Source organism: Flavobacterium sp. AC105, assembly GCF_979258495.1.
On sequence record NZ_OZ409860.1, the window covers coordinates 3,228,973 to 3,286,643 of the forward strand.

The window sequence follows — 57,671 nt, forward strand, 5'->3', positions numbered from 1 at the left end:
TAATTAAATCATCTTCTGCCACAATTTGTGGTCGGTCTACAATAACATAAATTGAAGCTTCACTACAATTTGCCGGATTTAATTTTTCGCAGATTTCATATCGAATGGTATATGTTCCTGAAGTTGTTAAAGGCGGCACATCTACATTTCCGGTAATCAGATTTATAAATGGTACATTTCCATTAATGGAAGCCGGAGGAGTTATTGTACCTAATGATCGAATATTAACCTGAGTGAAAGAAACCGGAACTCCGTTAAGTTCATCATTTGCTAAAGCATTGACAACATTATTTGCTCCGCGATATCCGTTAATCGTATTGGCAAAATCATCATTGGCTAAAATACTTGTTGCTAAAACCGTTACAGTAATATCAGCTTCACTGCAATTTGTTGGATTTAGTTTTTCGCAAATTCCGTAATGAATGACATAAGTTCCTGCCGAAGTTCCTGCCGGAATATCTACATTTCCTGTCAAAGCGCTTAACACCGGAACTGGATTTCCTGAAACATAATCAACCGGAGTTGCTGTTGCTATCGAAGTTATATTGATCTTAGTTAACTGAATATCTACTCCGTTTAATCTGTCATTTGTAATGGCATTTATAACATTATTTGCACCGGTAAATCCGTTAATATTATTTACCGAATCGTTATTGGCAATAATAGTTGGAGCTATAACTTCAATAGAAATATCAGCTTCACTGCAATTTGAAGGATTTAGGTTTTCGCAGATTCTGTAATGAATTACATAAGTTCCTGCCGAAGTTCCTGCCGGAACATCTACATTTCCTGTTGTTGTGTTTAAAACCGGAATTGGATTTCCTGAAACATAATCTACAGGATTTGTTGTGGTTAATGAACTAATTGTAATTTGAGATAACTGTGGTGTTACGCCGTTTAATAGGTCATTAGAAATTGCGTTGACCACATTTATTCCTCCAACAAAACCATTTATTGCACTTGCCGAATCATTGACTGCCAATATTGGCGCCTGAACCACAATGGTAATTGTCGCAGTATCATTATTGGTAATATTTGATATTTCGCTTAAGCGATATTGAATAGTATATGTTCCTGTTGAAGTTCCTGCCGGAATACTAACAATTCCTGTTGTTGGATCTAATATTGGAATTAAACCTCCGTTGATGGAAGTTGCCGGAACTATAACGGCGATCTGAACTTGGGACGGAATTACTGCAACTCCGTTTAACGTATCATTATCCAGTACATTTACTGCATTTGCTGTATTTACAGCTCCATCAAATGTTGTCGAAGGTATATCATCAACCGCATCGATAGGATTTGCAATTACGGTTAGGGTAATAACGGCATCATCGCAATTTGTCGGGTTCAGTTTATCGCAAATTTTATATACTATTTTATATTCGCCTTCATGTGTTCCTGCTGGAACATCTACGTTTCCTGTCAATAAATTCAACACTGGAACCGGTGCTCCGTTTATGGAACTTGCAGGCGTAATTAGTGTTCTGTTAATAGCGGCCAAAACTACTGCTGCTCCGTTTAGCGTATCATTAGCGTAAGCGTTTATAACATTGTTTGCGCCTGTGTAACCAACGATATTTCCTGCCGAATCATCATTTGCCACAATAACCGGAGCAATCACGATTATATTAATTACGGCTTCGTCGCAATTCGCCGGATTTAATTTGTCGCAGATTTTATATCTAATTTGATAGGCTCCTGCCGATGTACCCGCCGGAACGCTCACCAATCCTGTTGAAAGATTTAAAATTGGAACCAATCCTCCGTTTATTGGCGTTGCAGGACTTACAATTGTTGGTGTTACGAAACTAACATCTGTTAAAAGAACACCATTATAAGTATCATTATTTGTAAAAGCATTTAATACATTACTTGCTCCTGTATAACCATTTACGTTTGTAATGGTATCATCTTCGGCTACAATTACTGGTTGATTCACTACAATTACAATAGTTGCGGGGCTGCAATTGGATGGGTTTAATTTCTCGCAGATTTCATATTGAATGACATAGGTTCCTGCCGAAGTTCCTGCCGGAACATCTACATTTCCGGTTAACAAACCTAATACAGGAACGATTCCGTTTGTTGAAGTTACTGGCGGAGTTGTACTTATTGAATGAATATTAACCTGAAGTGCAGAAACTGCTGTTCCGTTAAGTTCATCATTAGTCAAAGCATTAACAACATTGTTTGCACCCAAATAGCCATTTATAGTATTGGCAAAATCATTGTCGGCATCTATAGTTGTGGCTGAGACATTTAGGGTAATATCAGCTTCACTGCAATTCGCCGGGTTCAATTTTTCGCAGATTCTGTAATGAATGACATAAGTTCCCGCCGAAGTTCCTGTCGGAATATCTACATTTCCGGTTAAAGTACTTAATGTCGGAATTGGATTTCCTGAAACATAATCAACCGGAGTTGCGGTGCTTACTGAAATTATATTGATTTTAGTTAACTGAATGTCTGCGCCGTTTAATCTGTCGTTTGTAATAGCGTTGATGACATTATTTGCACCAATATATCCGTTAATCGTATTTACTGAATCATTATTAGCAATAATACCTGGAGCTATAATATTGATTGTTATAGGTGCCGTGTCAAAATTGGCCAGATTTAAGTTTTCGCTTAAGCGATATTCAATTGTGTACGTTCCTGCAGAAGTTCCTGCCGGTACATTTACATTTCCTGTTAAAGGATCTAAAACCGGAATTGCACCGCCATTAATAGCGGTTGCCGGAACAATATTGCTAATCGTTACCTGTGAAGCAATTACTGCAACTCCGTTTAACGTATCATTTGTTAAAGCATTTACAACGTTATTTGCTCCTGTAAAGCCATTTATAGAACTTGCTAAATCATTGACAGCATCAATCTGTGCTCCAATTACATTAACGAAGATTATAGCATCGTTGCAATTTATTGGGTTTATTTTTTCGCAAATGCGATATTTAATTTCATAATCTCCTGCCGGAGTTCCTGCCGGAATACTGACAAATCCTGTTAAAGGTTCTAAAACCGGAACTTGCGCGCCGTTTATTGGAGTTGCAGCGGCATCAACCGTAATATTAACCATAGATATGTTAGTCGCAGCTCCGTTAAGCGTATCATTCAATAAAACATCAATCGCATTATTTGTCGTTACATATCCGTTGATATTTGCAATTGTATCGTCATTGGCTTCAATAATTGGAGCAGCAACCTCAACGGTTATAATCGCTGTATCATTATTGGATAAGTTTAATTTTTCGTTGAGCTGATAGGTAATAAAATAATTTCCGGCTGAAGTTCCCGCCGGTACGCTTACATTTCCTGTAAAGGCATTCAATACCGGAACCAAACCTCCGTTAATGGATGTCGCAGGAATAATATTGGTTATCGTAACTTCTGAAGGAAGCACCGCAGAACCGTTTAAAGTATCATTGTCTAAAGCATTTAAAGCATTTGCATCGCCAATAAATCCATTAATTGGAACAAATGCAGCATCATTAGCCGCATCAATAGGAGCCGAAATAACAGTAATGGTAATAATTGCATTATCACAATTTGTTGGATTAAGATTTTCGCAAATTCTGTACACAAATTTATATTCTCCCGCTGGTGTTCCTGCAGGAACGCTAACTAAACCAGTTGCGCTGTCAAATGTTGGTACCGGACCTCCGTTTATACCCGCCGGAGTTGAGATTACTGTTGTAGTAATTGTTGGAAGATTAAGAGTTCCTCCGTTTAATGAATCGTTATCATAAGCATTGATTACATCATTTGCCCCGGCATAACCATTTACATTTAAAGCAGTATCGTCATTAGCAGTAATTACCGGCGCAATTACATTAATGGTAATAATTGCATCATCACAATTACCCGGATTTAAATTCTCGCACAATTGATATTTTATCTGATATTGTCCGGCTGGCGTACCTGACGGAATCGTAACTCGTCCTGAAGCGATCAATAATTCCGGAACAGGAGCTCCGGGACTTTTAGGAGTCGCCGGCGCTATGATTGCAGAGGTTAAAATTCCTGCCAGATTTATATTAATAACCTGTCCGTTAAAAGTATCGGCTCCAGCCGGATTTGTATAGGCATTTATAACATTTATGGCTCCGTCGTAACCGTTTACATTATTTACTACATCGTCATTTGCTATTATTGGCGCAGGATCTACAACGATGGCAATACTGGCATCTGAGCAATTTGTTGGGTTTAATTTTTCGCAAATCGTATAGGTAATATAATACGTATCTGCAGGAGTTTCTTCAAGAACACTTACATTTCCGGTTGCGGTACTAAATACAGGTACATTTGCTCCTGTATACAACGGAGATGCCGCAGTATTTTGCTTAATTATAATATCTCCAAAATTTGCCGTTGTAATGGGTACGCCGTTTAAACTGTCATTTGTAGTTGCGTTTATAACATTCATCTGACCTAAATAGCCGTTAATATTTTCAGCTACATCATCATCTGCATCGATTACGGCAGTTCCTACCGGAATTACAATTCTGGCTATATCGCAATTCGTCAGATTTCCTATTTCGCAAATTCTATATTCGATTTCATAAAGTCCGCTTACGGTTCCGGCTGGCACATCAACATCTCCTGTAGCCGTATTTAAAACAGGAACTAATAAAACGGCTGGATCAATTGGCAATGCAGGATTTATGATAGAAATTTGAACATTTGAAGTTGTTGCCGGTAAACTCGCCAGTTTGTCATTTGTTAATGCGTTTATAACTGCCAAATGCTCAACAGAACCGTTTAATATAGCAGGAACAATATCAATTACAGCTTCAATTCCTGCTGTGGTTACCTGTATAGTTTCAGTTGTTGTAGAACAATTTGCAGGATTTGCATTTTCGCAAATGGTATACGTCAAAGTATAATTATCGGCAGGTGTTCCCGGTGCTACAGAAATCGTATTTGCAGCAGGATCAAAAGTCAAAAAGGTTGAAATAGAATTTATGGTTAATGTTACGTCTGCAGGATTCAGAATTACACCGTTTAACAAATCAGAATCTAAAATGGTTTGTGTTCCGGTATTTCCCCCCACATCACCTGATATGGAAGCAAAAGTTTCAGGAACAGCACAAATTCTATTAAAAATAGTAAAAGGTGTACTTGCGGAAATACAAGTAGTTAAACCCATTTTTCTAACAGCAATTTGTTTAACTCCCGGAGTAAGATTCGAAAAGATATTGCTCGCCTGAAAATTAACCCCGTCAATACTATATTCATATCCTGTTCCTAAATCAGGATTTGAAATCGCTATTATTCCAAAAGCATTATCACACGACGGCTGTTGCGTTACATCTCCCACAGGAGCTAACGGCGCATCAAAAACATTTAAAGTTACCTGATTCGAAATAGTCTGACAACCAGCCTGCGATTGCGAAATTAAAACCCTAAAATATCGGTTTCCCGAAGTTGCATAAGATGGTGTTGTATAAGAAGCTGTTGTGCCTCCGGTTCCGGCAGTTACATTGGTATAAGGCCCAGCCAGAACTGAAGCCGTCTGCCATTGATACAATATGGTACTAGAAGGAACATTTCCTGAAGCAACAACTGTAAAAGTATGAGTTGTGTTGATACAAATCTCAGCATCTGTTGGCTGTGTACTAATTAAAGGAGATTCGAAAACATCAACTTTAGCAGGATCAGAATTTACAACTCCACAACCAATACCCGAATCTGTTACCTCAAGTCTGTAAAAAGTATCTGCGGTTACAGAACCTGTCGTATAAGTTGTTGTATTAGCTCCTGAACCATCGGTTACGTTTGCCCAGCCTATTATTCCGTTTAATGATTTTTGCCATTGATACGTAAAATTTCCTGAACCGCTTGCTGCTCCGGATGTCAGCGTAAATGTTCCGCCTTCGCAAATATTTCCGCCTGTTGGCTGTATTGTTATAATTGGGTCCGGAATTACGGTTGCTTTTACAACATTTGTAATAAGCGTGCAAGTTGGATTTGATGATGTAATTACACAATGGAAATAAATAGTTGCTGTTAAATCTCCTGAAGTATAATTTGAGCTGGTTCCTCCTGTTCCGTCAGTTACATTTGTCCATGCTGTAACTCCATCAGAAGAACTTTGCCATTGATAACTAAATGATCCCGAACCATTATTTGCTGAAGCTAATGTTGAAACCGAAATCGTTCCTCCGATACAAACTGTTGGCGGAGTTACCGGCTGTGTAATTATACTCGGAATAATAACTGCTGCAATACTTGATGTAACGGGAATACAACCTGTTGTAGGATCTGAAACTACAACCTGATAAAAAGTGGTTTCGGTTAAATTTGGCGTTGTATAATTGGATGTATTTGCTCCGGCAATATCAGTATAAGGGCCTGCCAGAACAGTAGAACTTTTCCATTGATAAGTATAATTCCCTGAACCTCCGGCTGCAACAACATTTAAAGCTGCATTTGAACCGCTGCAAATATTTGTTTTTAATACCGGCTGCGTTACTATTGATACTGCTGATAAAACAGTTACTGTTGCTACCGCTGAACTGATTGTGGTACAGCCGTTTCCGCTTGCCGAAACATCTACTCTGTAATAGGTTGTCTGTGTTAAAGCCGGCGTTACATAAGTAGCTGAAGTTGCTCCGCCAATTGCAGTAAATGCTGTATTATTTAAACTGCTATACCATTGATACGTTAAACCTGGTGTACCATTTGTTGCTGTTACTGATAAAGTATGATTTCCGCCTGAACAAATCGTAGTTCCGTTTGGTTCTGCTGTAATTGCGGGATCAGGAACAACTGTTGCCGTGACTGTATTTGATGTTAAAGTACAATTTGTTGTTGATGACGTTATTAAACATCTAAACTGTGTTGTTATACTTAAAGCATCTGATGTAAAATTAGCTGTCGTTGCTGTTGGGTTTGTTTCATTCACAAAACCTGAACCTGAATCACTTTGCCATTGATAACTAAGCGCGCCTGCTCCTCCGTTTAACGAAGCGGTTACACTCACGCTTATCGTTCCGCCAACACAAATAGCTGCTGGTGTTATTGGCTGAGCAGTAATGGTTACCACATATACCGGAACTGCATTTGAATACGTTTCGCAGCCACTAGCCGATTGTCTGATTCTAACTCTGTAGAAAAAATTAGAGGTCAGTGCTCCGGTTGTATATGATGCTGTCGTTGCGCCGCTTCCGCCGGTTGTATTTGCCCAACCCGTTGTTCCGTTAGTTGATCTTTGCCATTGGTAGGTCAAAATTCCGCCTGACGGACCTCCTGAAGCTACAACTGACATGGTATGTGTATTTCCTGCACAAATCGTATTTCCTTCTGGTTGCGTTGTTATAACCGGATCCGGAATTACATCAACCAAAACACTATTTGAAGTAACCAAACCACAGCCGTTTCCTGTCGCCGAAACATCTGCTCTATAATACGTATCGGCGGTTAAAGCCGGAGTTGTATAGGTATTTAATGTTGCACCGGAAATCAAGGCAAAACTCACATTATCAGAACTGCTGTACCATTGATAATTTAAACCCGGAGTTCCGCCTGTTGCTGTAACCGATAAATTGAATGTTCCGCCAGTACAAACAATTCCACCATTTGGCTGAGCCGATATTGCAGGATCCGGAACAACATTCGCTGTTACAGCATTTGAAGTCAAAACACAATTGGTAGTCGATGAAGTTACCAAACATCTAAATTGTGTTGTCGTATTTAAAGGATCAGAAATAAAATTAGCCGTTGTCGCTGTCGGGTTGGTTTCATTCACAAAACCTGAACCTGAATCACTTTGCCATTGGTAACTCAATGTTCCGTTTCCTCCGTTTAACGAAGCGGTTATACTGATATTTACAATTCCGCCAATACAAACTGCAGCCGGAGTTGCTGGCTGTACTGTAATTGTAGTTACGTTTACTAAAGCAGGATCTGAAAAAGTTTCGCATCCGCTTCCGGATTGTGAAACTCTAGCTCTAAAATATAAACTTGACGTTAAAGCTGCCGTTGTATAAGTAGCTGTATTTGCGCCTGTTCCTCCGCTTACATTTGTCCAGCCGGAAGTTCCGTCTATAGAACTTTGCCATTGATACGTTACTGTTCCTGCGGCTGTATTTGTAGTTGTTCCCGCAACCGCCATCGTATGGGTATTTCCGGAACAAATCGTGTTTCCAACAGGTTGCGTAGTTACAACAGGATCTTGAATAATCGTTAATTTGGCAACATTACTGGTAACTTGAGTACAGGAGTTTGAAACATGAACTCTATAATAATATTCTCCGGGTGTTAAGGAACTATCGGATATAAATGATGAATTAGTTTGCCCCGAAATATCAGTCCAGCCTGTAATTCCGTTAGCTGAATTTTGCCATTGATAACTATACGGAGTCAAACTTCCTGACGGATTTGTATTTAAAGTTAAAGTTCCGCCTTCGCAAATGGTACTATCACTTGTTAAAGCAGAAGTTGTTAAATCGGATGGTTTTTCAAGATTTACCTCATCAGAATAATCAGAACAAGAACCATTGCTAATCGTCCATTTTAATCTTGTTGTTCCCGTTGAAATATTGGTAACCGTTGTATTAAAAGCGTTCGGACTTATTATAATCGCTGTATTTCCTGCATTCGAAACGAATGTCCATGTTCCAATTCCGGTCGCCGGATTATTTCCGCTTAAAGTAGCTGTTGTCGTATTACAAATAGTCTGATCAATTCCTGCATCTGCCAGCGGTGGTAATTCATTTATGGTTACCGTAACATTGCTGGAACTCGGCGGACAGGATTCACTTGTAATTGTCCAGGAGAAAATGTAAACTCCAGCTTCAGTTCCAAAAACATTTGTTGTTGGCGAATCCGGTGTTTCAAAAACCACAGTTGTTGGCCCTGAAATCTGTGTCCAGAGTCCTGTTCCAATTGCTGGTGTATTTCCGGCTAAAGCCAAAGGTTGAAATTCGCATAATACAATTGGAGTTCCCGCATTTGAAGTTGAAGGCAAAGGATCTACAACTACTGTCATATCATCAAAAAGTTCACACGTAAGATTTGTCGATGTCCAGCGTAAAACATAAGTTCCCGCACCATTTGGTGTAAATCCCGAAACGGGATTTGCAGCATCCGAAAATGTTCCTCCTGCAGGACCACTAAATTCTGACCATTCGCCAGTTCCAACCGTAATTGTATTTGCTGCCAAAGCAGCTGTTGCCGATTCGCAAATAGTTTGGTCCGGTCCTGCATTTGGCGTAGTCAAATCTGCCGTTACAATAACCTGAACATTATCTGTTGAAGGCGTACAGATTAAACCATTGCTAACAGTCCAGCTAAAAACATAAGTTCCTCCCGTTTGGGTTAAATTAGAAACTTGCGTGGTTGGCAAAATTTCCGAACTAAAAACAGCTGTCGTAGGTCCTGAAACCTGATCCCAATGTCCTGTTCCTACTGTTGGCAGCGTTGCAGCAAGTTCGGCAACAGATCCGCAAATAGTACTATTTGCTCCGGCATCTGCTGTTGAAGGCGAATCTGCATAAATCACACGAACCTGATCTGAACTTTTACAGCTTCCTGAACTAACCGTCCAATTAAAAACATAAATTCCAAAACCGGGATTACTATAAACAGCATTTGGATCATTGATATCCGAAAATGTTCCTACAGGCGGCCCGGCAAGAATTGTCCATTCTCCAACAGTTCCTGCATCCGGAGTTGTTGCCGCAAGCTGAATTTGCTGAATCGCTAAATCGGCACTGCATAAATTTTGATCCGGTCCCGCATTTGGCGGTGTTGACACGCTTCCGTTAATCGTAACCGTAATATCATCTGAAGATTGCGGACAAGATCCCTGTGCCGCAATAGTATATCTAAAAACATAAACGCCGGGAGTTAATCCTGTAACTGCAGCGCTATTGGTTCCTGTTGAAGTTATAGTGGGCGGAGTAACTCCTCCTGAAACATAAGTCCACGTTCCTGTACTTCCGTCATTTCCTGTCAAATACAAAGGTCCTTCCAAACAAGTCGCAAAATCTGAACCTGCTGCTGCAACTTCAGTTACTTTTACACTTATCTGATCTTTATTTGATGGGCAGTTTATTCCTGTATAGGTTGTCCATTCTAAAATATATTCTCCTGTTATTAATCCTGACAAAGTCGAAGTTGCAGATTTTGCATCGGAGAAAACAGGTGAATTTGGTCCGCTGATTAACGACCAGATCCCGCTTCCTGTTGCGGGCGGAGTTGCTCCAAGAATTACACTGCTTTGATTACAAACTACCTGATCCGGCCCGGCAATTGCAGGCGACGGAGTTTCATCAATATTTAATTGAACCGAATCTGATGAAGCCGCACAAACTCCTCTTGAAATGGTCCATTTATAAACCCATGAACCGGAAGTTAAACCTGTAATGGTAGTTGTTGGACTTGTTGGATTTGTAATAATTGGGCCATCTCCTCCGCTCACCAATTCCCATAAACCAGTTTCTCCGGCTGCAGGTGCATTTCCCGTTACAGTCGCTGTATTCGTACACAAACTCTGATCATTTCCTGCCTGAGCTGTAGTTATAGCTGGTGCAATTGTTATAGCAACAGTATCCTCTCCATTAGAACAGCCAACATTACTTACAGTCCATTTAAAAGCATAATCGTCATCGCTTAATCCCGTTACAGTAGTATTATATAAGGCTGGATCTGTAATTACAGCCGGTAATCCCGCAGTTTGCATCCATAATCCATTTCCGGGAGAAGGATCATTTGCTGCCAGTGTCACAACAGTTGTTCCGCTTGCAAGACATTGATTTGGTCCTGCTTCAGCATCTGCTCCTTGTGTATTATTGGTAACCACATCAACCGAATCTGCAGAAGAACCACAGCCGTTGGTTATTGTCCATGTAAAAGTATAAGTTGTGTTTTGCGCCAAACCATCTGCCGTACTATTGGGATCATTTATATTACTAAAAGTTATGCCGGCACTTGGAGATACTGTCCAGGTTCCGGTTTCTGTACTTAAAAAGGAGTTGCCTTGTAATTGAACTTTACTTCCAAAACAAACAGACTGATCATTTCCTGCCTGAGAAATTGTAGGAGTTGCACTGGAAACCAAAACTTCTGATGTACTTTGGGTTACATCACAGGCTTCTCCGCCGGAAATCGTCCATCTAAACACATATTTCCCGTTAACTAACGAAGATACTGCTGTAGTTGGCAAATTAATATTCGAAAAAATTGCGTTAGAAGGCCCTGAAACCTGCGACCATTTTCCTTTACCTTTAACAGCTATATTTCCGGCTAAAGTTGCAGATGTTGCATTACAAGGCAAAATTTGCATTGTTCCCGCACTTGAATTCGTTGGCTGTGCCGAAACAACTATCGAAACATCATCATAAATAGTTTCACATTGACTTCCCGGACTTGGCGCTTTAATTAATCTGATAATGTAAGTTCCTGAAAATTCTAATTGATTAACAACAATACTGCTTCCGGAAAAATTGACCAAAGCCGTAGGAAAAGATGGATATGGAGGATTCAGAAGCGGATTTACAATTGGTCCGTCAACTATTTGCCATTTCATTTGGCCGCTTCCGCTGGAAGTTACCGGAATCGTCGCAGAACTTTCGTTACAGCCTAATTTTTGATCAGGACCTCCGGAAACAGACATCATTTCTTCTAAAGAAACCGTATGTGTTGCGGTACTAATGCAATTTGTAGTACTGTTTGTCAAAGTATATAAAAAGCTGTAAACTCCCAAAGCTATCATTCCTGACACTACTGTTGTTGGTGAAGCAGGATTTTGAATTACCGCAGCAGGTCCGCCGGTTTGAGTCCATTGCACGGATTCATTTACATATAACGGAACCGTTCCTTGCAAAATTGTCGATGTACGTCCATCACAATAATACAATCTTTGACCTGTAACATCCGTAACATCTGCTGTTGGTGGCGGAACTGTAACTGTAACTTCGTCGGTTCCATTGGCGCAAGTTCCTGCAACAGTCCATTTAAAAACATAAGTTCCCTGAACTAATCCGTTTACATTGGTATTATTATCATTTGCATTAGTAAAAGTTGGTACGTTTGGTCCTGAAACAACCGTCCAGGTTCCTTGTTGCTGTCCTGGTGTACTTCCGCTATAACTGCCACTTAAATTTACATTTTGTGTAGCCGAATAACAATTAGAAAGCGTTATATCGCCACCGGCAGTAACAGGTTCTCTTCCTCCTAAAGTAGAAATAGTGACTTCATCAAAAGAGGTACAGCTTCCTGAAGCATTTGTAATTGACCATCTAAAAGTTGTTGAACCGGAATTATTTCCTGATACTGCAATAGGTGTGTTTGGTGCATTTGCATTGGTAAAACTAATTCCGCCGTTATTATTTCCTATCACGCTCCAGGTTCCGGTTTCTCCTGCTGCAACTGCATTTCCGTTTAAGGAATAAGTTCCCTGACAATACGTTTGATCAGCGCCCGCATTTGCAATTGTTAAAGGTGAGATCGTTATAACAACATCATCAAAAACTGTCGAACCATCTGCACATTGCGCTGTTAATCTAAAACCATATGAGTTCCCCGGAATAGCTCCTTTTACTAATGTCTGAGTTAAATTTGGATTTACGATTTGCACCGCCGGCCCTGAAATTTGTGTCCATATCGGATCTTGCAAAAAATCAGAACCTACATCTGAATTTGCAGTTCCTAACAGATAAAACTGATCTGGCGGTAAACTACCTGTCGCTCCACCCGGACAAATCGTATTATCAGCATTTGCATTTATCGTGCAATTTTGCGAAAATGTGTAAATTGGCAAAAGGAATATAATTGATAATAAAACTTTTTTTAAGGCTTTAAAATCATAGATAGCGTAAATTAACTTCATAAATTTTATATTTAAAATTTAAAAAATGAATTCTTTATTTATTTAAAACCAGATGTTTAAATAAACTAATATGTAAACAGGCAAATAAAAATTTAAAAAAAGCTTTTAATCAATTAAGTAGTTATTTATAGTATCATTGGGGAAATGACAATAAAATCAGGCAACAATAAAAAATTTATATAAAGTAAATAATGCATTTAGATACAATAAAACAGTTTACCTTGTAGAGACAAAATGCTGATTTAATGATGATTGGACTCCAAAATTATAAAAAAGCAGCGCCAAACATTCAAAAAACAGGTTTCATTTTATAGAATGAAACCTGTTTTTGTATGAACAAATAAAATTGCGAAGTAAAACACGGGCGATATAAAATATCAAATCGAAAACCAATGGTATTTGGCTGGCAAATTATTTTTTTGTTGCCTATTTAAAATCATTTCCTGGCTTTTTTGGACATGAGCGATTTATCGGCTATTCGTGCCGAAGGCTAAAGTGAGGGAGATAAAAAGAAATGCAATGCAGAAAAGATTGAAAGTATAATTGATAACATATTAACTCTCAAGAAAAAGATGTAAAAAAGCTGTAAATATTACTCTAAAAAGCTCATATTGTTTTTATTAAAGAAAAACATATTAATCATAAGCGAACTGGACAGAATTGCAACTTTGTCTTCATTATTCAAATAATTGCCCATAAAATTGACTTTATAACTATTTGCTGATCTGATGACATTTTTCATTGCACCGTTCCATTTTGTGTCAATTGTCCCTATTTGTTTTTCCGTAGCATCATAAACAATAAAATTTGGGCCTTTCCACGCATCACGTATTTCGGCAATGACTTTGTTAGAGGTATTTAGAACTTTAAATTCAGGTTTAAAAAGCTTTTTGCTAATGATGCCCACTTTTTCTTTTTTGGCATTTTCAACAACAATTTCAGATGTTAAAGACATGCTTTTTCGTGAAATAGAAGCTTCTAATTTGCCATTGGCATCTCTAATTTCAACAGAAAAAGGAAGGAAACTTTTACCAACTAACGATCTCAGTATTTTTTCTTTGAGCGTTAGTTTTTGTTTAATTATACCAATACGATCACACGTATTATTGTATATATGGTAGTATTCATGAAAACTATTTCTTTTATCGATGAAATAGCTGCTGGTTTCAAAGAAATCTGTATTCATAATTCGGTTTGTATTAATTAAAAAAGTATGCGGGTTATATTCTTAAATAATTTTAGAAGATTCCTTTTCTAATTACTTATACGATTTCTATTAAGGAATAGCAAGGCTTATACGATTTGATTTTTCAATTAGAAAAGAACAAATTTAATCTAAAATATTTATAATGGTGCTATTATAGGTTTGATTAAACCGTTGTAAATTTGCAACTCCTCACTTTGAATAGCTTATATAATTTTTTTTAAAATTTATATAATTTCTATCACCAACATGGGAATTATATAAACATTAAAACTTCAAATTTCAAGAAAACATGTTAACAACCAATGCACTGGATAAAACAGCGATTCTGTCTTCGTGCTCCGGATAATTTGCCGTAATATTTAAATTATAACGTGCCAATCCGTTTGTCTTTTTTATATCAATCGATCCTATTTGTTTTTGCGCCGAATCATAAACAATAAGATTAGCATCTTTTAATGCATCACGTATTTCTGCAATAATTTCGTTAGAAGAGTTTACTATTTTAAATTCGGATTTAAAAAGCTTTTTGGTAATTGCCCCTATTTTTTTCTTATACCCGTTTTTGACAATTATTTCAGAGACTAAGAAACTTGGTTTAGAGATTGATGCTTCCAGACCGCCATTTGCGCTTCTGATTTCAAGATAAAAGGGCAGTAGAGTTTTGCCTACTACAAATCTTAAAATTTTATGCGGTACGCTTGTTTTTTGTTTGATTAAACCAATACGCTCTCTTTTGTCATTATAGATATGATATTGATTACGAAAACTACTTCTTTTATCAACGAAGTAATTGCTTGTTTCGAAGAAATCTGATGCCATAATTTTACTTTAAATTAATTAAAAAATAGGTGGACGATCCACTCTTTTAAGTTAATTTGAAGATATCTTTTCTTTATTATGGCAGTTAAAAGATAAAATGATTTTTGCGTTGAAAGTAGCGTTTACAGAAAAGAGCATTTTCAATTTAAACTTGATTCAGTATTAGGGTTTTATAAATCGATGCACAAATTTGCACATATAAGTGATTAAATTTTTACACAATTTTAGATAAAGTTACATATTTTCAATATTATTATCAAATCTATTATATTTCATATAAGAAAAACCTTAAAAATAATTTATTTTTAAAACTTTAACAAACATTGCCAAAAATCTTTAATACAGAAAAGGCATCAAATTATCATCTAATTTAATGCCTTTACTAATAATATTAAATATATTTTACCAGCCTTTTACAGCACCGCCTTTAAACTCACGAATGGCTGCCTGCTCCACTTCCGGAGATTGAAAAGCTTTTACAAACTGTTGTATTTTTTCTTCGTTTTTATTGTCTTCACGGCTTACAATAAGATTTACATAAGGCGAATCTTTATCCTCAACAAACAAGGCATCACGTGAAGGAACCAATCCGGCTTGCGAAGCAAAAGTGTTATTGATAATTGCAATCGATACATTTTGATCGTCTAAAGCTCTTGGCAATTGGGGCGCCTCTAATTCTAAAATTTTAAGATTCTTCGGGTTCTCCATAATATCAGTCACTTTTGGCAGCAAACCAACACCGGCACGAAGTTTTAATAAACCATTTTTTTCTAAAAGCAACAAAGAACGGCCTCCGTTTGTTGGGTCGTTCGGAATAATAATCGTGCTTTCGTTTTTCAATTCCGAAATGTTTTTGATCTTTTTAGAATAAGCAGCAATTGGGTAAATAAAAGTTTTCCCGATGATGGCCAATTTATACCCGCGTTGTTTAGATTGTTCGTCTAAATAAGGTTTATGCTGAAACGCATTTACATCAATATCGCCCTGGCTTAAAGCCTCATTTGGAATCACATAATCATTAAAAGAAACCAATTCTACTTCAAGACCATATTTGTCTTTAGCCACTTTTTGAGCTGCTTGTGCAACCGCATATTCCGGTCCTGACGCAACGCCAACTTTTATATGATGTGGATCGTTGTTTTTACTTTTTCCGCAATTTGCCACAACAAGTGACAATGCAATAATTCCGGCTGTTTTTATGAAATTTATTTTCGTAATCATTATTCTATTTTTATAATTAATATTTATCTGTTGTATGTGTTTTTTAAGCTTTTCACGCAGATTTAAAAAGATTTAAGCTGATGAAAGCAGATTATTAAATTCAAATCTGCTTTAATCTGCCAAATCTGCGTTAAACAAAAAAATTATTTGCTTAAATACAACTTAGCGTCTTTGAGTCTTTGTGGCAAACTTATTCTATCTATGGTCAAATCGTTTCGATAAAGCGTCTCCTGCAAACTGAATCAGGAATACCAAAATAACCAGCAATGCCAATACAGCATTCATCGTTACGGCATCATAACCAATATAACCGTATTGATAGCCAACTTGCCCTAAACCACCGGCACCAACTGCCCCGCCCATTGCTGAATATCCAACAAGTGTAATTAATGTTATAGAGGCTGCATTTATTAAGGATGGCAAAGCTTCCGGAAGCAGTACTTTATAAACAATCTGAAACGGAGTTGCGCCCAAAGCTCTCGCTGCTTCGATTAATCCTGAAGGCAAACCCAAAAGGCTGTTCTCAACAAGACGGGCGATAAATGGCGCAGCGCCAATACTTAACGGAACTAACGCAGCACTAACACCAATAGAAGTTCCTACCAATGCGCGAGTAAACGGAATCATCCAAACAATTAATATAATAAACGGTATGGAACGGAAAATATTAACCAAAACCGATAAAGTTCTGTTTAAAACCGGTTGCGCTAATATTTGATTTTTTCGGGTAAGAAAAAGCAAAATACCAGTTGGAAGTCCCAATGCAAAACCAAAAAAGCCCGACACAAACGTCATAACAATGGTTTCCCAGGTTCCTTTTAATAATAAGTCAATAATGGATTCAGACATAACCTATAATTTCTGTTTTAATATGTTTTGAAATAAAATACTGGATTGCAGCTTCGTAATTTTCACGTTTTCCTGATAATTCAATAAGCATTACACCAAAATTGACATCGCCGGCCTGATCCATTTGTGCGCTTATAATCTTAAAATTAGTATCAAATAATCTCGAAACTTCTGAAATTACAGGTTCATTTACTGATTTTCCTGTCATTTCAAGTCTCAACAACGGATTTAATCCTTCGCCATCTTCTTTTTGCAATCTTTCCTGATACACTCGCGGAATATCAAGATGCAAGGATGATGCGATAAATTCTTTTGTTAATTCATGTTTCGGATCTGCAAAAATTTCGCCTACACTTCCCTGCTCTATCAATTTTCCGTGACTAATTACGGCCACTTCATCACAAATCGATTTTACAACTTCCATTTGGTGCGTGATTAACAAAATTGTGATATTCAAACGACGGTTAATATCTTTCAGTAAATTTAAAATCGATCGTGTCGTTGCCGGATCAAGCGCACTTGTCGCTTCGTCACACAAAAGTACTTTTGGATTATTTGCCAATGTTCTTGCAATTGCAACTCTTTGTTTTTGTCCTCCGGAAAGGCTTGCAGGATAATCGTTTGCTTTTTCGGCAAGTCCAACCAATTGCAGCAATTCTAAAACACGTGTATTAATATCAGATTTTGAAGCTCCGGTAAGTTCCAGTGGAAAAGCGATATTCTCAAAAACCGTACGCGACGAAAGCAAATTAAAATGCTGAAAAATCATTCCGATTTGTCTTCTTTCAATCGCCAATTGTGCATTTGATAATTGGATAAGGGATTTTCCGTCAACGATAATTTCTCCCGAAGTTGGTCTTTCCAAAAGATTTACACATCGAATCAATGTGCTTTTTCCGGCTCCTGAAGTTCCAATTACACCAAAGATTTTACCCGGTGGAACTTTAAGCGAAACATCAGATAAAGCAGAAATAATCCGGTTCTTCTGATGAAAATTCTTGGTTACATTTTTTAATTCAATCATTTTAATTCAAATTTAATTTGCCCTGAAAAGTCTCAAAAGAATAAAATTCAAATAAAAAAGCCTTTCAAATGATTATGAAAGGCTTTAGAAATAAATCATATTATTTTATATACCAGCCAGTTCACCCAATTTCATAGATACACGACAACACATTATGTTGCAGCTATAATAATTGGTATTCTGGTTCTTGTTTTTCATTGCTGCGGCAAATTTAAAGAGTTATTTTCAATTTTAACGCAAAAAACGGCAAAACTTTTATTATCCTATCAACGTAATAGGTTATTGTGGCCGAAATATTGACGAATATTCAGTAAAGGAATGATTTACCATTTCTTAAATGGCATTATTTTTTTATTCAGGAGCTATTTCCAGCCATAAGCTTGTATCTTTTCCTTGCTAAAGGAGCAAGAAAAAGGATACCGCTGCTGTCTGGGCTAGGGCAATCATTTTCAAAAGAAATTATAATGCAGAATTACTCGTACATTTCAGGAGTAATCACATATTCGGTTACAAACTCGCCCTTGAAATCAGTATAATTGTATTTTATAGTCACTTTATTATCCCTGAATGGTTTCATTTGAGGACTCATTTTTACGTTTTCTAAAATACCCGGAAAAACATATTTTTTTACTGTATCAATTTTAACTTCAGCTTTAGAAATTCCAACTAAAACATAATTATACTGAAAAGTTTTATTGGGTAAAGCAACAGCGTTTTTTAAAGTTGTGTTTTCATCAACAATCATCGGACAACTTTTATTCAATTCATTTGCAGCGTCAACTAATCGACTGTCAATAGAAGGTTTAAATAAAGATTGCGTAATAAAAAATACCACAATAAAACTAACCATAAACCCTATAAACGTTTTAAGATTAAACTTTCGTTCCGGTTTATTAGCTTTCTTTTCCTGGATTTCAGGAACTATATTTTCATTTTCATTAATAGGCAGTTTAAAACCACAAACCGAACAATATTTTGAATTTGCATCATTTTCTGCATTACAATTTGAACATATAGTTTTCATAATCTTGATTTCTATTTGATATTATTTAAAATTTAAGTTTTTGTTTCTTCGACTCGTATAAGCTTTCAAAATTGTAAAATTCTGAATTACAATTTTACTGTAGATTCTCTTTCGATAATATAAGTTGGCAATTCTACAAATTGATGTACAACGGGAATATGCTCTTTTATCTGGGCAATTTCATCAATTAAAATAGAAGCCGCACGATAACCTATATCATATCCGGGTTGATCGATTGTGGTTAATTTTGGAGAAATTACGGTACTCATAAACCAATTGCTAAATCCGAAAACGGCAACTTGTTCAGGGGTTTTTATTCCGTTATCATTAAAATATTTAATAATCCCGATAGCGACCAAATCTGTAACCGCAAAAACAGCATCAACATCCTGGTGTTCTTCTATTAGTTTTTGTGCGTTTTCATAACCGTCTTCAAAATCGGTATTGTGATCACAAACATATACTAAACTGGAATCGTATGGAATATTGTGATCTTCGAGCGCTTTTTTATAACCCAGAAAACGATCAATAGAATTTTGAGGAACATAAGATCCTCTAAAATGGGCAATTTTCTTAAAACCTTTTTCTATCAAATACGTAACCGCGTCATAAGCCGCTTTCATATCATTTATAACCACTTTTGAGCAATCTACCCTTTTGGCAATTTTATCAAATAAAACAACCGGCGTATTTTTTCGGATTGCTTCGTTTATATGCGAGAAATCATCTGTTTCGTTTGAAAGTGACATCAAAATACCGTCTACCCTTTTTTGCAATAATAAAGCAACTTGTTTTTTTTCGAGCTCATATTTTTCACTCGATTGAAGAATAATAACCAAATAACCTCTTTTTTCTGCTTCTTCTAAAATGCCATTTAATACACTCGAAAAAAAGTGGTGAACCGTAGCAGGAATAATAACGCCAATGGTTTTGGTTTCATTGGTTCTAAGGTTTACAGCCACAGAATTAGGCATATAATTCATTTTATCTGCCATTTCGATCACTTTTGCCCGTGTCGATTTACTAATATCTGTATATCCTTTTAAAGCTTTTGAAACCGTTGTGACCGAAATTCCTAATGCTGAGGCTATGTCTATTAATTTTGTGTCATTCATGAAATAAATATACTAAAAATAACTAGTTTCCCTAAAAAAATAAGTTCCGAAAACGTTTTAGGTGATTTCGAAAACGTTTTCGGTTAAAAATTCTTATATTCCATATAATTAGTTAGTTAAGTTTGACACAGATAACCACAATAAATACTAACTAACCAAACACAAAATGAAACACTTACATTCTTATTTGGGCACTTTACTTTTAATGCTGTGCCTGGTTTCTGTACCTAACCACCTGTTTGCACAGGATAAAAACACCGTTTCCGGAAAAGTAATCGACGATAGCGGACAAACTATTCCGGGCGCAAATGTATCGCTTAAGGATACGGATAAAAACACCGTTACAGATGAAAACGGAGGATTTGTATTCTCGAATGTACCGGCAGGAAATTACACAATTATAGCAACAAATGTGGGCTATAAAAGTTTCGAAAAACAAATTACTGTAAAAGAAGGAGAATCGTTAGAACAAAATTTACTTCTTGAAGGAGAATCGCAAAGTTTAAAAGAAGTTGTTGTTACAGGATCATCAAGCCCAAGATCGAAGCTTGAATCGAGCGTTGCCATCACGACATTGGGCGCAAAAGCAATCGAAGACAGAGCGCCGTCAAGTACGGCAGCTTTATTGCAGACCATTCCCGGATTTGTGGTAGAAGCGTCCGGAGGAGAAATAGGAAATAACCTTTTTGCAAGAGGTATTCCGTCAGCGGGAGCTTATGAATATGTGCAGATTCAGGAAGACGGATTGCCGGTTTTTGAAGATGGCGCTTTACAATTTGCCAACGCTGATACCTTTTATAGACTTGACGAAACCGTTAGTAAAATGGAAGCCGTTCGTGGAGGTTCTGCTTCAATTTTTGCCAATAATGCACCTGGAGGAATTATCAATTTTATCTCTAAAACGGGTCAGAATGATTTTCAGGGAAGAGCAAAATTCACCACTTCAGATTATGGAATGTTCAGAACTGATCTTAATTTATCAGGCGCTTTAATCAAAGATAAATTATTTTTTAATGTTGGAGGTTTTTACAGAGCCGATAATGGCGTAAGAAACACAGGTTTTACAGCCAATAAAGGCGGGCAAATAAAAGGAAACATCACGTATAAATTTGATGACGACGATTATTTGAGAGTAAACTTTAAACATCTTGACGACAGAAACACATTCTATTTGCCTATTCCGCTAAAAAGCAATAACGGAAAAATTGAAGGAATAGACGGTTTTAACCCGAATTATGGAACTTTGACTTCGGTAAATTTCAGTCATTTAAATGTGCCTCAATATGGCGGCGGAACTTTTTCTGCTGATTTAGAAGATGGTTCTCACCCAATTATCAATTCAATTGGAGCTGAATTCAAAAAGAAGATATCGGAGAAAGTGACTTTTAAAAATTCATTTAAAAACACGAATATCGATTTGAATTACAATGCGATTTTTCCAAATGGAGGTCCGTGGACACAAGATGCGTATGCTACAGGCGTTCAAAACACAACGGCTAGTAATTTGACATATAGTTATGTAGATAACGGACAAACGCTTGATCCAAATGCTTTGATTATGAGAGCTGATCTTTGGCATATCGAGAAAAAAATGAACAATTTTGCTAATAATTTCTCTTTTGCTTTTGATTTAGATCCTATAAAATTAACGGCTGGATATTACTATTCGAATTGGAAATCAAATCAATACTGGAACTGGAATTCTTATTTGGTAAATGTTTCAGACAATCCGAGATTATTAAACGTAAAAGACAATACAACCGGAGTTGATCATACTTTTAATGGTGTCGAAAGAATTACGTGGTTAGAAAGAGACGCTCAAACCAAAGGACTTTTGAACGATATTTATGCTGACGCAGAAATTAAAGCAACTGATAATCTGACTTTCAATGCTGGTTTAAGATACAACAAAGACAAATATTCAGGTTACAGAGACAACGCTAGATTTTTTGCCGAAAATTTAGGTATTTTAGACAACAATACGGCTGATGACGCGGTGACAACCGTAAAAGGAAATCCGTACACCTATTGGAGATATGATGTGAGCGAATGGTCTTATACAGCTGCAGGAAACTACAAATTCAATGATAATATGGCATCATACTTACGTTACAGTCATGGTTTTAGATCTCCAATCGAAGAATCATTTTATGACAATGCTGCCGATTTAAGCAAACTTGAAAATACTGAAGTAAATCAGTTAGAATTGGGTTATAAATATTCTAATTCTTTCTTCTCTGTAAATGCGAATGTGTTTCATATGAATTTGAAAAATGTTGCTTTTACTGATATTTTATCGGACGGAAGTTCTGAAAATAAATTCGCCGATGTAAACAATATTGGTCTTGAAGTAGAAACCAATGCAAGATATAGTGTAGTAAACCTAAACTTTACCTTTACGGTTCAAAAACCGGAATATGATAATTTTACAGGTACAAATGCTGATGGTTCTACTTTTGATTTTAACGGAAATACAGCCAGAAGAATTCCTAAATTCTTCTGTAATTTAAGACCCGAAGTAGCTATTACAAAAGATCTTAAAGCTTATGTTCAGTTTTCTTATTTTGATAAAAAATTCACAAATCAGGATAACAAACAAGTTTTACCGGCTTATAAAGAAGTTGGTGCAGGATTAAATTATACTTATAATAATCTTCGTTTTGCAGTTGATGCTTCAAACTTATTCAACGAAATTGGTTTAACCGAAGGAGATCCAAGACAAACAACATCTGCAGCAAGCGATGTGTTTATGGCAAGACCAATTTTAGGACGCGCTTTTAGATTTTCTGTAGCGATTAATTTCTAAATTTATATGGTTAGACGTGTTATTCGTTTAGCACAACATACGGTAATGTAGAGGCGCACAGCAGTGCGTCTCCGCACCGTAACAAAGCTTAGAAATCCCAATTTACATCAACAAAAAATGAAAAACATAGGAATCAAAATCTCTCTTTATCTTAATTATTTTGTCTTTGCCATTTTATTAAATAGCGTAGGGATTGTAATTCTGAAATCGCAAAGAAATTACGGAGTTGATGAAGTACAAGCCAGTATTTTAGAAGCATTTAAAGATATGCCAATTGCTATAGTTTCGTTTTTTATTGCTTCGTTTTTACCCAGGATTGGCTATAAAAAAGCAATGCTCATCGGGTTGGCTTTGGTAACTTTGGCCTGTGTTTCTATGTATTTTGGAAATTCGTTCGATAGCGCTAAAATCCTTTTTGCAACCGTCGGGATTTCTTTTGCTTTGATTAAAGTTTCGGTTTATTCGTTAATCGGTACGGTTACCGAAAATCAGAAGGAACACAACGCCTTAATGAGCAGTATCGAAGGTGTTTTTATGATTGGGATTGCGCTGGCGTATTTCTTGTTTCCTGCTTTTAATAATGAAAATGATCCTAATTCGTGGCTGAATGTCTATTGGCTTTTAGCCACTTTATCACTGCTGTCTTTTATCTTTTTATTCTTTACCAAATTCGAAGAAACTAAGATTTCAGCCGGAGCAAATTTCAAGGATGATTTTCTGCAGATGTTTAAATTAATTGCTAAAATGGTTACGATCATTTTTGTAATTAGTGTGTTTTTATTCGTCATGATCGAACAGGGAATCCTTTCGTGGCTGCCTACTTTTAATACGAAAGTATTGCATTTACCGGAAAACGTCAGCATCATGATGGCCAGTATTTTAGCCATTTCATTAGCCGTAGGCCGATTAATTGCCGGAATTATAACCAAAAAAGTAAACTGGATCTGGGTACTTAGTTTTTGTGTTGTTGCTGCCATGTTAATTGTAATTTTTATACTCCCAAAAGTGGTGGGACTTGAAGTAAAAAGCATCAACTCGCTTACAGATATTCCGTTAATTGGATTTGCATTTCCGTTAATTGGGTTGTTTATTGCGCCTATTTATCCTTTATTAAATTCGATTGTATTAAGTTCATTGCCCAAAAATCTTCAAAGTTCCATGACAGGATTAATCGTTATTTTTTCTGCACTTGGAGGAACATTAGGTTCACGAATAACAGGTTGGCTATTTAAAAATGAAAGCCCTGAAAAAGCATTTTATTTTACTTTAATTCCGATGTTTTTACTCTTGATTTCCTTTTTTATTCTCAAAAAAATTACTGCAAAAAATGAAATTTAAATTACATATAAACCAGACAATCGAGCGTTTATTACTTCAGGAAGATACTGATGGTGATAAAAAAATTACGATAGACGATAAAGGTCCGAAAAGTTTTGTATTGAAAGATGAAAACGGAAATACGACGACTATTGAAGGTACGTATCAGCTTTCTAATTTATTGCAGGAATTAGCTTTATCAAAGAAAGAAAACACAGAATTCGCCGAAATTGATATCGATCATATTATTGAAAATCCCGTTGACAGAATTTCAAGAAAAATAAAGGATCTATACTGGAACGGACTTACCAGAACAATTGATGCAGACGGCGTAAAAAAAATCCTTGAAGACGATAAAATCGAAAATGCAGTTTCGTATTTATATGTGCCTTTTGCCGATACTTTTGCCTTTGATTATTTTAAGAATTTAGAAGCTTCAAATCCTACGTTGCAAGTTGTACAGTTGCCTCAGGATATTTCGCCTGAATATGTTTTATCGCTGAATAAAAAACCAGGTATTTTAGCTTTGGCACTTCAAACCAAAGACAATAAAACCAGCGGTATTCCTTTTGTGGTTCCGGGCGGGAGATTTAACGAAATGTACGGTTGGGACAGTTATTTTATTGCAATGGGACTTTTGATTGATGATCAGATTGATCTCGCATTTGGTATGGCTGAAAATTTTAAATACCAGATTGATCATTACGGAAAAATTTTAAATGCTAACAGAAGTTATTACTTAACACGCACACAACCACCATTATATACTTCTTTGATATTGGATATTGTCCAAAAATCTAATCCGGATATTGCCTGGATAAAAAGACATTTAAAAACGGCTATTAAAGAATATCAAACCGTTTGGATGGAACAGGGAAAAAGACTGACGCTTAATGGATTAAACCGTTATAAAGCAGAAGGAATTGGACTTCCGTTTGAGGTTGAAGAAGGTCATTTTGATGATATTCTGGAACAATATGCGCCAAAATATAATATCTCAACGAGAGCATTTGAAAAAAAATACCTCGAAAGAGAAATTCTCGATGCAGATCTTGATGCTTATTTTACGCACGATCGAAGCATGCGCGAAAGCGGTCACGATACAACAAACAGATTGGTTGGAATTTGTGCCCATTTGAATACGGTTGCCATAAACAGTCTCCTTTATAAATATGAAACTGATATTGCGTATTTGATTGGAACTTTTTTCCAAAATGAATTTCAATACAATGAAAACACTGTTTATTCTAAAAAATACTGGATTGAGAAAGCCAATTTCAGAAAAGAAAAAATCAACGAATTGTGTTGGGATGAAGCGAACGGACTTTATTTAGATTATAATTTTCAGTTAGAAAAACAGCATTATTTTGAAGCTGCAACAACTTTTTACCCGCTTTTTGCGAAAATTTGTTCAACTCAACAAGCTGAAATTTTGGTAAAAAAGACTTTGCAAAAGTTTAAAATGAAAGGCGGAATTACCGGAAGTACGAAAGAATCGATTGCCAAAATAGAAAAAAACGCGCCAACAAGACAATGGGATTATCCGTTTGGCTGGGCACCGCACCAAATATTATTATGGAAAGGTTTGCTGAATTATGATTTTTATGAGGAAGCTCAGGAAATGGTCTATCGCTGGTTGTGGCTGATTACCAGAAATGCGGTCGATTATAACGGAACGATTCCTGAAAAGTTTGATTTATCGATTAGTTCCCATAAAATTTTTGCCGAATACGGGAATGTCGGAACAGAATTTAATTATATCACAGAAGAAGGTTTTGGCTGGATGAATGCTTCTTATCAATTTGGTTTAACCATCTTAAATAAAGATTTAAAATTAAAATTATCAGATTTAGCTGATCCGGATGAATTATTTACCAGAGTCCGAATCTGAATGCCTAACTTTGATTTTTAAATTTTAAAAACATTTTTATGAAGTTAACTTTCGCATGTTGTATGCTATTTATTTGTTCGTTTGCAATGGCGAAAAAAAAGGTCGAATCAACTATAGATCAACGAGTAGAATTGATAAGCATCGTATTTCGTCTTGCCGGAAATCCGGAGTACAACATGAAATTAGCCAAGAAGTATGTAAGTGATATTCATTCGTATTTTGATGTTTATAAAAATGATCCTCTTATTATTTATGCCAAACAGCTTGCCGAAGAAAAAAATATAGGTTTTTCGAGAGCGATGTTTCTTGCCGTAAATTTAGAATTTGTAAACCATAAATTTTCTTTGATAAAAGAATCAGAAAGTTCGTTAACGGGAAAATGGGAAATAAATGACGCGATAAAATTTGTTGAATTACTGAACACTTTTTATTCCAAATCTAAATTTGAAACCTTTTTTAAAGCTCATAAAAAATTATATCTCGAAGCCACAACTCAGTTTAATCAGTCGATTAATGAGTTTGACCAGCAATGGTACCTGGATTATTACGGCGATCAGGAAGTTGATTATAAAGTAATTATAGGTCTTGGTAACGGAGGCGCAAATTACGGTCCGAGCGTTAAACCTATTGGCAAAAAGAAACTGGTTTATGCCATTATGGGTTCGTGGACTTTTAATGAAAACGGTCAGGCTTTATTCCCAAAGGATATTTATTTATCCTATTTAATTCATGAATTCAACCATTCTTTTGTCGATCATTTATTAGATGATAAAAGCATCGAAGAACAGCTTAAACCTGGCGGAGAAACGTTATTAAACAAAGAAAAAGAAAACATGAGACTGGAAGGTTATGAGGACTGGCACAGCGTTATCAATGAATCTATAATCAGGGCTTCGGTTGTGAGATATATGATCGATCATAAAAATACAGATGAATCGGTGCAGGAAGAAATTCAAAAACAAATGAAAAAAGGATTTATTTTGACAAAAGACCTGGTTTCAATTTTAGGAGAATATGAATCTTCGCGGAGTACATATCCAAACTTTAAAAGCTTTTATCCACGTTTTATAGCACTTTTTAATACGCCGCTTCCGTGAAATAATTCGAAAAAAATAAGTTTAATATAAAAAACCTGCAGTGATAAATCGCTGCAGGTTTTCTTTTTTAAAACATTAAAATCAAAAGCAAATTATGCAATTATTTGCCTTTTGTCATTGTCGTATCTGCTTTTACAGCAGTTCCGGTTGTATCAACAGTTGTTGTATCGTCAATTGTTCCAATTGTGTCGGTTACTACTGCTGATGAATCTGTATAAGTTTCAGCCGGAACTGTCTCCGTCTTTTTGCAAGAAGAAGCAAGACCAACAATTAAAATCAGCAATGCAATTTTGGTTCTTAATAGCGTTTTCATAATATATCTTTTTAGTTTGTATTATATATTTCAAATTTAAGCTGGTTTATAAAGAATTACTTATATGATTTCTTCTTTCTTTTATAAAATTACAAACATAATAAACTAAATATCAATTAATTAATTCTTTTTAATCTAATAAAAATATATAAAATAATAGATGATAAATCAAATAAATCCGGCATGATGTATAAATTATATAACGATAAATGAAAATTATATAAGATTTAAATAAGGATCAGAAGTAGTTTTGGAATACAGAAAACCAAAAACATTTTATAAACCTTTTTATAAATACTTTCACAGATGGCTTACGCAAATAATGATATCACGCGCTTTTTAGATGCACAAAATAAACTTTATTTAACTGCTCTTTCAGAAATTAAAAAAGGAAAAAAACAAACACATTGGATGTGGTTTATCTTTCCTCAGATAAAAGGATTAGGAACCAGTGATATTGCAAGATATTATGCTATTAATGATCTTGACGAAGCCAGAGAATTTCTTCGTCATCCTATTTTAGCCAAGCATCTTATAGCGATTTGTGAACTTTTGTTAACTACAAAAAGAAAATCTGCTGAAGCTATTCTTGGAGAATTGGATGCCAGAAAATTACGTTCTTCTATGACTCTTTTTTCTCAGGTAGAAAATGCGAATCCTGTGTTTCAGGAATTATTAGATACCTTTTTCTCAGGTCATTTAGATCCGTTAACGCTGTCACTTACTCAATTAGCAATAAATAAAAGTATTGAAGAACCAGTACTTAATTAATCAAAATTGAAACGTCTTTTTGATTTGAAAATTTTTAAATCTATTAAATAAAATTTGAATTTAATGGGTAACAAAAATATCCAATCAGGGATATAATGATGCATAAAACAACATTATAGATTTTGTATTTAAAAAAAATTGATCAAAATGGAACTAAAAAAAACTAAAACCGGAATTACATTTAGCGCCTTTGACCTTCTTCACGCCGGTCATGTACGAATGCTTGAAGAGGCAAAAATGCATTGTGATTATTTAATAGTAGGCCTGCAAACCGATCCTACGATTGACAGACCCGAAAAAAATAAACCAACGCAATCTGTGGTTGAAAGATATATTCAGCTGAAAGCGTGCAAGTTTGTAGATAAAATTATTCCGTATACAACAGAACAGGATCTTGAAGATATTCTTCAGGCTTTGCCAATTGACGTTCGTGTTTTGGGAGACGAATATAAAGATGTAAATTTTACAGGCAGGGAATACTGCGAAAAAATGGGCATTCAATTGGTTTTTAATAAACGAAACCATCGCTTTTCAAGCAGCGGATTACGTAAAGAAGTCTATCAATGCGAAATTTTAAAAATGGTTTAAAATTGTATCCCTCATACATAATTTACCTAAAATATAAAAGTCCCGATTATCAAAATAATCGGGACTTTCTGCATGTTATACTAATGAAGTTCCTCCGTCAATAATTAGAGTTTGTCCGGTTCCGTATTCCTGTTCCAGTAAATACACAAATGTTTTGGCAATATCTTCGGCCTCACCTACTCGTTTTACGGGCAGCGCATTTCCGATATTGGTATACATCGATTCTCTGTCATTTTCTGACATTCCGTTCCAAAGTTCTGTTTTTACAACTCCGGGCGAAACAATATTTACGCGTATTGGCGCTAATTCCATAGCCATTGCTCTGGCAAAACCTTCCATCGCTGCACAAATACTTGCGCCTAATGACCAGCCTTTATTGGGCCTGTTGCTTGCAATTCCGCTTGTCAGAACAATTGAACCTTTAGCATTAATAAACGGCGCAGCATACTTTACAGCCGCAAAAGCGCCCCAATAACGGATATTAAAATAATTTCTGGCATTTTCTAAAGTAGTATCTTCAAGATTTGAAAGAATAAGATTTTCGCCGGCCGTAAAAATCAAATGATCGAAAGAACCTATTTTTTCAAAAAGATTTTTAACTTGTATTTCATTCGTCACATCAATCGCATAGCCCATACTCTCCGCTCCTATTTCCTCTAAAGCTTTGTTGATACGTTCCTGATTACTTGAAACAATGATAACATTTCCGCCTTTTGAAGCAGTCAATTTTGCAGTTGCCAAACCAATTCCGGAGCTTCCGCCAATGATTACTACTTTTTTGCCTTTTAGATTTTCCATTTTTTACTTTTTAATGTTCTGGACTTATTTTTTAGTCGGACAAAAGTAGAAAGTCAGATAACCAAAGGATTTAACAAATGTTAAAAAGCAAATTAGAACCTATTTTTCTTGATTCGGCTTAAAGATTGTTTTGCAATTCCAAGATAAGAAGCAATATCAGTCTGTGAAACTCTCGACGCAATATTTGCTTGTCGTTCCATAAATTTCTGATATCGTGTTGTTGCATCTTCGCCAATATATGAATTGCGCAATTCTACCTTTTTCAGCAAGTTTTGTTGGAAAATAGCATTCATCATTTTTTGGAAATAAGGTAAATCAGTATATAAGGATTCTAATTCGTTTTTGGGAAAAACAATCATTTCTGCATCGCAAGCTGCCTGAATACGATCATTTGAAACTGTATTTTGGGTAAAACTTTTCAAAATAGTACAAAACTGATTTTCACTTAAAAAGAAATGAATTACCTCATTTCCTTTCTCGCTGACACTTACAATTTTCAGGACGCCTTTGCAAATAAAGAAAAGTTCGTTTGCCGCTTTTCCTTCTTCCAATAAAATATCGCCTTCTTTTACAGATCTGAATTCTATATTTTTTTGGCGAATTAGCGCTTTGTCTTCTGCAGGTATTTTTTGAAAAAGTTCAAGGTAATTAAAAAGCGTTTCAAACATAAATGGAAAGTTTGATTCAAAATTAAACAATTATTTCTGTAAAAATCTTTGACAAGTTTTAAACTTGACAAGGATCTACAACTTATTTATTTACATTTATATCAAAATTTATCACATGAAAAATAGTATAATACCACAATCACAAGCAGGATTAATAGTAAGAGTTGTTTTAGGAATTACAATGCTTTCGGCAGTTGCCGACCGATTTGGACTTTGGGGCGCACCCGGAGATCCCGGGGTTGCATGGGGAAATTGGGAAAACTTCATCAATTATACTCAAACTTTAAATTCTTTTGCCAGCAAATCTGTAGCCGGAATATTGGGTGCTTTGGCAACATTTTTCGAAATTTTATTCGGCCTATTCTTAATCATCGGATTCAAAACCAGAATCGTCGCTTTAGGGACTTCTGGTCTTATGTTGCTTTTTGCAATTTCTATGGCAATCTCCATTTCGATAAAAGCTCCTTTTGATTATTCTGTTTTAACAAGTTGCGCAGCGGCATTGTTGCTTTCTACTATTGACAGGACTTCTTTTGCTGTTGATAATAAGGGGTGATTTTTTTATGGATTAATTGCAATTGATGATATACAAAGATTTTAAAAATCAAAAAGCCATTCCAATTATGGAATGGCTTTTGATTTTGATTGTGTTCACGCGCGGGATGTTCGCACCAGTATAGGTACGACCTCTTTGGTTTTCTCTACATTGCTGTTTTATAAAAACACTTAATCTGAAACACTACCTATTTTTTCTTAATAGTTATTAGTATAATAGAAATTATAATTAATACAAACACATATCCTATATTTAAATAAAGCATATGCATATAATCTCTTTCGATAACTTCCTGAATACCTACTAAACCTTGTCGTCTATTTGTATAAGGTATTTCGTCTACAGCATATTTTTTGTTCATCAATAAATTGGTTGTAAACGAGATTATATAGAAACAAATCAATCCTATTATTACTAAACAAGTTATTTTAAGTTTATTTGCCATATTTATTTGTTACTTTTTGTACGTTAGTTCCGCTTTGCTGTGATGCTTGATTTAATTGTCTATTTAAGTCTTTTGGCACATAAGTATCTTTGGTTCCGTCTTCTGTCACAACAGGAAATCCGCCAGCTGTAACAGTAGTTTGATATTTTATCTCTCCTCCAGGAACAGCACCATTTACTGCTTCTAAAGCTTTGGTTGTACAATTGTTTTCAGAAATATCATACTTATCAATAACATGAGCACGTTCATCTCCTTTATATTTTCCTGTTTCAGGTGTCTTATCAGATTTTTTATATTCCGTTTCTAAAGTTGCGCCGACTTTCTTCTCATTTGCGTTATTAATTTGATAGACTTCAGCTCCAAACTTTTTCACATATTTTTGGACTTCAGCTACAGCATCGTTACCTGTGAGTTTAACCATTACACCATTCCCATTATTAAGAGGAGTATGAATTCCCGAACCATTTGCATCTGTTCCAGCCCATCTTCCATATGTATAAACAGTCATATTTTTTCCACTACCAACCGATACAAATGTATGTCCAACATCTCCTTTTGGATAATTTCCCTTGTCAACAATTAATTGAACTTCTAACCCCTCTAATTCAACACCATCAATAACTCTATTTTCAGAGAAATTATATACTCCATTATACGGATATTTTGATGCCAATGGGTCTACACACATGAATCTCGCTATAGCGGGGTCATAATTACGGTATTTAAAGCTGTCCCAGTTCAGTCCAAGCTCGTCTTGAAGCTCCTGACCTTGAAACTTATACTTATTCTCTGCACCAATTATTACATTGTTGTAACCTTTATGCTTTAATCCAAAAGGATAGTAGTTATTTTCTTCCACAATTTCAAGAACGTTTCCGGCATTTTTGGCATAACTTAAACGTACATTTCCTAAATGATCTTTATACTGAAATACATAAGAAAGCGTACCGCTGGTATTTTTTACATAACCTTCTGCTGTTGGGAAAAATTCTAAAGCATTGTTTTTATACTGAAAACCGCCTAAATAATTTGTATTCGTTATATTACTTCCTTCGGTTACAATTTTCTCCAGCTTTTGCCCTGCTGCATTGTAAATATACTCAATGAAACCAGTTGAAGCAAATGTAATTTTCTTAGGCAAATTTAACTGATTATACGCAATGGCAGTAATATTTTTGTTTTTGTCTGTAATCATATTACCATTGGCATCATAACTATAATCACTACCTGTTTTATTCAGATCGTTAAAACCACTTGCACTTGGATTAGCATCTAAAACATTGTCTAGTTGGTTCGAATTAGCCGGATAGGTATAAGTCAGATTATCAATATCTGATCCTCCTGCATCTGAGTCTCCTCTTCTGGTTAAGAACGTGATGTTACCATTTTTATCGTAGCTTAAATTTTCATTATAAGAATTTGCAACTACTGCGCTCTTTTCATAAATCGCATTTTTCAATCTGTTAAGGTTATCATATTTGTAACCATAACCACGCTCTAATGCATCAGAACCTGTTTTCCATAATGTCTCTGATATGTTTCCGTTAAATAACCCCACTACATTCTGAGCTCCTATTTGCGTTGTATTGTAATTTATTTTGAAAGCAAATAAATCTTTTGCATCTGCATCTTGCTGGAAATTGTCCATTTTATTAATCGCTGTAAGCCAGCCACGAATATTATAGGTATAATCTACTTTTTGTATTGGTGCAGCAGTCGTGTTTCCAACTTTTTTATACATCAATTGTCCCAATTCATCGTATGTATTATTAACTAAAAGCTGAACAGCTCCTCCGTTAATTTGATGCGTATGAGTAAGCAGGCGATCTTGTGGCGAATAAGTAAAATCTTCTCTTACAGTAATCTCAGTATCTGTTGTTGTACGTTTGTGTTTTGTAAGGGTATAAGTTGCTTTTCCGGTAAAATCCAGTTTGCTGTCTGTTGTGATATAACCACCCAAATAGTTTTTAACATATGTACGAACAGGTCTTGCCCTGTCATCATAAAATGTACTTGTTGTTTCTCCCAATATTGCAGAAGCTGTGGTTACTGCTCTTACCCAACTTCCTGTAGCCAAACCTTTTGTATTGACCAAAACAGACTGATTTTCAACAGTTGTAGGGATCGTTGCTACATTTGGATACACATAATCATCGTAATAATTAACGGTTAAGAGTTTAAAACTAGTTGGCGCAATGATATTACTATAATTTACCGCAATACCATCTATTGTTCCTGAGGCTTGTTTGGTCTCGAACAAAACAGCAGCCGCGTTTTGTGCATCCTGCAAAGATTTTCTTGTTGTTGTGTTCGAAGGCTGATTGTTCCATCCTGTATAAATTGGCCGCCCAAAGATATCGTATTTAGTAATGAGCCAGCCTACTGAAGTATCATCTTTAAAAGGTGAAAATGCAGGACCTGTAGCTACCGGACGGTCTTGCTTATCATAAACGATAAACTCCCATTGTTTGCCCGGTAATTTTTTTTCAACCAAACGATTTCGGTAATCATATTTGTATTGATAACATAAACCATTTAAGACTGTACTATTAATTACAGCGTCTGCTTTTGGAGGAATCACATAAGTTAAGTTTCCATAAGTATCATAAACATAATAGGTATCATGTTTAACTTCTGCATCATAGGTTCTTTTAAGGATTACCTGCCCTTGTTTATTTTTAAACTCTACAGTAGAACCTGCAGATTCGCTTGGGTTTGCAGCGGAATTTTCATCAAACGTCACGTTTTTATATAGTTGCTTTTCCAGGTAGTTTCCTTGGTCTGAAAAAGCAATTTCATATAATCCCTGACTAGCTTGCCAGCTTGTAGTGGCTTTATATAATCTTACAGCATCAGTTGTGGTGTTAGTCTTATAATCTAATTTGATTTCATGCCCATTACCCATTTTCCAGGAGGTTCCCGGAGCAGCCTGTTTTAAAACCGTGTTTAAAGGCGAGGCTTCAAGTTTTTTTTCTGAAAAAGGATTAGTGGTGTTCTCATATTTGCTCACATTATAAAATCCTAATACAGCTGTTATTGCTACTGTCGGCGCTATTTTAGAATAGTTATTACTCGCATTAGTAAGTGCATAAGGCAAATATTCCTTAATTTGCCTTCCTAAGCCATCGTATTCAATTGGTGTTATGATATCAGCCCCATTACCGCCCTGCCCAATAGCAATGGTTTGCACTGAACGGCCTAAGCCATCAAAGTAATTTACATTTTGACTCATCTCATCTTTGGTCAGCGTATTAAAATTAGCTGACTGAACTGCCTTTTTGGGTGTGGCAGTATAAATGAAGTTATCGTTGCTAAAGGTCTGTGCCATTAAACCCGAACCTGCAAATAATAACAAGATTATAATTAATATATATTTTTTCATCTATTTAGAATGTTTTTTTAATGAATGCATTATTCTTCAAGTTCTCCGGGATTTAAACAACGTCCAGTTTCATTTGCATAAGCTGGCCCATATGTATTAGCTTCTGTAAGAGCCTTATTATCAGCGTCTGCTTGCGATATAGTTGACTGATATTTTCCTGCTTCAACATAATAATATACATATGGATTTGTGGTTCCTGCAGGACAGTCTGTTTTATAATATTTAGGATTTATTAATGTATTATAAAAGATACACGTAGCATTCGCATTCGCATATGCTTGTCCGTAAGTATTTATCTCTGATTGCGCTGCAGCATTTGCATCAGCCTGAGAAACATAAGAAATATGTGATCCTGCTGCAACGGTATACCAAACGCTCTGAGGTGTTGCACCTGCAGCACAATTGTTTCGGGTAATTAACCTGCTTTGAACAGTATTTCTATAAGTACACGAGGCATTGTTATTAGCATTTGCCTGACCATCTGCATTAAATTTTGTTGCAGCACGTGCGTCTGCGTCTGCCTGAGATGTTGTAGATGTTATTGCACCGGCAGGCTGGCCATAATATATTGAGGGGTTGTCTCCTCCTACACCGCAATTCGTTTTAGTAAAATATCCACCTAAGGCTGCACTGCTAAAAGTACAATAACCATTAGCATTTATATAGGCCTGACCTTCTGTGTACCATCTTATATATGCTTTAGAATTAGCATCTTCCTGAGAAACATTTGATGTCTCAATTCCTGCTGCCTGACTATAAACTGCTCCTGAACCGGCTCCTCCGGCAGCACAGTTATTTTTATTAATAGTATAACTATATGCAATACTGTAAAAAGTACAATTTCCGTTTGCATTGGCGTAAGCCTGACCATTATTATTAACAGCAGACTGTGCTAATGCATCTGCAGCTGCCTGCGAAGAGGTTGAGCTGTAAGATCCTGCATTTACGGTATAAGTTACGGTAGATCCTGCTCCGCCAGCCGCACAGTTATTCTTGGTAAATGAACCGCTTTTGGCAACGTTATAAAAAGTACAATATCCGTTGTTATTTGCATAAACCTGACCGTCTGAATTAAATCTGGTATTTCCCAGAGCATCAGCTTCAGCCTGTGAATTCGTTGATGTTACAATTCCAGCTGCCTGATTGTAGGTTACGCTTGAACCAGTTCCGCCTGCAGCACAGTTATTTTTGGTAAATGATCCACTTCTGGCCACACTATAAAAAGTACAATATCCGTTTGTGTTGGCATTAGCCTGGCCATTGGTATTAAACTGGGCTAAAGCTCTTGAATTGGCATCTGCCTGAGAAATATTTGAAGAAATAGCCCCGGCAACCTGACTAAATGATACACTGGAACCAGAACCTCCCGAAGCACAATTGTTTTTAGTAAATGATCCGTTTAAGGCTGTACTGTAATATACGCAGCCTGCATTGGCATTGGCATACGCCTGACCATTTGTATTAAATATTGTCAAAGCCTTCGCATTTGCATCGGCCTGTGAAATATTAGATGTACTAGTTCCGGCTGCCTGACTAAATGATACACTTAAACCCGTTCCTCCGGCAGAACAATTATTTCTGGTAAATGATGCGCTTAAGGCTGTACTATAAAAAGTACAATTTCCGTTTGTATTGGCATTAGCTTGTCCATTTGTATTAAATAAGGTCAACCCTTTAGCATCTGCATCTGCCTGAGAAATGTTTGAAGAAACTGCTCTGGCTGCCTGACTAAATGATACACTTGAACCTGATCCCCCTGCAGCACAATTGTTTTTGGTAAAAGAACCGTTTAAAGCTGCACTATAAAAGGTACAATTTCCGTTTGTATTCGCATTAGCTTGTCCGTTTGTATTGAATAAAGTTAACCCTTTAGCATCTGCATCTGCCTGGGAAATGTTTGAAGAAACTGCTCTGGCTGCCTGACTAAATGATACAACAGAGCCAGAACCGCCCGAAGCACAATTATTTTTGGTAAATGATCCGTTTAAAGCTGCGCTGTAAAAAGTGCAATTTCCGTTTGCATTGGCATAAGCCTGACCATTTGTATTAAATATAACTAAAGCTTTTGCATTTGCATCTGCTTGCGAGATATTTGATGTACTAACTCCGGCTGCCTGACTAAATGAAACAGCTGAACCAGTCCCGCCAGAGGCACAATTATTTTTTGTAAATGATGCACTTAAGGCTGTACTGGAAAAAGTACAATTTCCGTTTGCATTGGCATAAGCCTGACCATCTGTATTAAATTTAGATACTCCATTACTATCCGCATCTGCCTGTGAAATAGTCGAAGTATAAGCACCTGCAGCCTGACTATATGAAACAGCTGAACCTGTCCCGCCAGAGGCACAATTGTTTTTTGTAAATGAACCGCTTAAAGCAGCACTTTTAAAATACACAACACTTGTCGAACTATTGTCACCACAGTTAATTTGCTGACCTTTATAGTTATAACAATATTTTTGAAGTACATTTAAGTCTTTATCTTTTACAAATTTTAATCTGCCAAGATCATCATATTCATAATAAGAAGAAATTCCTTTAGGATCAGTTATACTGGTAACCCCAACAAAAGGATTATAGGTATAAGTTGTAACAAAAGCACTTGGAAATGTATTTCTAAGTGTATTTAAGGCATTACGCAACAATTGTTCTTTACAGGTAGCCGTTATACAATTGTCATTATCGGCATCTGAGAGCGATTGCAAATTAGTAATTGTACTTTCGGGAATTAAACTATACGCAATATTTTCAATCTTAGCAACAGGCTGAGTCTTATTGTAACCCCAGATTATAGAAACCGGAACGTTGTTTTCTAAAGTATACTGAAGGATATTTGCCTTGTCGTCATACTTATCGTAGTTGATTTTTCTATCGTTATTTAAATCAATACTGGGAACTCCTTTATTAATATAGACAGAACCTGGCAATAACAAATTACTGGTTGCTGCACTTTTGTTAAAAACGGTTAATTGTTCTGATAATTTAGCGCTGCCATTAAACGATTGTGTATCTAAAGGAATCTGGATCATGTTTTTTGCAATCATATCCGACACAAAAGGCTGACTTGACATGGCAGGATCCTGAGCATAAAGATATTTTGTTTCTTGCGTTTCCTGTTCTGAAGTACTTGTACTAACAGAAGAAAGCTGCGCGTGTGTTGGATTATTATAATTATAATTTGTTACAGTAGTTAAAGGGTTTAATCCGTTACTATCATAGGTTAATTCGGTAGACTTTTTTAAATATTTCCAAATAGAATATAGTTTAAAATAAGACGTTTCAAATAAAGACCTGTAAGGCGGAATAGGCATTCCCCATGAGCCTGTAGTACATCCCACATCTCCGGATAACTTATTAATAATCAATCCTAAAGAATGTTTTTCATTTGGATTTGTTGCATTTGAAAAGAAACTGCTAGTGTCATCAAACCCATAATAGTATTCATTCTGTGTTTTCTTTACCGGCAAATAAGTTCCATTATTGTACTTATATACATTTTGCTCTAATAAATCTGCCCGCTTAAAATCACGACTTGTTGCAGGTGTACTTCTAAGTATGCTATAACTTTTATCATCGTCAGCAAGACTATACTTAAAATCTGTATAACCATTTTCCAGATTTTCAGCGTTATAAACCCTAACATCTGAGTACATTATATGATACCCCTGAAGTCCCGCTAATGGCAAATAATTTTTAGAACTTCTGCAACGATACATCATAAGACCGGGATCAAGATAAGTAGTACTAGCTACATTAACACAAATAGGATTAGATCTGGTTTCTAGATAAGAATATCTTGGAGCTGCAACAACACTACCTGATGATAGTAACGGTTTGTCTATACTTTTGTATTGGTAAAATTGTTTTGTACTTGGTGTGCTTAAATTTATGTTATCATAATTCGATATACTTTTTATACGCAAACCGCCTACTGGAATGTTTTTTAATTCTTCGGCATCCTGCCCTTCCTTTTCAACCCAAAGAATAGTTGCACCTCCTCCGCTGTAAATTCCATCAACATGTAATTGATAATTACCCGGTAATAAATTCATCATTCGGTAAACCCTGTGTGTATTTGTAGTACTTTCAGGAACTACTTTATAGGTTATATTATTAGACTGATTATTTGCATCTGTAATATAAATATTTATCCAGTTCGTTGTGGTTTGTTCCCCAGTACTGATATCTTTAATAATAACAGCACTATCTGGTGCATAACCTGGCGGTATTGTAAAGGGTTCTGTTAAGTACTGGTCTACATTTGGTAAACCAACCTCTTCTCCTCCAACTATATGAGCCTGAACCGATTTATCAACTCTTGTTGCATAGGTTTTAAAAGTACCATAGTAGTCATTAAGTTCATAATCAAAGGTTGTGTAACCAGAAGTTGGATATATAATTTTATTAAGGACACCCAGTTTTGTCATTGCCAATTCAGGATCTCTGGTTACTCCATCATAAAAATTCATTTCATAGTCTATACTATATCTGCCACCAGATGTTTTAAAGTAGCCCCAATGATCGTAACTAGTACTGGATCTATTAGGTAAAAAAGTACTTTCATCGTATTTAAACTCATACGCCGGATCAGAATTCTTTTTTAAAGAAACAAGTTTTAATCTCGGATCATAACCTCCTGATAAATTCTGACCGCACGGAATATAATTCTGTACATTAAAATAACCATGTTCTAAAACATAAGAATCATTTCTTTGTCCGCTTTTTATTTTTATTTCCCTTAAGGCAAAACCTCCCGGTAAAACTTCATTAGCGATAGTTGTAGTTTGCGGCAAATCCAGTCTGGCACAATTATCATATAAAAATTGGATATTTTCTCCTGTAGTGGTCGTAATAGCTACTAATCTTTTACCTTTAAGAACAACAGTATTTTTATTCTCTGTTTCTACAAAAAGAGGCAATCCTCCCGGAATAAGATCTCCAAACAAGCCACTAGACTGATAAGTAGATTCTCTGGAAGTAAACGTAGATGGTTCCTGATAAGAATACTTTTCATCCTCATAAACAAAATTGATAATCTCATTATTTATAGTTTCAATTTTTGTAACATGAAAATTATAACTCTTGGTGTCACTATCAGTCATATTGTAAGCCGGCCCATCAATACTGACATTTCTGGTAGTGGTTTCTGATATTCTTTCAAAAGTGTATCGGGTACCTTTTTCATCAGTAATTACAAAAGAATAATAATTGTTTCTTACAATTTTTATAGGAGAATATGGCATAGGGTTCGCTACACCATCTTTAGAATAAAAGAATTTTCCGTTTAAATTTCCACAATTATAATAGTAAATATCCGGCTGTGTATCAAGGTCCGGAGAAGTAAGCTGCAAAGCGGTATAATAATCCGGATTAGTAGGATTATATTGTTGTTCTACCCCGGTAATAACCGGATCAAGTTCCCTATTTTGCGGTATTGAATTCGCAGTACCTGCAAAACCACTTCCAGCCTCAAAATCATCAAGGTCATTTACCTGATTGTAAATCATTCCTCCATTGTTTAAAGTCCACCCAAGCCCTACATTACTTGCAATTTCTTCTATCCTAATTCCGGAAGAATGGTAACTTAAAGAAATGGGAAACTCAAAATCCTTTAACTTTATAGTATAAATTGGAATCGAAATGTTAGGAATACCAGTAGTATTTGACACTGGTATGTCTGTGAATTTAAACAAAGAAAAAGCCTCTGGAATTGGAGGACTTAATTTTGGAGGCTGAAAACCTGGATTAGTTTGTGCTCTTAAAGTATTTAAGTAAAAAAACGATATTACCCATACTATTACTTGTATTTTTTTTCTCATTCTGTTTTTTTTTTAAACCGTTTTAATAACTTTCATTCAAGGATTGATAATTCTTTGCAATCTTCCCTTTTTTTGAAAAGTTGTTTGTTAAACTTGAAGTGCCTGCCATGATTAAATCATAATTGGCAGTTGGCAGAGCATCAAAAAAATAATCAGTATGAGTTTTTCTACATGATTTTTCCCCAATAATATCCTGACAGTAAATGGATAAGGGAAAAATAAACATTAGTAACAGGTAATTTTTTTTCATAAATAGTCTAATATTTGGAGAATTAATTTTGGTTTAACAAATCGTCTAACTTAATTAAAGCCAAAACTATACAAGCATCATAATGTCCACAAATATTACATATAGGAATTCAGGAATTTCTATATTGAATTCAGGAATTTTATATCAAAAAAATATGTAATTATTTAAAAATCAACAACTTAAAACCAAGTAAAAATATTAGTCTTATTAGTGTGAATTCGCCCAGATACTCTATTTTTGTCTTAAACCAATAGTTATGATTTTGTTTAAATTTCCAAAAACTTTCTTTTTATTATTATTTCCGATTTTTTTATTGGCACAAGAATCAAAAAGGGAACTTATGAAATTATCTTATGATGAATTGCATGCACTTTATTTTGATAATGAAAATAATCACACTAAGCAGATTTTGTACTCAAACACTTTTTTGGCAAAGGCTGAAAAAGAAAATAATAAAATCAAAAAAGCGCGTGGTTATTATCTAATTGCCTTATTACATTATGATTCAGACTCTAATAAGGCAATTCAGTATCTTGATAGTGTTATAAAATACTCTACAGGAACAAATGACAGATCTTTTCCGGTAGCGGCATATTGCGAAAAAGCCGATTTCCTTAAAAGACAATTTAAGTTTGAAGAGGCCATGACTAATTATAAGCTGGCTGAAAAAATAGCACTTCAAACCAATATTGATTATTATTATATCGTAAGAGATTATATTGGTACCACAAAATCTGAAGATTTGGGAGACTATAACGAGGCATTGGATATCTACAAAGAATGTTACCGTTTTTATAAAACAAAAGATTACAGATCAGAGAAATATGCAACCAGTTTTCAGAGTATCATTTTTGGAATCGCTGATTGTTACAAATCATTAAAAAATACCGATTCAACAACCTATTATAATAAATTAGGCTTGCAAGAATCAAAAAAGACTAATAATATGTCTTTATATTATCTTTTCATATTAAATGAAGGAGCAAATCAAACTTTAAAAAAGAATTATGCTGCAGCAATAGATAGTATTCATAAGGCTTTACCTAAAATAATTGCTTATAAGGATTTAGGAAACACTTTAGCTGCTTATTTCTATTTAGGAAAGGCTTACGGTGGTATAGGCAATAAAGAAAGTGCTGTAAAAAATTACATAAAAGTAGACTCTGTTTATTCTAAAACAAAAGAAATAACTACAGAGTTTATAGACGGTTATCCGTATCTGATTGCTTATTATAAAAACATAGGAGATAAAGAAAACCAGCTTAAATATATTTCGAAATACATGGATATAGATAGTGTCTTGCAAAAAAACTATAGAAATTTAAACAAATTATTGCGAAATGAATATGATATTCCGCGTTTAATATCTGATAAAGAAATCCTTATTGATTCATTACAAAAAGACAATACAAAATCTTTCTGGGGAATTGGAGTATTAATTTTAGGAATAATCTCCGTTTCTGCATTTGGTTTTTACCAGTTTCAACATAAAAAAAGATATCGCTCCCGATTTGAGAAAATAATGCAGGAAGCAACAAACAGGGATTTTCAGGAAAAAAATAATGAGAGTCTAAAAAATGCCAAAACTGTAATTCCTAAAACTGAAGACATAGGAATTGGAGAAGAATTGATCGAACAAATTTTAAAGAAATTAAATTCTTTTGAGAAAGAAAAAGGTTTTTTGGTCTCTAATATTACCATACAATCTTTATCAAATCTTTTTGAAACGAATACTAAATATTTATCCAAAATAGTAAACACCTATAGACATAAATCTTTCGTACAATACATAAATGATTTACGAATAGATCATGCTCTGGAAAATTTAAAGAAGGATTCTAAACTTAGAAAATATACCATTCAGGCACTTGCTGTAGAGTTTGGTTTTAATAGTGCTGAATCTTTTTCGGCTGCTTTTTATAAAAAATCAGGTATAAAACCTGCTTATTTCATCAAACAGCTTGAAGATTCTCTTAAAGATAAATAACTGAAAAACAAATATTTACTAATTTTTAATATCGAAATTCAGGAATTTCGATAAATAGAAATTACAATTATTCCCAAGTGTAAGATCAACATTTTATATTTGTCAAATCCATAAAACAAAAAACATGAAAATTAGTAAACAAAAAAAGGAAATTAGAAAATTTGATCTGGAAAAAATGGAGGTCGCAAAATTAAAAAACATGCATTTAATTAGAGGCGGAGGCAGTGATAATACCGGTGATGTCGATACTAATAATCCTCAAAAAAATTCCTCACTACACTGTGATGAGCAAAACCAATAAGAAAGACAACTCTATTAATTCTTATATTATTCAAATAATTGCGTTAAAATCCCCTAAACAAAAAAACATGAAAATTAGAAAACCTAAAAAAGAAATTAAAAAATTTGATCTGGATAAAATGGAAGTTGCAAAACTAAAAAACATGCATTTTATTAAAGGCGGAAGTATAGAAGGCGATACTGATAAGCCACAAAAAGATTCATCGAACTTGTGTCAAGTGGCAGACTAGTTAAAAGATAGTCTATCAATCTTTTATTGCCTAAAAAGATTTTTTTTAGGCAATATTTATTTGATAATAGCAGCACTGTAAAGTGAAAATTACTCCTTTTTTATAACCTGAGATTTCCGAAATAACCAATGAAATTATTTTTCAGCATATTTTTACTTTTGTTTTTTATAGCCTGCACTAGTATTAAAGATTCAAATCATGTTAATGAAAAAGTATCTTTTAAAACAAAACTAACTCCATCGGAAATGCAAACCTGGTACCAAAAAGACACTAAAGAAGATTCTATTCCCGGAATTTCATTAGACAAATGGTATCGTTTAAACAAAAAGAAACCCAAAAATAAAAGTATTATTGTTGCTGTAATTGATACCCAAATTGATATAAATCACGAGGATCTTCAAGGACAGTTTTGGAAAAACAGCAAAGAAATTCCAAGTAATGGTATCGATGATGACCATAACGGCTATATTGATGACGTTAATGGCTGGAGTTTTATAGGAACTAAAAGCGGAGGTTATGTGGTATGGAATAAATATGAATATGCACGTATTATAAAAGAATGGGGACCATTGTTTAAAGATAAAACAGAATCTCAAATTGATGCTAAAGATTTATTTAACTATAACGAATATAACAGAGCGGTAAAAAAGTTAGACGAAGAAAATAAGTTTTATAAAAATTGGCTAAAGTCACTGGATCATCATGTTGCCATATTTCCCGTTGTAAAAGATACGTTGAAATATTTTTTCCCTAAAGAAGATTACACCTACAGCCAATTAGACAGTTTATATAAAAAATATAAAATAAACGATAAAAGATACAGACAAAGACGTGATGACAATGACAAGGATCTGGGCGCTTTAATCAGTTATATGATGGTAAGTATGGAAGTTGATCAAAATACGTTACAAGACGTCATCGATAAACAAAGCGAACTTGATTCTATTGTAAACAAAAGCCTGAATATTGATTATAATGAACGCCTATTGATAGGTGACAATCCTGATATTTTAGAAAAAGGGTATGGCAATAATAATGTTAGTAATAACAAAGCCGGACATAGGCCAATACAGGATCATTGTACTAAAATGGCTGGAGTTATTGCCGCAAACAGAGAAAATAACATTGGTATAAAAGGAATTGCACAAAATGTAAAAATCATGCCCTTGAGCATTTCCCCAATGGGAGACGAAAACAACAAGGATATTACCATGGCCATACATTATGCTGTAGATAACGGTGCCAAAATAATAAATATGTCTTTTAGCAATCAATTTGCTTTGCATAAAGAATGGATGATAGAAGCATTTAAATACGCAGAAGAACACGATGTTCTTTTAGTTCGTAGTGCCGGCAATGCAGAAAATGACAGTGATAAAATACTATATTATCCAAATGATATTACCCTTGAGAATAACAAGGAATTTTGCTCTAATTTTATCGTTGTAGGATCTGTTACGCATAGATTAGACAGTACTTTTGTATCTGATTTTTCTAATTATGGAAAACAAAATGTAGACCTATTTGCTCCGGGAGATGAAGTATATTCTACCTCAGCTGCTAATACTTATGAATATGATTCCGGAACCTCATTATCAGTTCCAATGGTATGCGGTACAGCAGCATTAATCAGGTCTTATTATCCTGATTTTACAGCCGCACAGGTTAAGCAAATTATTCTGGATTCCGGAACTGCTTATGATTTAGAAGTCATAGTACCGGGAACAAAAGATAAAAAAGTTCCGTTTTCGGAATTATCCAAATCCGGAAAAGTCTTAAATGTTTATAGCGCTATGCAACTTGCTGAAAAGCTTAATAAAAAGAGAAAATGAAAAAGGTGTTTAAAATTTCCCCTTTCTCAAACTATGTAGTTCGAACACCCTTATTTCCTTTATCGCTTTATTTGGATCTTTCAACGAATTATTCTCGGGAAAAAGCCATTGATTTATATAAAACGCCTTTAATTAGAGAAGCTATTAATCTCGCTTCACCAGAATTGGTACAAGAGCTGGATAAATGGATTGATTCAGATATTGATTTACTTCATGAAAAGAAATCAACTTTAGAATTAACATTATTAAAATACATTGCAAGAATTTCTTCGCGATGTACGCCATTTGGTTTGTTTGCCGGATGTGCTGTTGGCTGTATAAATGCTCAAACTAATGTTGTGTTAGACTTGCCTGAAAAGCATAAACGTTTTACACAGTTTGATATGCAGTTTTGGGTCGCATTATTACAAAATATTGCTGCAAGAAAAATAATAATTTCTCATCTAAAATATTTTCCAAATTCATCCATTTATGAGTTTGGTGATTTTTACAGATATATAGAATACAAGTTCAACAAAACAAAGCGTGAACATAGTATTACAGCGTTACGAAAATCTAAAGTATTAAAAGAAATAATGCTGAAAGCAAAATCAGGGTTAACCATAGACGAAATGGTTTCGCTTTTAGCTGATAACGATTCTGAAAAAAAAGAGGCCCGTGAATTTATCATTCACCTTATAGATTTTCAATTTTTAGTGAGCGAATTAGATGCTGCCGTAACAGGCAATAACGAATTTAACAGGGTTTTATCCATTTTAAAAAATATCCCGGATCTAAAAAAAGAATATCAATTTTTAGAAACCATATATAAACAAATTTTAGATTTAGACATTTCTTTAATTCCCACGGCAAACCAATATCAAAAAATAAAAGAAAATATTCAGGAACAAGGATTTGAATATGATGAAAAATACCTTTTTCAAACCGATTTAAATACTGCTGTAATAACAAATAGTTTAAACAAAAATAGTATAAAGAAAGTATCTCACGCGCTTCAATTTTTAAACGGAATTCAAACGAAAAACCAATCTAAAAATCTTAAGAATTTCATTAATGCATTCTCTAAAAGATATGAAACGCAGGAAATGCCTCTTATGATGGTTTTAGATACAGAAGCAGGATTAGGATATCCCTTAAATCAGGATATGAATGACGCACATGAAATATTAGAAGCTTTTTCTTTTAAATCAAAAAAAAATAAAAATGAAAATCAGGAATGGAATTCCTATCATTCAATTTTAGAAAAAAAACTACAGGAATGTTTTTCAAATAAGGATAATAAAATAGACTTATCAGAAAATGATTTTCCTGATTTCAATACTAACTTTGATAATGTTCCTGCTACATTATCAGTAATGATTGAAATTTACAATGATGAAAAGTTAGCAATTGAATCTTCAGGAACTATAAGTGCCGCAAAATTTTTGGGGAGATTTTGTAATGGAAATCCTGAGATTCATAAGCTAACCGAAGAAATAATTCAAAAAGAAGAAAACTATCATCAGGATAAAATTTTGGCCGAAATTGTTCATATTCCACAATCCAGAATAGGGAATATTTTACGCAGGCCGGTTTTAAGAAATTATGAAATAGCCTATTTAGCAAATTCAGGCGTTGAAAAGAAAAATACTATTGACTTAAATGACTTATTCATCTCTGTCAAAAAAGATAAAATGATATTGCGGTCTAAAAAACTTGATAAAGAAGTTATTCCCTGCTTATCAAACGCCCATAATTTTTCTGGTAATTCATTGCCGCTCTATCATTTTTTATGCGATTTGCAAGCACAAAATACAAAACCCATTTATAGTTTTAATTGGGGAATTTTAGAATCACATTACAACTATTTTCCAAGAGTAGAATACAAAGAAATCATATTGTCAAAAGCCAGATGGATTATTAATAAAATAGATTTAACTCCTTTTTTACAATTAAAAGATGCTAATTTATTTGACACTTTTTCGAATTGGAGAATCACTAAAAAGATACCGCGTTTTGTAAATTGGGCCGATTCTGATAATACATTATTATTTGATTTTCAAACCGAAATTGGAATTCAGTTGTTTTTAAAATCAACTCACAATAAAGACAAAATTATTTTAGAAGAATTCTTGTTTACCGAAGAATCTATTGTAAAAAACAGCACAGGAAAAGGCTTTACCAATCAATTTATAGTATCATTTTACAAAGAACAAGTATAAATGCAAAGAAATTTTTGTTTAGGAAGTGAATGGCTGTACTATAAAATTTATACAGGTGTTCAAACAGCGGATTTTATTTTACTTGAAAAATTGTATCCCATTATAGCAAAGTTAGAAAAAAAGAATCTTATCCAAAAATGGTTTTTTATTCGATACAAAGACACGGATGAACACTTTAGAATTCGATTTTTGACAGCAGACAAAAAGAATTTATCTAAAATCATTAATGCTCTTTATCCCGTTATAAATAAATTACTTCAGGAGAATTTAGTCTGGAATATTCAAACGGATACTTATAAAAGGGAATTGGAAAGATATGGCGAAAACACAATCGAAGATTCCGAATTTTTATTTTGGAAGGATAGCGAAATGACGCTTCAATATCTTTCAATAAAAAAAACATTTCCTAAAAAAGAATCAGCACTTCTATTCAGTTTTTGTGCTATTGATTCTTTTTTAAATGCTTTTTCTTTATCGGTATTAGAAAAATATAATTTAATGAATAGTTTGCAGGATTCATTTAAAAAAGAATTTGAAGCCGATAAAATAGTAAAAAAAGAACTTGATAAAAACTATAGAGATTTATCTTCGGAAATAGAATATTTTTTAACTGAAAAAGCAAAAAAAGACTTTCCTGATTTTTTTGAAATTATAGCAGAAAAACAAATTCAGATTTCAGAAAAGGTTTTAGAAATTAAAGATAAAATTCAAATCCAGCTTTTTTCTTTTCTGTCAAGTCACATCCATATGATGATTAACAGACAATATACTTCTAAACAAAGAACGTATGAATTGATTATTTACGATCATTTGTATCGTTATTACAAAACTCAAAACTATAAAAACCAATAGATCAGAGAGATTCTGTTAAGCTTTTATCTTATTTTTTGCCGTAAATTTTACGACTGATTATTTTTAAGGTTTTTTTAAGCCCTTAAACATTTCTCCACAAAATTTCAATTCGTAAATTAGCCTTAAATAAAATTCATCCGAATGACAGTACTTACATTTACCCTGATTATGATTCTTGGTGCTTTTTTAGCAGGTTTTATTGGTTCATTATCAGGTTTAGGCGGCGGAATTATTATTATTCCGCTTTTAACAGTTGTTCTGGGTGTTGATATTCATTATGCAATTGGTGCAGCTTTGGTTTCTGTAATTGCGACCTCATCCGGTTCTGCCGCAGCATATGTCAGGGAAGGAATTACGAATATGCGTTTGGGAATTTTTCTCGAAATTGCCACAACAATTGGTGCTGTTTGCGGAGCATTGCTTTGAACCATCGCTCCTACCTCTTTCATCGCCGTTTTATTTGGACTTACTTTGATTTTCTCCGCTATAAATTCTCTTCGCAAAAAAGAAGAACATATTGTTTTAGAATCCAGTCCGTTAGCCAAAAAACTAAGATTAGAGGGAACTTATCCTTCGCACGACGGAGAATTTATCAGTTACGGAACCAAAAATGTAGTTGGCGGCTTTGGAATGATGGGGATCGCCGGAATGATGTCGGGATTATTAGGTATTGGTTCCGGTGCTTTTAAAGTGATTGCGATGGATAATATTATGAGAATTCCGTTTAAGGTTTCTACCACAACCAGTAATTTTATGATGGGTGTTACGGCAATGGCTAGTTCTGTAATTTACATTCAAAAAGGATATATCGAACCCGGAATTTGTATGCCTGTTGTCATTGGCGTTTTATTTGGTGCTATGGCCGGAGCCAAAATATTGGTAAAAACAAACCCTAAAAAACTAAGAATATTTTTTGCGTGCCTGATTTTTGTACTTGCAGTTAATATGATTTATAACGGACTTAATGGAAAAATCTAAAGTTATGCAGAGCGAAAAATTTGGAGAAAAAGATTTTCAGACTATAATAGGTAATTTATTGCGTTACGGCGTCTGGACTTCATTATCAGTAGCTTTTATTGGTGGAATTGTCTATTTATTGGGACATCATTCGGATATCGAAAATTACTCTGTTTTTCATGAAAATGACCGCAATATTTTTGAAGTTATTTCATCAATTTATAAGGGCGCCATTCAGGGAAAAGGCGAATCATTAATATTTGTTGGAATCATACTTTTGTTTCTAACGCCTGTATTGCGGGTTTTACTATCGTTATTTTCTTTCCTTCTGGAGAAAGATTATCTATATGTAGTTATTACATTGATCGTTATTTTGATCATTTTAATAAGTGTTTCGTTTGGATTTTCACATTGATAAACGCTATAGGCGTTAAGCCATAAGCTGTAGGCTTTCTAAAACCTTAAAGCATATTGCCTAAAGCCTAAAGCTTAACATAAATAAAGCCTAAAGCTAAAAAAAAAATGGAAATAGGAATTGACAGTTTTGCTTCGGCAATGTACGGAAATAGCAATACTTTGAGTAGTGTTGATGCCATGGAACAATTACTTCAAAGAATCGAACTGGCTGATCAGGCGGGACTTGATGTTTTTGGAATTGGAGAACATCATAAAAAAGAGTTTTTAGATTCGGCTACAGCTGTAATATTAAGTGCTGCTGCTGCTAAAACAAGCCGCATAAAATTATCAAGCGCAGTTTCGGTTTTAAGCGCCGCAGATCCTGTAAGGGTTTATCAAAGTTTTGCTACGCTTGATTTAATTTCAAAAGGAAGAGCCGAAATTGTAGTTGGCCGAGGTTCATCTATTGAAGCTTATCCCCTTTTTGGTTATAATTTAAATGATTATGATGCGCTTTTTAAAGAGAAACTAGATTTATTGCTTCAAATCAGGGACAATGAATTTGTAACCTGGTCCGGTAAATTTCGCGCACCTTTAAATAATCTTCCGGTTTATCCAAGAGCATTACAGGAAAAATTGCCTATTTGGTTGGGCGTTGGCGGAACTCCGGAATCTTTTGTCAGAGCCGGAAGTCTTGGTTTACCTTTAATGGTTGCTGTTATTGGAGGACAAACGCATCGTTTTAGACCTTTAGTAGATTTATACAGAGAAGCCGGAAAAGCGGCTGGTTTTAAACCCGAAGAACTTCAGGTGGGATTACATTCGCCTGGTTTTGTTGGAAATACAACTGAAAAAGCCATGGAAGAATATTATCCGGGCTATGCAGAACTTTGGACAAAATTAGGACTTGAGCGCGGTTGGCCGCCTGTTACAAAAGCCAAATTTGATGGCTTAATTGATGACGATGGTGTTCTTGTAGTTGGAAGTCCGGATCGTATTGCCGAAAAGCTTTTACGCCACAGCGAATCACTTGGCGGAATCTCAAGATTTACATTCCAAATGGATAATGCAGGACTTACACATTCTCAGTTAATGAATGCAATAGAACTTATTGGTGCAAAAGTTATTCCTCTGATTCAAAAAGGATAAGCTTGGTGAATTTGCCCACGGATCATACGGATTTAAACAGATTTTTACGCTGGTCTTTATTTAATAAAAAATCAGCCATATCTGCTTAAATCTATCTAAATCTCGTGAAACAAAAAATATTAAACACAAAAGCATCAGTTGAAACTGATGCTTTTTTCTTTTATACTCAAATTAAACGTGTATTTTTTTTCAATAAAAATCAGTGTAAACCCGTTTAAATCCGTCAAACCCGTGGGCTAAAAAATTAGAATTTATATGTTACTCCAACCCTAAAGTTTCTAGGTGCTTCAGTTTGCCAGTAATATGCCGTTAGATAAGAATAATAAGAACCACTGTAAAGATATTTATCCAAAATATTGAAAACATTCGCAGTCACTTTTATTTTTCCGGTTTCATAAGATAAACCTCCATCCAATTTAAAGTAAGAAGGCAATTTTTGAAGTCCAGCGCTCCACGTATCTGTTTGGCGTCCGTCAAGGAAAGTTCCTCCAATAGAAGTTCCAAATCCTTTTAATTTACCAAAAGGAACAGTATAATTCAACCATGCATTTGCAACATGTTTTGAATATCCGGGAACAATATCGCCTTCTTTAATTCCGGTTGCAATTGAAACTGCAGGATCAATTTCATTTACAATAGATTCTGTAAAAGCATAATTTGCAATCAAATTAAGGCCATCAAAGATTTTACCTCTTAAATCAAACTCAATTCCCTGAGCTCTTTTTTCTCCTAAAACAACACTAAATTGTTGTCCCGGCGTATTAGCAGGATCTCCCGTAAGTTCATTTTTCTTCAAGATGCTGTAAGCGGCCAAAGTAGTACTCCATGAACCGTCGAACCAGTCTTTTTTGATTCCAAATTCAACATTGTTACCGGTAAGCGGTTTTACTTTTTCGCCACTTTTTATAATTCCGGCTTGCGGAGTAAACGCCTGATCGTATAATCCGTAAACAGCTAAATTTTCAGTAATGGAATAACTTAAACCGGCACGTGGCGTAATATGAGAATCTGCTATTGGAGCTCCTCCCCAACTTGCCTGACTAATCCAGGTATATCTCGCGGCAAGCGTTAATCTTAATTTGTTTTGAAAAAATCCAAGTTCATCCTGAACATAACCTGCAGCATAATCTGTTGACATTAAACCTCCGGCATTTTTGGCTCTTATAGAAAGTGGTGTTGTATGATCAAAATTTGGTAATCCGTTAGACGGTGTACCATAATTTGGATTGTAAACATTAAACGGATTATCAAACGTATCAAGATCATGAGATTGTCCCCAATCTGCTGCATAATCTTTGCTTCCTAAATCGACACCTCCTAAAACTTTATGACTAACTGATCCAGTATTAAATTTTCCGTTCAGGAATATTTGTCCTAAATACATATTACTTTCTGCATCCCAAATACCAACGTTTCTGATAATTTCTCCAGCTTCGATCGTACCTTCAGGAACACCGTCAAAATCTCTGTCTACAGGTCCCGGGCCAACAACTCCAGGCCATGAACTATATCCTTGCTGAATGTATTTGAAATAAGAAGTCTGAGCCGTTAATTTCCAGTTGTCATCAAACTTATGTTCAAACATCAAATATCCGCTGTGATCCTGAATATTGGTATCTGGCAATCCTGGCTGTGTCATTGTAAAACCGACTGGCAATGTTGCATATCCGCCAGATTCAGGTCCAAAAACATAGTACGAACCAACTTCGGTCATATTTGCATACTGAAAATTATATTCGGCTGTAATTTTTGTTTTATCATCAATTTGATATGAAATTACCGGAGCAATCACATAACGGTCATTGTGTTCAAATGCACGGTGAGAACCCTTATTTTGTGCCGCTCCGTTAAATCTGTAAAGCAATTTTCCTTTTTTATCTAATTTCCCGTCAAGGTCAATACTTACTCTGTAAAAATCATAGCTTCCTCCAAGTACAGATACTTCTCCTTTTGTAATTCCGGTTGGTTTTTTAGTAACCACATTATAAAGTCCGCTTGGATCACCGCTCGAAAGCATAAATCCAGCCGGTCCTTTTACAAATTCAATATGATCTACAAAACTCATATCTTCAGTAAGCGGTCCCCAGAAAGAAGAAACAACATTAAAACCATTACGAAAAGCCTGAATTTGAGAACCACGCATCGTAATATTTGTGTACATATCTCCCCAGTGTTCTAAACGTACAGCACCACTCACATTACGAATTACTCCGTCGCTCATGCTGATAATTTGCTGATCTTTTAAAGTTTGTCCGCTTACAATTTGAATATTTTGCGGAATTTCTAAAATAGGTGTTTGAAGACGCAATGACAATGAAGGCTTGTCTTGCTTGTATTTATTTTTTGTAATAATAACTTCATCAAGATCCTCCTGCCTTTCAGAAAGTGTGAAATTCTTAGTTGTAGTCTGTCTGGCCGTTACGGTAATTTTATCCTCGATTTTATGAATTCCTACAGCACTAATACTAATAGTATACGTTGCAGGTTTTACATTTTTGATTTCATATTGTCCGTTCTCATTTGTTACGGCTGAATATCTTGTTCCATTCAATATAACTGAAATATTGGCTGCAGGTGCATTTCCACTCAAGGAAACTTTACCAATTACTTTTCCTGAATCCTGACTCATCACAGTTAGAGAGCACAAAAGAAAAGCAAAAAGTAAAACTTTTGTAATGTTATTTACATTCATTTGGTTAGGGTTTTTAAATTTAACGCAAAAGTAAGAGCTAAAATCGTGTTATCCAAACTATTTTTAATCAATCTAAATAAATATAATAAATTACAAAAAAAGAGTTAAGAAAATTATCCTATCTCTAATAAATCCCACACTTAAATTTTATAAACAAAAGTCCATTATGATGGAATTGGCTTTTACGAACCAAACCAAAAACTACAAAAATAACAGAGTCATGATTTTTAAAAGTTTCCATAAGTTTTTATAGTATCAAAATAAGACTTCTTTAAGCTTAAAACGAAAAACAGCAGATGCCTTAAAGACATCTGCTGTTTTAATATTTAGGAAGTAAAGAAATTTAATTCTTCAAAAAAACAAAACTCGTAGGATCTGCTACTAATTCATTATTTTTAAAGTCAACTGAAATAAGTCCAGCTTTTCTGGGCGAAACTTCTGTTGCGCTAAAATGCGTATGCAAAACATAATACATTTTGTTGTTTTTATCCCAGAAAATGTCTCCGTGACCTATTCCGTTTTGATTGACATTTTTCCTGCTGATTATCGGACTATTATTTGATTTCTCCCAAGGTCCAAGCGGACTTTTACTGGTTGCATATCCCACGGCATAATCCGGATTACGGAAATCATTAGCCGAATAAATTAAATAATATAAACCATCGTGTTTTAAAACCGTTGGCCCTTCGGTTACCGGCCAGGCTGTGTTTTCAGTGTTTTCCCAAGGTAATGTTCCTGAAATACATTCTGTCAACGTTTCCGGTTTTATACTTTGAAGATCATCGTTTATTTCTGCTGCAAAAATTCGGTTTCCGTTTGTTAATCTTACATGATACAAATATTTTTTGCCATCTTCATCGATAAAAATAAACGGATCAATTTGGTTTCCGGTTTCAATGATTGGCTTTTTAGATTCATTTTTGAAAGGTCCAAGCGGACTATCACTACTCGCAATTGCAATGTTTTCGTTTGCGGTATAAATCATATAAAACTTCTTGTTGTATTCCAAAATCTGTGGCGCCCAGAAACCTTTATCACCAAAAGAATCCCCTTTTTTCAAAGCCAATCCGTTTTGAGCGCCTGAAGGTTCACTCCATTTTTTTAAATCTGTAGATGTATAAACTAAAAATCCTTCGCCATTCGCAATATTTCCTGTTGTAGTTCCGTATAAATAATAGGTTCCTTTATTATAGAAAATAGTAGGATCAGCTACAAAAATATTTCTTGATACAGTTTCAATCGGCGCTTTTGTTGGATTCTTGTCTTGGGAACAAGCTACGAAAACGCATAATGAAGTTATTAGAGTTGTTATTTTTTTCATTTAAATTGGTGTTTAGCATTGTTCTTTTTTCAACGGATTAAAATCCGTCGCTACAAAATAAACCATTCCTACGGAATTTTATAAAAGCGTTCCATAGGAACAAATCATATTGTAGGGATGGATTTTAATCCGTCCTACGCAATTATAATCGACAATCTTGTCATTTCGACGAAGGAGAAATCACACACGAAATTCCTCATAGTGAATAATCAATCTTTATCGAGCTACTAGTGTGATTTCTCCCTTCGGTCGAAATGACAAAATCGCGTCTAACATCACATTCCCTCATTCTCTAATTATCTAATTATCTAATTATCTCATTTCCTAATTAAACCTACCTCACAGAAACTGATAATAAGAAACCGTATGATATTTTTGTCCTGATTTCAAAACAATAGAAGGAAATTTTGGCTGATTTGGGGCATCCGGAAAATGCTGTGTTTCTAAGGCAAAAGCCGTTCTAAAATCATCTTTTGCACCAGATTTAAACGTATTTTTACTTTGCATAAAATTTCCGCTATAAAATTGAAGTCCAGGTTCTTCAGTATAAATATCCAAAGTAATTCCTGATTGATCTCCGGAAATCGTTGCAGCATGATTCAGACCGTTCTTTTTTGTGCCGTTTAATACGTAATTATGATCGTATCCTCCGCCAAATTTCAATTGTTCATCTTTGGTTTCGATGCGTTCACCAATAGTATGTTTTGACGTAAAATCAAAAGGTGTATTTTGTACCGGTTTCAATTCTCCTGACGGAATTAATCCAGCATCAACCGGCGTAAATTTGTCGGCATAAATTTGTAGTTCATGTTTTAAAATCGTGCCGCTTCCTTCTCCGTTTAAATTGAAAAAAGCATGATTGGTTAAATTGACAAGTGTTGTTTTATCCGTTGTTGCTTCATATTCCATTTTAATGGTTTGGTTGTCCGTAAGTGTATACGTAACTTTTACGGTTAAATTTCCGGGAAAACCCTGTTCTCCATCTGGCGAAACATAACTAAAAGTCAAAGAGTTCTGATTGATTTTATTAGCATCCCAAACAACATCCTGAAAACCTTTTATACCGCCGTGCAAAGCATTTTTGCCATTGTTTAACAGAACCTGATATTGTTTCCCTTCCAATGTAAATTGTCCTTTTGCGATACGGTTTCCAACTCTTCCAATTGTAGCTCCAAAATAAGGTTCAGTTGAATTCTTAAAGCCTTTTACGCTGTTCAATCCCACCACAACATCGGTTTGTTTACCGTTTTTATCCGCAACCCACAGTCCTATTAATCTTCCTCCATAATTGGTAAAAGCCGCTTTAATTCCTTTGTTTTCTATCCAATATAAATTGACTTTTTTGCCGTCAATAATCGTATCAAAGTTTTTGGCTGCTAAAACCGGTTTTATAGAATCTGTTGTGATTTCATGAGGTGTTTCTTTTGACGTTGTGACTTCCTCTTTATTGTCTTTACAATTAAATTGAAAAAGTGCCAGCAATAAAACGCCTGCGATTTTTATGTTTTTCATTTATATAATTTTAAAATGTTCTTTACTAGATTATTTTGCCGGAATTGCCAGTTTTGTTTCTTCACTTACAGGTTCTCCTATAACCGGAAGCCCGTTAGCATCCCAGCTTATTTTTTGCATTCTTGGCGATCTTTTATTGCCGCAGCCTTCACCCGGATTTGAATTGGCGTGGTATAAAATCCAGTCTTCTTTTCCGTTTGGAGATTTAAAAAACGAGTTATGTCCGGGAGCATAAACTTTAGTCGTATCTGATTGTTTAAAGATTGGTTCATCTGATTTTTTCCATGCCGAAGCATCCAATAAATTATCTCCGCCATTAAAGGTCAATAATCCCAAAGCGTAATAATCGGTCCAACATCCGCTTGCCGAAAACACGATGAAAATTTTATCTTTATTGGATAAAAACTGAGGCCCTTCGTTTACATTTACCTGAGCTGGATTTACATCATCATGCAAAGCTCCGTGTGTTTCCCACACATGAGTTGGTGCAGAAATCATAACGCGGTCGCCTTCAATTTCAAGCGGATTTTTCATCCTGGCGATGTAAATATTCTGTTGTCCGTTTGTATCGCCTTCCCAACCGGCCCAAATCATATAAAGCTGTTTTTTGTGCTCAAAAATATTTCCGTCAATCGCCCATTTGTCTGTTTTTGCGGCAATTTTTCCTTTAAATTCCCAATTTCCTTTAAACGGATCTGATGCTTTATTTTCTAAAACATACATTCTATGCGTGTTATTATCGCCATTATCTGCGGCAAAATAAGCATACCATTTTCCGTTGATCATATGAAATTCCGGTGCCCAGATATCTCCGGAATAATCGGTTCCTTTTGGAGCAATCCAAATCACTTTACTTTCGGCATTTTTTAAATCGGCCAGACTTTTTGTTTTCCACAAAACCAAACGATCCTGCAGCGTATTCGTATAGTAATAATATCCTTTGTAATACGTACTATATGGGTCTGCGCCCGAAGGCAAAAGCGGATTCGAGAATGTTTTTTGCTGAGCGTAAGTCATTGAAACAATCGCGAAAAGGAAGAGAATTAAGTATTTTTTCATTTTATTATTTTATTGTTGGGCGTGAGTTCTTTGTCGCCAATCTTTGTGGTCCCAAAGTCCCAAAGTTGAAACTTTGGGCTATGTTCTATTTTACCCGCAATTTTGTCATCTTGACGAAGGAAAGATCTCCACAAGAAACTCTACATAGAAAATCGCCAATGTTGTCGAGCTACTTACGAAGATCCCTCGTTCATCGGGATGACAAAAAATACGCAGACTAAATATAATATTAATTACTTCTTTGATTTATAACGTCAATAACTTCTGTATTGATTTGGTTTACTTTTTTGAAATCCATTTTATCAACCTTTCTGTCATAGGTCATAAAACCATTTACTTCACCTTCAACATCAGTTGTTTGCGTGTAAACTGCTGCCGAAAACCC

At 35.0% G+C, this 57,671-nt stretch carries 34 protein-coding genes and 1 pseudogene (2 of these 35 only partly in view); 16 read left to right on the forward strand and 19 right to left on the reverse strand.

Translation table 11 applies throughout. From position 1 onward, the window contains the following. From ACZ0AH_RS13220 to ACZ0AH_RS13255, 8 genes are all read right to left on the reverse strand, one after another. A protein-coding gene (locus ACZ0AH_RS13220) for a DUF7507 domain-containing protein (RefSeq protein WP_463476264.1) crosses the window boundary here: on the reverse strand, positions 1-12,835 show its 5' portion. Its footprint begins 3,938 nt before the window's first position; 12,835 of the gene's 16,773 nt are visible here — the first part of the coding sequence; the start codon lies at positions 12,833-12,835; the stop codon falls past the left edge of the window. 592 nt (positions 12,836-13,427) lie between these two features. Further along, positions 13,428-14,021, reverse strand: coding sequence for a phospholipid scramblase-related protein (locus ACZ0AH_RS13225; protein WP_463476265.1), 594 nt, complete (start codon positions 14,019-14,021; stop codon positions 13,428-13,430). A gap of 300 nt (positions 14,022-14,321) precedes the next feature. Then, complete coding sequence (locus ACZ0AH_RS13230) at positions 14,322-14,861, reverse strand: hypothetical protein (protein ID WP_463476266.1); 540 nt, start codon at positions 14,859-14,861, stop codon at positions 14,322-14,324. A 402-nt stretch (positions 14,862-15,263) separates the two neighbouring features. Continuing rightward, complete coding sequence (gene metQ, locus ACZ0AH_RS13235; RefSeq protein WP_463476267.1) at positions 15,264-16,082, reverse strand: methionine ABC transporter substrate-binding lipoprotein MetQ; 819 nt, start codon at positions 16,080-16,082, stop codon at positions 15,264-15,266. Positions 16,083-16,277: 195 nt separating this feature from the next. Beyond that, a complete protein-coding gene (locus ACZ0AH_RS13240; RefSeq protein ID WP_463476268.1) occupies positions 16,278-16,931 on the reverse strand; it encodes a methionine ABC transporter permease MetI in 654 nt (217 codons plus the stop codon). After that, complete coding sequence (gene metN / locus ACZ0AH_RS13245) at positions 16,924-17,955, reverse strand: methionine ABC transporter ATP-binding protein MetN (protein WP_463476269.1); 1,032 nt, start codon at positions 17,953-17,955, stop codon at positions 16,924-16,926. The genes ACZ0AH_RS13240 and metN overlap by 8 nt, the downstream gene beginning before the upstream one ends. 472 nt (positions 17,956-18,427) lie before the next feature. Then, positions 18,428-18,979: a zinc-ribbon domain-containing protein gene (locus tag ACZ0AH_RS13250; protein WP_463476270.1), complete on the reverse strand. Its 552-nt coding sequence runs from the start codon at positions 18,977-18,979 to the stop codon at positions 18,428-18,430. 86 nt (positions 18,980-19,065) lie between these two features. Continuing rightward, the gene (locus ACZ0AH_RS13255; protein ID WP_463476271.1) at positions 19,066-20,094 is read right to left on the reverse strand and encodes a LacI family DNA-binding transcriptional regulator; all 1,029 of its coding nucleotides are present in this window, start codon (positions 20,092-20,094) and stop codon (positions 19,066-19,068) included. Between the two features lie 166 nt (positions 20,095-20,260). On the opposite strand from ACZ0AH_RS13255, the gene ACZ0AH_RS13260 reads away from it, so the two are divergent. The 4 genes from ACZ0AH_RS13260 (at position 20,261) to ACZ0AH_RS13275 (ending at position 27,205) form a co-directional block, all read left to right on the forward strand. After that, positions 20,261-22,900, forward strand: coding sequence for a TonB-dependent receptor (locus ACZ0AH_RS13260; RefSeq protein ID WP_463476272.1), 2,640 nt, complete (start codon positions 20,261-20,263; stop codon positions 22,898-22,900). A gap of 117 nt (positions 22,901-23,017) precedes the next feature. After that, on the forward strand, positions 23,018-24,238 hold the full coding sequence (locus ACZ0AH_RS13265; RefSeq protein ID WP_463476273.1) for an MFS transporter: 1,221 nt from the start codon (positions 23,018-23,020) through the stop codon (positions 24,236-24,238). Then, on the forward strand, positions 24,228-26,108 hold the full coding sequence (locus tag ACZ0AH_RS13270) for a trehalase family glycosidase (protein WP_463476274.1): 1,881 nt from the start codon (positions 24,228-24,230) through the stop codon (positions 26,106-26,108). Before ACZ0AH_RS13265 ends, ACZ0AH_RS13270 begins: the two co-directional genes overlap by 11 nt. Before the next feature lie 38 nt (positions 26,109-26,146). Continuing rightward, the gene (locus tag ACZ0AH_RS13275; RefSeq protein WP_463476275.1) at positions 26,147-27,205 is read left to right on the forward strand and encodes a DUF4932 domain-containing protein; all 1,059 of its coding nucleotides are present in this window, start codon (positions 26,147-26,149) and stop codon (positions 27,203-27,205) included. Positions 27,206-27,305: 100 nt separating this feature from the next. Here the strand turns inward: ACZ0AH_RS13275 and ACZ0AH_RS13280 are convergent, their stop codons facing one another. Next, positions 27,306-27,518 (reverse strand): hypothetical protein, encoded by a 213-nt coding sequence (locus ACZ0AH_RS13280; protein WP_463476276.1) that lies wholly within the window; start codon positions 27,516-27,518, stop codon positions 27,306-27,308. Positions 27,519-27,824: 306 nt separating this feature from the next. Here ACZ0AH_RS13280 and ACZ0AH_RS13285 point away from each other — a divergent pair, with 306 nt between their 5' ends. Next, positions 27,825-28,289 carry a DUF1810 domain-containing protein gene (locus ACZ0AH_RS13285; protein ID WP_463476277.1) on the forward strand — a complete coding sequence of 155 codons (465 nt, stop codon included), beginning with the start codon at positions 27,825-27,827 and terminating at the stop codon, positions 28,287-28,289. 147 nt (positions 28,290-28,436) lie between these two features. After that, positions 28,437-28,877: an adenylyltransferase/cytidyltransferase family protein gene (locus ACZ0AH_RS13290; RefSeq protein ID WP_463476278.1), complete on the forward strand. Its 441-nt coding sequence runs from the start codon at positions 28,437-28,439 to the stop codon at positions 28,875-28,877. Between the two features lie 75 nt (positions 28,878-28,952). On the opposite strand, the gene ACZ0AH_RS13295 is transcribed toward ACZ0AH_RS13290, so the two are convergent. Next, complete coding sequence (locus tag ACZ0AH_RS13295; RefSeq protein WP_463476279.1) at positions 28,953-29,675, reverse strand: SDR family oxidoreductase; 723 nt, start codon at positions 29,673-29,675, stop codon at positions 28,953-28,955. Positions 29,676-29,767: 92 nt separating this feature from the next. After that, positions 29,768-30,343 carry a Crp/Fnr family transcriptional regulator gene (locus ACZ0AH_RS13300; protein ID WP_463476280.1) on the reverse strand — a complete coding sequence of 192 codons (576 nt, stop codon included), beginning with the start codon at positions 30,341-30,343 and terminating at the stop codon, positions 29,768-29,770. A 115-nt stretch (positions 30,344-30,458) separates the two neighbouring features. On the opposite strand from ACZ0AH_RS13300, the gene ACZ0AH_RS13305 reads away from it, so the two are divergent. Then, entirely contained in the window at positions 30,459-30,899 is a 441-nt protein-coding gene (locus ACZ0AH_RS13305; RefSeq protein ID WP_463476281.1) for a DoxX family protein, read from the forward strand. Between the two features lie 434 nt (positions 30,900-31,333). On the opposite strand, the gene ACZ0AH_RS13310 is transcribed toward ACZ0AH_RS13305, so the two are convergent. Genes ACZ0AH_RS13310 through ACZ0AH_RS13320 form a run of 3 tightly spaced genes read right to left on the reverse strand, consistent with a single transcriptional unit; the run spans position 31,334 to position 40,798 of the window. After that, positions 31,334-34,726: a DUF6443 domain-containing protein gene (locus ACZ0AH_RS13310; protein ID WP_463476282.1), complete on the reverse strand. Its 3,393-nt coding sequence runs from the start codon at positions 34,724-34,726 to the stop codon at positions 31,334-31,336. A 29-nt stretch (positions 34,727-34,755) separates the two neighbouring features. After that, the gene (locus tag ACZ0AH_RS13315; RefSeq protein ID WP_463476283.1) at positions 34,756-40,548 is read right to left on the reverse strand and encodes a DUF5977 domain-containing protein; all 5,793 of its coding nucleotides are present in this window, start codon (positions 40,546-40,548) and stop codon (positions 34,756-34,758) included. Between the two features lie 22 nt (positions 40,549-40,570). Further along, positions 40,571-40,798, reverse strand: coding sequence for a hypothetical protein (locus tag ACZ0AH_RS13320; RefSeq protein ID WP_463476284.1), 228 nt, complete (start codon positions 40,796-40,798; stop codon positions 40,571-40,573). Positions 40,799-41,138: 340 nt separating this feature from the next. Here ACZ0AH_RS13320 and ACZ0AH_RS13325 point away from each other — a divergent pair, with 340 nt between their 5' ends. The 9 genes and pseudogenes from ACZ0AH_RS13325 (at position 41,139) to ACZ0AH_RS13365 (ending at position 50,702) form a co-directional block, all read left to right on the forward strand. Continuing rightward, entirely contained in the window at positions 41,139-42,785 is a 1,647-nt protein-coding gene (locus tag ACZ0AH_RS13325) for a helix-turn-helix domain-containing protein (RefSeq protein WP_463476285.1), read from the forward strand. 124 nt (positions 42,786-42,909) lie between these two features. Then, entirely contained in the window at positions 42,910-43,086 is a 177-nt protein-coding gene (locus tag ACZ0AH_RS13330; RefSeq protein WP_463476286.1) for a hypothetical protein, read from the forward strand. Positions 43,087-43,153: 67 nt separating this feature from the next. After that, positions 43,154-43,315, forward strand: a complete 162-nt coding sequence (locus ACZ0AH_RS13335; RefSeq protein WP_463476287.1) for a hypothetical protein — start codon at positions 43,154-43,156, stop codon at positions 43,313-43,315. A 128-nt stretch (positions 43,316-43,443) separates the two neighbouring features. Then, positions 43,444-45,147, forward strand: a complete 1,704-nt coding sequence (locus tag ACZ0AH_RS13340) for a S8 family serine peptidase (RefSeq protein ID WP_463476288.1) — start codon at positions 43,444-43,446, stop codon at positions 45,145-45,147. Continuing rightward, complete coding sequence (locus tag ACZ0AH_RS13345) at positions 45,144-47,348, forward strand: lantibiotic dehydratase family protein (protein WP_463476289.1); 2,205 nt, start codon at positions 45,144-45,146, stop codon at positions 47,346-47,348. The genes ACZ0AH_RS13340 and ACZ0AH_RS13345 overlap by 4 nt, the downstream gene beginning before the upstream one ends. After that, positions 47,349-48,200 (forward strand): thiopeptide-type bacteriocin biosynthesis protein, encoded by an 852-nt coding sequence (locus tag ACZ0AH_RS13350; RefSeq protein WP_463476290.1) that lies wholly within the window; start codon positions 47,349-47,351, stop codon positions 48,198-48,200. It abuts the gene before it with no gap. A gap of 141 nt (positions 48,201-48,341) precedes the next feature. Further along, positions 48,342-49,178, forward strand: a pseudogene (locus ACZ0AH_RS13355) (sulfite exporter TauE/SafE family protein). After that, entirely contained in the window at positions 49,165-49,572 is a 408-nt protein-coding gene (locus ACZ0AH_RS13360) for a DUF1634 domain-containing protein (RefSeq protein ID WP_463476291.1), read from the forward strand. Before ACZ0AH_RS13355 ends, ACZ0AH_RS13360 begins: the two are co-directional and overlap by 14 nt. A 107-nt stretch (positions 49,573-49,679) precedes the next feature. Next, entirely contained in the window at positions 49,680-50,702 is a 1,023-nt protein-coding gene (locus ACZ0AH_RS13365) for an LLM class flavin-dependent oxidoreductase (protein ID WP_463476292.1), read from the forward strand. Positions 50,703-50,946: 244 nt separating this feature from the next. Here ACZ0AH_RS13365 and ACZ0AH_RS13370 read toward each other — a convergent pair whose 3' ends face one another. The 5 genes from ACZ0AH_RS13370 to ACZ0AH_RS13390 all read right to left on the reverse strand — a co-directional run. After that, positions 50,947-53,394 (reverse strand): TonB-dependent siderophore receptor, encoded by a 2,448-nt coding sequence (locus ACZ0AH_RS13370; protein ID WP_463476293.1) that lies wholly within the window; start codon positions 53,392-53,394, stop codon positions 50,947-50,949. 343 nt (positions 53,395-53,737) lie between these two features. Next, complete coding sequence (locus tag ACZ0AH_RS13375) at positions 53,738-54,715, reverse strand: glycoside hydrolase family 43 protein (RefSeq protein WP_463476294.1); 978 nt, start codon at positions 54,713-54,715, stop codon at positions 53,738-53,740. A 339-nt stretch (positions 54,716-55,054) separates the two neighbouring features. Then, positions 55,055-56,227: an aldose epimerase family protein gene (locus ACZ0AH_RS13380; protein WP_463476295.1), complete on the reverse strand. Its 1,173-nt coding sequence runs from the start codon at positions 56,225-56,227 to the stop codon at positions 55,055-55,057. A gap of 30 nt (positions 56,228-56,257) precedes the next feature. Continuing rightward, entirely contained in the window at positions 56,258-57,286 is a 1,029-nt protein-coding gene (locus ACZ0AH_RS13385) for a glycoside hydrolase family 43 protein (RefSeq protein WP_463476296.1), read from the reverse strand. 229 nt (positions 57,287-57,515) lie between these two features. Further along, a protein-coding gene (locus ACZ0AH_RS13390; protein ID WP_463476297.1) for a glycoside hydrolase family 2 protein crosses the window boundary here: on the reverse strand, positions 57,516-57,671 show its final stretch. Its footprint extends 1,665 nt past the window's final position; 156 of the gene's 1,821 nt are visible here — the last part of the coding sequence; its start codon lies beyond the right edge, outside the window; it ends in the stop codon at positions 57,516-57,518.

Excerpts from the sequence above, each read along its gene's own strand:
- ACZ0AH_RS13225 (WP_463476265.1), bottom strand. The coding sequence starts at position 14,021 with ATGAATACAGATTTCTTTGAAACCAGCAGCTATTTCATCGATAAAAGA.
- ACZ0AH_RS13230 (WP_463476266.1), bottom strand. The coding sequence starts at position 14,861 with ATGGCATCAGATTTCTTCGAAACAAGCAATTACTTCGTTGATAAAAGA.
- metQ (WP_463476267.1), bottom strand. The coding sequence starts at position 16,082 with ATGATTACGAAAATAAATTTCATAAAAACAGCCGGAATTATTGCATTG.
- ACZ0AH_RS13240 (WP_463476268.1), bottom strand. The coding sequence starts at position 16,931 with ATGTCTGAATCCATTATTGACTTATTATTAAAAGGAACCTGGGAAACC.
- metN (WP_463476269.1), bottom strand. The coding sequence starts at position 17,955 with ATGATTGAATTAAAAAATGTAACCAAGAATTTTCATCAGAAGAACCGG.
- ACZ0AH_RS13250 (WP_463476270.1), bottom strand. The coding sequence starts at position 18,979 with ATGAAAACTATATGTTCAAATTGTAATGCAGAAAATGATGCAAATTCA.
- ACZ0AH_RS13255 (WP_463476271.1), bottom strand. The coding sequence starts at position 20,094 with ATGAATGACACAAAATTAATAGACATAGCCTCAGCATTAGGAATTTCG.
- ACZ0AH_RS13260 (WP_463476272.1), top strand. The coding sequence starts at position 20,261 with ATGAAACACTTACATTCTTATTTGGGCACTTTACTTTTAATGCTGTGC.
- ACZ0AH_RS13265 (WP_463476273.1), top strand. The coding sequence starts at position 23,018 with ATGAAAAACATAGGAATCAAAATCTCTCTTTATCTTAATTATTTTGTC.
- ACZ0AH_RS13270 (WP_463476274.1), top strand. The coding sequence starts at position 24,228 with ATGAAATTTAAATTACATATAAACCAGACAATCGAGCGTTTATTACTT.
- ACZ0AH_RS13275 (WP_463476275.1), top strand. The coding sequence starts at position 26,147 with ATGAAGTTAACTTTCGCATGTTGTATGCTATTTATTTGTTCGTTTGCA.
- ACZ0AH_RS13280 (WP_463476276.1), bottom strand. The coding sequence starts at position 27,518 with ATGAAAACGCTATTAAGAACCAAAATTGCATTGCTGATTTTAATTGTT.
- ACZ0AH_RS13285 (WP_463476277.1), top strand. The coding sequence starts at position 27,825 with ATGGCTTACGCAAATAATGATATCACGCGCTTTTTAGATGCACAAAAT.
- ACZ0AH_RS13290 (WP_463476278.1), top strand. The coding sequence starts at position 28,437 with ATGGAACTAAAAAAAACTAAAACCGGAATTACATTTAGCGCCTTTGAC.
- ACZ0AH_RS13295 (WP_463476279.1), bottom strand. The coding sequence starts at position 29,675 with ATGGAAAATCTAAAAGGCAAAAAAGTAGTAATCATTGGCGGAAGCTCC.
- ACZ0AH_RS13300 (WP_463476280.1), bottom strand. The coding sequence starts at position 30,343 with ATGTTTGAAACGCTTTTTAATTACCTTGAACTTTTTCAAAAAATACCT.
- ACZ0AH_RS13305 (WP_463476281.1), top strand. The coding sequence starts at position 30,459 with ATGAAAAATAGTATAATACCACAATCACAAGCAGGATTAATAGTAAGA.
- ACZ0AH_RS13310 (WP_463476282.1), bottom strand. The coding sequence starts at position 34,726 with ATGAAAAAATATATATTAATTATAATCTTGTTATTATTTGCAGGTTCG.
- ACZ0AH_RS13315 (WP_463476283.1), bottom strand. The coding sequence starts at position 40,548 with ATGAGAAAAAAAATACAAGTAATAGTATGGGTAATATCGTTTTTTTAC.
- ACZ0AH_RS13320 (WP_463476284.1), bottom strand. The coding sequence starts at position 40,798 with ATGAAAAAAAATTACCTGTTACTAATGTTTATTTTTCCCTTATCCATT.
- ACZ0AH_RS13325 (WP_463476285.1), top strand. The coding sequence starts at position 41,139 with ATGAAATTATCTTATGATGAATTGCATGCACTTTATTTTGATAATGAA.
- ACZ0AH_RS13330 (WP_463476286.1), top strand. The coding sequence starts at position 42,910 with ATGAAAATTAGTAAACAAAAAAAGGAAATTAGAAAATTTGATCTGGAA.
- ACZ0AH_RS13335 (WP_463476287.1), top strand. The coding sequence starts at position 43,154 with ATGAAAATTAGAAAACCTAAAAAAGAAATTAAAAAATTTGATCTGGAT.
- ACZ0AH_RS13340 (WP_463476288.1), top strand. The coding sequence starts at position 43,444 with ATGAAATTATTTTTCAGCATATTTTTACTTTTGTTTTTTATAGCCTGC.
- ACZ0AH_RS13345 (WP_463476289.1), top strand. The coding sequence starts at position 45,144 with ATGAAAAAGGTGTTTAAAATTTCCCCTTTCTCAAACTATGTAGTTCGA.
- ACZ0AH_RS13350 (WP_463476290.1), top strand. The coding sequence starts at position 47,349 with ATGCAAAGAAATTTTTGTTTAGGAAGTGAATGGCTGTACTATAAAATT.
- ACZ0AH_RS13360 (WP_463476291.1), top strand. The coding sequence starts at position 49,165 with ATGGAAAAATCTAAAGTTATGCAGAGCGAAAAATTTGGAGAAAAAGAT.
- ACZ0AH_RS13365 (WP_463476292.1), top strand. The coding sequence starts at position 49,680 with ATGGAAATAGGAATTGACAGTTTTGCTTCGGCAATGTACGGAAATAGC.
- ACZ0AH_RS13370 (WP_463476293.1), bottom strand. The coding sequence starts at position 53,394 with ATGAATGTAAATAACATTACAAAAGTTTTACTTTTTGCTTTTCTTTTG.
- ACZ0AH_RS13375 (WP_463476294.1), bottom strand. The coding sequence starts at position 54,715 with ATGAAAAAAATAACAACTCTAATAACTTCATTATGCGTTTTCGTAGCT.
- ACZ0AH_RS13380 (WP_463476295.1), bottom strand. The coding sequence starts at position 56,227 with ATGAAAAACATAAAAATCGCAGGCGTTTTATTGCTGGCACTTTTTCAA.
- ACZ0AH_RS13385 (WP_463476296.1), bottom strand. The coding sequence starts at position 57,286 with ATGAAAAAATACTTAATTCTCTTCCTTTTCGCGATTGTTTCAATGACT.